The 57,671-nt window shown below is 56.9% G+C and carries 48 protein-coding genes, 1 other RNA gene and 2 pseudogenes (1 of these 51 running past the window's edge); 25 read left to right on the top strand and 26 right to left on the bottom strand.

Features of this window, described 5'->3' with window-relative positions:
- Window positions 1-192: 192 nt before the first annotated feature.
- From ACW9IR_RS03705 to ACW9IR_RS03725, 5 genes are all read left to right on the top strand, one after another.
- Window positions 193-1,482: a phospholipase gene (locus ACW9IR_RS03705; protein WP_457461726.1), complete on the top strand. Its 1,290-nt coding sequence runs from the start codon at window positions 193-195 to the stop codon at window positions 1,480-1,482.
- A 49-nt stretch (window positions 1,483-1,531) separates the two neighbouring features.
- Window positions 1,532-3,490 (top strand): DUF1302 domain-containing protein, encoded by a 1,959-nt coding sequence (locus tag ACW9IR_RS03710; RefSeq protein ID WP_457461728.1) that lies wholly within the window; start codon window positions 1,532-1,534, stop codon window positions 3,488-3,490.
- A 150-nt stretch (window positions 3,491-3,640) separates the two neighbouring features.
- Window positions 3,641-5,014, top strand: coding sequence for a DUF1329 domain-containing protein (locus tag ACW9IR_RS03715; RefSeq protein ID WP_457461730.1), 1,374 nt, complete (start codon window positions 3,641-3,643; stop codon window positions 5,012-5,014).
- A gap of 156 nt (window positions 5,015-5,170) precedes the next feature.
- Window positions 5,171-5,524, top strand: coding sequence for a type II toxin-antitoxin system HigB family toxin (locus ACW9IR_RS03720; protein WP_224794809.1), 354 nt, complete (start codon window positions 5,171-5,173; stop codon window positions 5,522-5,524).
- A 53-nt stretch (window positions 5,525-5,577) separates the two neighbouring features.
- Window positions 5,578-6,051, top strand: coding sequence for a helix-turn-helix domain-containing protein (locus tag ACW9IR_RS03725; protein WP_100846304.1), 474 nt, complete (start codon window positions 5,578-5,580; stop codon window positions 6,049-6,051).
- Window positions 6,052-6,196: 145 nt separating this feature from the next.
- On the opposite strand, the gene ACW9IR_RS03730 is transcribed toward ACW9IR_RS03725, so the two are convergent.
- On the bottom strand, window positions 6,197-7,060 hold the full coding sequence (locus ACW9IR_RS03730) for a methyl-accepting chemotaxis protein (protein ID WP_371748303.1): 864 nt from the start codon (window positions 7,058-7,060) through the stop codon (window positions 6,197-6,199).
- Window positions 7,055-8,116: pseudogene (locus ACW9IR_RS03735) on the bottom strand (methyl-accepting chemotaxis protein); the annotation flags it as partial. The gene ACW9IR_RS03730 and the pseudogene ACW9IR_RS03735, both read right to left, overlap by 6 nt.
- Before the next feature lie 253 nt (window positions 8,117-8,369).
- Between ACW9IR_RS03735 and pmrG the strand changes: the two are divergent.
- Complete coding sequence (gene pmrG, locus ACW9IR_RS03740) at window positions 8,370-9,041, top strand: lipopolysaccharide core heptose(II)-phosphate phosphatase PmrG (protein WP_181429339.1); 672 nt, start codon at window positions 8,370-8,372, stop codon at window positions 9,039-9,041.
- Window positions 9,038-9,859 (top strand): phosphatase PAP2 family protein, encoded by an 822-nt coding sequence (locus tag ACW9IR_RS03745; RefSeq protein WP_150731430.1) that lies wholly within the window; start codon window positions 9,038-9,040, stop codon window positions 9,857-9,859. The genes pmrG and ACW9IR_RS03745 overlap by 4 nt, the downstream gene beginning before the upstream one ends.
- Window positions 9,860-9,925: 66 nt before the next feature.
- Here the strand turns inward: ACW9IR_RS03745 and ACW9IR_RS03750 are convergent, their stop codons facing one another.
- The 4 genes from ACW9IR_RS03750 to ACW9IR_RS03765 form a co-directional block, all read right to left on the bottom strand.
- Complete coding sequence (locus tag ACW9IR_RS03750) at window positions 9,926-11,404, bottom strand: ArnT family glycosyltransferase (RefSeq protein WP_457461731.1); 1,479 nt, start codon at window positions 11,402-11,404, stop codon at window positions 9,926-9,928.
- Between the two features lie 29 nt (window positions 11,405-11,433).
- The gene (rimJ, locus tag ACW9IR_RS03755) at window positions 11,434-12,021 is read right to left on the bottom strand and encodes a ribosomal protein S5-alanine N-acetyltransferase (protein WP_457461732.1); all 588 of its coding nucleotides are present in this window, start codon (window positions 12,019-12,021) and stop codon (window positions 11,434-11,436) included.
- 250 nt (window positions 12,022-12,271) lie between these two features.
- Complete coding sequence (locus ACW9IR_RS03760; RefSeq protein WP_110718979.1) at window positions 12,272-12,646, bottom strand: DUF6124 family protein; 375 nt, start codon at window positions 12,644-12,646, stop codon at window positions 12,272-12,274.
- A gap of 221 nt (window positions 12,647-12,867) precedes the next feature.
- A complete protein-coding gene (locus ACW9IR_RS03765) occupies window positions 12,868-13,791 on the bottom strand; it encodes a hypothetical protein (RefSeq protein ID WP_457461733.1) in 924 nt (307 codons plus the stop codon).
- A gap of 216 nt (window positions 13,792-14,007) precedes the next feature.
- On the opposite strand from ACW9IR_RS03765, the gene ACW9IR_RS03770 reads away from it, so the two are divergent.
- Together ACW9IR_RS03770 and ACW9IR_RS03775 are read left to right on the top strand one after the other, a co-directional pair.
- Window positions 14,008-15,048: an EamA family transporter gene (locus ACW9IR_RS03770; protein ID WP_457461734.1), complete on the top strand. Its 1,041-nt coding sequence runs from the start codon at window positions 14,008-14,010 to the stop codon at window positions 15,046-15,048.
- A gap of 82 nt (window positions 15,049-15,130) precedes the next feature.
- Window positions 15,131-15,757 carry a hypothetical protein gene (locus tag ACW9IR_RS03775; protein WP_457461735.1) on the top strand — a complete coding sequence of 209 codons (627 nt, stop codon included), beginning with the start codon at window positions 15,131-15,133 and terminating at the stop codon, window positions 15,755-15,757.
- 492 nt (window positions 15,758-16,249) lie between these two features.
- On the opposite strand, the gene ACW9IR_RS03780 is transcribed toward ACW9IR_RS03775, so the two are convergent.
- The gene (locus tag ACW9IR_RS03780) at window positions 16,250-16,864 is read right to left on the bottom strand and encodes a hypothetical protein (RefSeq protein ID WP_457461736.1); all 615 of its coding nucleotides are present in this window, start codon (window positions 16,862-16,864) and stop codon (window positions 16,250-16,252) included.
- Window positions 16,865-16,932: 68 nt separating this feature from the next.
- Between ACW9IR_RS03780 and ACW9IR_RS03785 the strand changes: the two genes are divergently transcribed.
- A complete protein-coding gene (locus ACW9IR_RS03785; RefSeq protein ID WP_457461737.1) occupies window positions 16,933-17,343 on the top strand; it encodes a hypothetical protein in 411 nt (136 codons plus the stop codon).
- Between the two features lie 97 nt (window positions 17,344-17,440).
- Here the strand turns inward: ACW9IR_RS03785 and ACW9IR_RS03790 are convergent, their stop codons facing one another.
- Entirely contained in the window at window positions 17,441-17,704 is a 264-nt protein-coding gene (locus ACW9IR_RS03790) for a hypothetical protein (RefSeq protein ID WP_457461739.1), read from the bottom strand.
- A gap of 162 nt (window positions 17,705-17,866) precedes the next feature.
- On the opposite strand from ACW9IR_RS03790, the gene ACW9IR_RS03795 reads away from it, so the two are divergent.
- Complete coding sequence (locus ACW9IR_RS03795) at window positions 17,867-19,069, top strand: hypothetical protein (RefSeq protein ID WP_457461740.1); 1,203 nt, start codon at window positions 17,867-17,869, stop codon at window positions 19,067-19,069.
- Between the two features lie 169 nt (window positions 19,070-19,238).
- Window positions 19,239-21,092, top strand: a complete 1,854-nt coding sequence (locus ACW9IR_RS03800) for a serine/threonine protein kinase (RefSeq protein ID WP_457461741.1) — start codon at window positions 19,239-19,241, stop codon at window positions 21,090-21,092.
- 326 nt (window positions 21,093-21,418) lie between these two features.
- On the opposite strand, the pseudogene ACW9IR_RS03805 reads toward ACW9IR_RS03800, so the two are convergent.
- From ACW9IR_RS03805 to ACW9IR_RS03815, 3 genes and pseudogenes are all read right to left on the bottom strand, one after another.
- A pseudogene (locus tag ACW9IR_RS03805) lies at window positions 21,419-21,779 on the bottom strand (IS66 family transposase); the annotation flags it as partial.
- 270 nt (window positions 21,780-22,049) lie between these two features.
- Window positions 22,050-22,376 (bottom strand): hypothetical protein, encoded by a 327-nt coding sequence (locus ACW9IR_RS03810; protein ID WP_335943920.1) that lies wholly within the window; start codon window positions 22,374-22,376, stop codon window positions 22,050-22,052.
- A 348-nt stretch (window positions 22,377-22,724) separates the two neighbouring features.
- Window positions 22,725-23,588 (bottom strand): integrase domain-containing protein, encoded by an 864-nt coding sequence (locus ACW9IR_RS03815; protein ID WP_457461742.1) that lies wholly within the window; start codon window positions 23,586-23,588, stop codon window positions 22,725-22,727.
- A 1,073-nt stretch (window positions 23,589-24,661) separates the two neighbouring features.
- On the opposite strand from ACW9IR_RS03815, the gene ACW9IR_RS03820 reads away from it, so the two are divergent.
- From ACW9IR_RS03820 to ACW9IR_RS03830, 3 genes are all read left to right on the top strand, one after another.
- Window positions 24,662-26,311: a hypothetical protein gene (locus ACW9IR_RS03820; RefSeq protein WP_457461743.1), complete on the top strand. Its 1,650-nt coding sequence runs from the start codon at window positions 24,662-24,664 to the stop codon at window positions 26,309-26,311.
- A gap of 475 nt (window positions 26,312-26,786) precedes the next feature.
- Window positions 26,787-29,096, top strand: coding sequence for an AAA family ATPase (locus tag ACW9IR_RS03825; protein ID WP_457461745.1), 2,310 nt, complete (start codon window positions 26,787-26,789; stop codon window positions 29,094-29,096).
- Window positions 29,093-30,967 (top strand): UvrD-helicase domain-containing protein, encoded by a 1,875-nt coding sequence (locus ACW9IR_RS03830; RefSeq protein WP_457461747.1) that lies wholly within the window; start codon window positions 29,093-29,095, stop codon window positions 30,965-30,967. The genes ACW9IR_RS03825 and ACW9IR_RS03830 overlap by 4 nt, the downstream gene beginning before the upstream one ends.
- A 435-nt stretch (window positions 30,968-31,402) precedes the next feature.
- On the opposite strand, the gene ACW9IR_RS03835 is transcribed toward ACW9IR_RS03830, so the two are convergent.
- The 12 genes from ACW9IR_RS03835 to ACW9IR_RS03890 all read right to left on the bottom strand — a co-directional run bounded on the left by ACW9IR_RS03835 (window position 31,403) and on the right by ACW9IR_RS03890 (window position 44,570).
- Window positions 31,403-31,648 (bottom strand): hypothetical protein, encoded by a 246-nt coding sequence (locus ACW9IR_RS03835; RefSeq protein WP_457461749.1) that lies wholly within the window; start codon window positions 31,646-31,648, stop codon window positions 31,403-31,405.
- 371 nt (window positions 31,649-32,019) lie between these two features.
- The gene (locus tag ACW9IR_RS03840; RefSeq protein WP_457461751.1) at window positions 32,020-32,355 is read right to left on the bottom strand and encodes a hypothetical protein; all 336 of its coding nucleotides are present in this window, start codon (window positions 32,353-32,355) and stop codon (window positions 32,020-32,022) included.
- The gene (locus ACW9IR_RS03845; RefSeq protein WP_457461753.1) at window positions 32,339-33,730 is read right to left on the bottom strand and encodes a YfjI family protein; all 1,392 of its coding nucleotides are present in this window, start codon (window positions 33,728-33,730) and stop codon (window positions 32,339-32,341) included. Before ACW9IR_RS03845 ends, ACW9IR_RS03840 begins: the two co-directional genes overlap by 17 nt.
- Window positions 33,731-34,151: 421 nt before the next feature.
- Window positions 34,152-35,408, bottom strand: a complete 1,257-nt coding sequence (locus ACW9IR_RS03850; protein ID WP_457461755.1) for an integrase domain-containing protein — start codon at window positions 35,406-35,408, stop codon at window positions 34,152-34,154.
- Window positions 35,409-35,591: 183 nt separating this feature from the next.
- Window positions 35,592-35,980: a transfer-messenger RNA gene (ssrA, locus tag ACW9IR_RS03855) on the bottom strand.
- Between the two features lie 97 nt (window positions 35,981-36,077).
- On the bottom strand, window positions 36,078-36,353 hold the full coding sequence (locus tag ACW9IR_RS03860) for a hypothetical protein (RefSeq protein ID WP_016986519.1): 276 nt from the start codon (window positions 36,351-36,353) through the stop codon (window positions 36,078-36,080).
- 207 nt (window positions 36,354-36,560) lie between these two features.
- Window positions 36,561-36,842, bottom strand: coding sequence for a hypothetical protein (locus ACW9IR_RS03865; protein ID WP_110718990.1), 282 nt, complete (start codon window positions 36,840-36,842; stop codon window positions 36,561-36,563).
- A gap of 130 nt (window positions 36,843-36,972) precedes the next feature.
- On the bottom strand, window positions 36,973-39,783 hold the full coding sequence (locus ACW9IR_RS03870) for an FAD-binding and (Fe-S)-binding domain-containing protein (RefSeq protein WP_457461758.1): 2,811 nt from the start codon (window positions 39,781-39,783) through the stop codon (window positions 36,973-36,975).
- Window positions 39,780-40,451 carry a LutC/YkgG family protein gene (locus tag ACW9IR_RS03875; RefSeq protein ID WP_457461759.1) on the bottom strand — a complete coding sequence of 224 codons (672 nt, stop codon included), beginning with the start codon at window positions 40,449-40,451 and terminating at the stop codon, window positions 39,780-39,782. The genes ACW9IR_RS03870 and ACW9IR_RS03875 overlap by 4 nt, the downstream gene beginning before the upstream one ends.
- Window positions 40,451-41,905 (bottom strand): LutB/LldF family L-lactate oxidation iron-sulfur protein, encoded by a 1,455-nt coding sequence (locus tag ACW9IR_RS03880; protein WP_093435718.1) that lies wholly within the window; start codon window positions 41,903-41,905, stop codon window positions 40,451-40,453. The genes ACW9IR_RS03875 and ACW9IR_RS03880 overlap by 1 nt, the downstream gene beginning before the upstream one ends.
- Window positions 41,902-42,726: a (Fe-S)-binding protein gene (locus tag ACW9IR_RS03885; protein ID WP_223025720.1), complete on the bottom strand. Its 825-nt coding sequence runs from the start codon at window positions 42,724-42,726 to the stop codon at window positions 41,902-41,904. The genes ACW9IR_RS03880 and ACW9IR_RS03885 overlap by 4 nt, the downstream gene beginning before the upstream one ends.
- 149 nt (window positions 42,727-42,875) lie before the next feature.
- Window positions 42,876-44,570, bottom strand: coding sequence for a lactate permease LctP family transporter (locus ACW9IR_RS03890; RefSeq protein WP_457461762.1), 1,695 nt, complete (start codon window positions 44,568-44,570; stop codon window positions 42,876-42,878).
- Window positions 44,571-44,832: 262 nt separating this feature from the next.
- Between ACW9IR_RS03890 and ACW9IR_RS03895 the strand changes: the two genes are divergently transcribed.
- Window positions 44,833-45,600 carry an FCD domain-containing protein gene (locus tag ACW9IR_RS03895; protein ID WP_007915207.1) on the top strand — a complete coding sequence of 256 codons (768 nt, stop codon included), beginning with the start codon at window positions 44,833-44,835 and terminating at the stop codon, window positions 45,598-45,600.
- 109 nt (window positions 45,601-45,709) lie between these two features.
- On the opposite strand, the gene smpB is transcribed toward ACW9IR_RS03895, so the two are convergent.
- A complete protein-coding gene (gene smpB, locus ACW9IR_RS03900) occupies window positions 45,710-46,192 on the bottom strand; it encodes an SsrA-binding protein SmpB (protein WP_008088297.1) in 483 nt (160 codons plus the stop codon).
- 119 nt (window positions 46,193-46,311) lie between these two features.
- Here smpB and ACW9IR_RS03905 point away from each other — a divergent pair, with 119 nt between their 5' ends.
- From ACW9IR_RS03905 to ACW9IR_RS03915, 3 genes are read left to right on the top strand one after another with little or no spacing between them, the layout of a single operon-like run.
- Window positions 46,312-47,715 (top strand): sodium-dependent transporter, encoded by a 1,404-nt coding sequence (locus ACW9IR_RS03905; protein WP_457461765.1) that lies wholly within the window; start codon window positions 46,312-46,314, stop codon window positions 47,713-47,715.
- 7 nt (window positions 47,716-47,722) lie between these two features.
- The gene (locus tag ACW9IR_RS03910; protein WP_016986510.1) at window positions 47,723-48,157 is read left to right on the top strand and encodes a type II toxin-antitoxin system RatA family toxin; all 435 of its coding nucleotides are present in this window, start codon (window positions 47,723-47,725) and stop codon (window positions 48,155-48,157) included.
- Entirely contained in the window at window positions 48,150-48,464 is a 315-nt protein-coding gene (locus ACW9IR_RS03915) for an RnfH family protein (RefSeq protein WP_457461767.1), read from the top strand. Before ACW9IR_RS03910 ends, ACW9IR_RS03915 begins: the two co-directional genes overlap by 8 nt.
- A gap of 60 nt (window positions 48,465-48,524) precedes the next feature.
- On the opposite strand, the gene ACW9IR_RS03920 is transcribed toward ACW9IR_RS03915, so the two are convergent.
- Window positions 48,525-49,052 carry an outer membrane protein assembly factor BamE gene (locus tag ACW9IR_RS03920; RefSeq protein WP_007915215.1) on the bottom strand — a complete coding sequence of 176 codons (528 nt, stop codon included), beginning with the start codon at window positions 49,050-49,052 and terminating at the stop codon, window positions 48,525-48,527.
- Between the two features lie 97 nt (window positions 49,053-49,149).
- Between ACW9IR_RS03920 and fur the strand changes: the two genes are divergently transcribed.
- Entirely contained in the window at window positions 49,150-49,554 is a 405-nt protein-coding gene (gene fur, locus ACW9IR_RS03925) for a ferric iron uptake transcriptional regulator (RefSeq protein ID WP_016771770.1), read from the top strand.
- Window positions 49,555-49,628: 74 nt separating this feature from the next.
- Here fur and recN read toward each other — a convergent pair whose 3' ends face one another.
- Window positions 49,629-51,302, bottom strand: coding sequence for a DNA repair protein RecN (gene recN, locus ACW9IR_RS03930; RefSeq protein ID WP_110718997.1), 1,674 nt, complete (start codon window positions 51,300-51,302; stop codon window positions 49,629-49,631).
- A 240-nt stretch (window positions 51,303-51,542) separates the two neighbouring features.
- Between recN and grpE the strand changes: the two genes are divergently transcribed.
- The 5 genes from grpE to carA form a co-directional block, all read left to right on the top strand.
- Window positions 51,543-52,109 carry a nucleotide exchange factor GrpE gene (gene grpE / locus ACW9IR_RS03935; protein ID WP_007915219.1) on the top strand — a complete coding sequence of 189 codons (567 nt, stop codon included), beginning with the start codon at window positions 51,543-51,545 and terminating at the stop codon, window positions 52,107-52,109.
- 102 nt (window positions 52,110-52,211) lie between these two features.
- Window positions 52,212-54,128 carry a molecular chaperone DnaK gene (gene dnaK / locus ACW9IR_RS03940; RefSeq protein ID WP_007915221.1) on the top strand — a complete coding sequence of 639 codons (1,917 nt, stop codon included), beginning with the start codon at window positions 52,212-52,214 and terminating at the stop codon, window positions 54,126-54,128.
- A 297-nt stretch (window positions 54,129-54,425) separates the two neighbouring features.
- Window positions 54,426-55,550, top strand: coding sequence for a molecular chaperone DnaJ (gene dnaJ / locus ACW9IR_RS03945; protein ID WP_007915222.1), 1,125 nt, complete (start codon window positions 54,426-54,428; stop codon window positions 55,548-55,550).
- A 9-nt stretch (window positions 55,551-55,559) separates the two neighbouring features.
- The gene (dapB, locus tag ACW9IR_RS03950; protein ID WP_102900730.1) at window positions 55,560-56,366 is read left to right on the top strand and encodes a 4-hydroxy-tetrahydrodipicolinate reductase; all 807 of its coding nucleotides are present in this window, start codon (window positions 55,560-55,562) and stop codon (window positions 56,364-56,366) included.
- Between the two features lie 257 nt (window positions 56,367-56,623).
- On the top strand, window positions 56,624-57,671 hold the 5' portion of the coding sequence (gene carA / locus ACW9IR_RS03955; protein ID WP_007953761.1) for a glutamine-hydrolyzing carbamoyl-phosphate synthase small subunit. 89 nt of this gene lie beyond the right edge of the window; 1,048 of the gene's 1,137 nt are visible here — the first part of the coding sequence; the start codon lies at window positions 56,624-56,626; the stop codon falls past the right edge of the window.

A 57,671-nucleotide genomic window follows, 5' to 3' on the forward strand; every position in this document is an offset into this window, starting at 1 on the left:
GGGTCAGCCAGCATCTATTTGACTGACACACCGCTATCGCGAGCAGGCTCACTCCTACAGGGGGCAGTGGTGTTTTTGATATCGGGTAATTGGCGCCATCGGAGAACTTTTCTGGTGAGATCGGACAGTGTCAGCGGCGGGGTCGGTTGTTAGGCTCATCCCCCTCGGCACCGCCAATAAGAACCAGAAGCAATGAAGCTGACCTTCCTCCTGTTGCTGCTTTGTGCAACGGCCCCGAGCGCCTGGGGCTGGTCGAACCATACGGTGGGCAGCTATCTGGCATTGCAGGAACTGCCGGCGTTGCGCGATGCGCCCCAGGTTGAAGTAGAGCCATTGGAGCTGTTTCTCACCAAGCAATACCCGGCCGTGCTGGCGCTGCTGGAACAACAGGAAACCTTCGCCCGCGCGCACTTCGCTCAATACCCACCACGCCCCGACAAGCTGAAATTGCCAGCGGTGCCCAGTGACAATCTGCGCCACGATTTCCTCTCGGCGCTGCGCATCAATCCCGAGATACATCTGGCAATGGTCATCCAGCCATTACCCGGTAAAGACCTGCCCGAGCGTGAGCATTTGCAGGCCAATCAAGTCATGGTCGAGCAAACCCTTTCGCCGTGGAATCGCCAGCGTTTCATCGTTATCGCCGAGCACGAAAAAGTCGCGCCTCTTGCGGTGCTCGCCAGCGCCGCCGACGAGCCGGATTACGGCCACGACATCAACTTGTTCAGCGACAACCCTGGCAACGTCGGTGCGCTCTACGGTTTCGGCCCGCAACCGTTCGGTGATGCGCGTTTCCAATACAGCTCGCAGGCGCCGTTCCACATGGGCTTCTTCCATGAAAGCGCGATGGTGTACGCCGCTGCCGGTTTCCTCGAGCGCAGTTGGCCGGACTGGCGCGCGTATCAATACATGGGCCTGGCGCGACTGGCGTTTGCCAGCGGTCATCCGTATTGGGGTTATCGCTTTCTCGGCTGGGGCCTGCATCACATTCAGGACCTGACCCAGCCGTATCACGCCAAGCCATTGCCCGGCGTCGACCTCGCCAATCTTTTGCTGCTGGAAGGCAAGGCAATTGCCGGTTTCGCCGAGGACAAACAGGCCTCGATCGAGCGCGTCGCCACGCGGCACATGGAAGTCGAGAAATACCAATCGACCTGGCTGCGCCGATTGCTGCGCGCCGGCCAGCCGCATCCGATGCTTGCTGCCTACGCCGATGTGGCTCAGGACAAAACCTACCCGCCGTACTCGGTCGACTACCTGCGCGAAGTGGTCAGCGCCGAGTCCGTCAACGACTCCGCAGTCTTCGACGAGGCCATCGGGCAGTGGCTGGAAACCGCGCCGGTCAGCAGTGATTTCAGCAGCGGTAATCAGCTGCACCGAGAAGATTTCGACCATCCCGCACTCAACCAGCAACTGTTCAAGTTACTCGGGCATTTCGGCTCGCACAGCCGAATCTACGTCAGCGCGGGATTGGCGCCCTAGCCATCGCGGCAGGACAACAAAACAATAAAAAACAGGGAAGGAGGAACACATGATCAACACTCGATTGCGCCTGACAGGCGCCGCGCTCCCCGGTGTCGGCCTGGCAGGGCTGCTGCAGTTGTGCGCAGTCGATGCGGCGCACGCAGTGGAGTTCAGCTTCATGGACAAGCAGGTCACCGGCTCCCTCGACACGACCTTGTCTTACGGCCGTTTGTGGCGGGTGCAGGGCCGCGACAAGAGCAACGATGACGTCAACACCAACGACGGCAATCGCAACTTCGACACCGGGCTGGTTTCCGAGGTGTACAAGATCACCTCCGAGCTTGAAGCCAACTATCAGAACTACGGCGTGTTCGTGCGCGGCACCGCGTTTTACGACACGCAGCTGATGGACAAGCGCAACGACTACTACGACAACAACAGCCCGTCGCAACCGAGCCAGAGCTACCCGCAGGATGACCACTTCACCGGCCAGACTCGCGACATCGCCGGCAGCCGCATCGAGATGCTCGACGCCTATGTGCATGGCAGTTGGGACGTTGCGCAGATGCCGGTGACGGCTCGCGTCGGTCGGCAGGTGTTCAACTGGGGCGAGGGGATTTTCTATCGCGGCGGGATCAACACCACCAACCCGGTGGACGCCGCCAAGTACCGCTTGCCCGGCGCCGAAGTGAAGGAAGTGCTGGTGCCGGTCGAGGCGCTGAGCTTCAACATCGGCCTGACCGACTCGCTGACGATGGAGAGTTTCTACCAGACCAACTGGAAGGAAACTCGTATCGACCCGGTCGGCACGTTCTACTCGCAAACCGACCTGTTCGCCGACGGCGGCAACACCGGGTACAACAACTTCAGCGGCACGGCGCTTGATACCCCAGTGCCGGGGTTTGGCAACGTCATCGGTGTATACAGCGCGCTGGGCAACAACCCGTTGCTGAACTCCGCCCTGCAAACCACTGGCCTGTACGCCAACGGCGTCACTCCGGCCTACGGCAACACACTGAAAGTGGCGAGCATCGGCAAGGACTACAACGCACGCAACGATGGCCAGTTCGGCTTTGCCTTTCGCTACATCGCCGAACAGCTCAACAGCACCGAGTTCGGGTTGTACATGGTCAATTACCACGCCAAGGAACCGACCATCGCTGCCGATCTGGGCGGGTACAAAGGCATCGACATGGATGCGCTGACCAATCTGCTGGCGGGCGTCGCTGGCAGTCAGGCCGGGGCGCTGGCCAACGGTCTGGCCACGGCGGATGTGATGGGCAATATCCAGGCGCATCGGCGTTATGCCGAAGACATTCGCATGTACGGCTTCAGCTTCAACACCACGCTGGGCGAGGCTTCGGTGTTTGGTGAGATTGCTTATCGGCCGAACCTGCCGATTGGTGTTGCGGCCACCAACGATTTGATCGGTGACCTGGCCAACGGTGCTGCCGTGGCGGTGACGGGCAGGTCGATCAACGTCGGCGGACAGATGGTCAATCTCAACAGCGAGATCAACAACGCCGAACGTGTCGAAGCGTTCAACACCTCGCTCGGCACCATTTACAACTTCGGCCCGACGGCCTCGTTTGACTCGCTGTTTGGCATCTTCGAACTGGCCTCCGAACACTTGCGCGGCAGCAGCCTGCAATACACCGCCTACGACGGCAGTCGTCGTTATTACGCAGGCACCGGTAACTATTCCTATGTGTCGGGCGGTGATCGCGACGATCAGGTCAATCGCAATTCCTACAGCTACACGGCGATGCTCAACGGCACCTGGAACGATGTGTATGCCGGGGTCAACGTCTCGCCGTACATCGTCTACAAGGACGATTTCGAGGGCAACAGCTATCAGGCCGGCAACACCATCGAAGGGCGCAAGGCCTACACGCTGGGGATCAAGGCCAACTACCAGAACAAGCTCGAAGCCGAACTGCAATACACCGAGTTCTACGGCGGCGGGCAGAACAACGGCATTCGCGACCGCGATAACGTCGGGTTCAATCTCAAGTATTTCTTGTGAGTTTCACACGAGATTTCTGGGACACCTCATTCCCCTGTGGGAGCGAGCTTGCTCGCGAAGAGGGCCGGCACATTCAACACAGGTGTCGCCTGACACACCGCTTTCGCGAGCAAGCTCGCTCCCACAGGTTTCTGCATTCTGGAGAAGATCATGTTTCACACTTCACGATTGACCAAGACCACGCTGGCGCTCGTCATGGGCCTGGCTGCCAGCACCGCTCTGGCCGCCATCACCCCACAACAAGCCGAACAACTGAAAACCACCCTGACCCCCATGGGCGCCGAACGCGCGGGCAATGCCGCCGGCACGATTCCCGCGTGGACCGGCGGCATCACCCAAGCTCCGGCCGGCTACAAGCCCGGTCAGCATCACCCCGATCCATACGCGGCCGACAAACCGCTGTTCACCATCACCAAAGCCAATCTCGACCAATACAAAGCCCACCTCAGCCCTGGCCAGATCGCCCTGTTCAACAGCTATCCCGACACCTTCCAGATGCCGATCTACCCATCCCGGCGATCTGGCTCGGCACCGCAGTGGCTGTACGACAACACCCTGAAAAACGCCACCTCGGCCAAGCTGCTCGAAGGCGGCAGCGGCTTCTCCGATGCCTACGGCGGCGTGCCATTCCCGGTGCCCAAGGATGGCGTCGAAGTGCTGTGGAACCACATCACCCGCTACCGCGGCATCTACGTCGTGCGCCGCGCTTCCGAAGCACCGGTACAGCGCAACGGCAGCTTCGCGCTGGTGACCTCGCAGCAGGAGGCGCTGTTCAACTACTACCGCCCGAACGGCCAGTTCGCCGACCTGAAGAACATCCTGTTCTACTACCTCGCCTTCGTGAAAAGCCCCGCACGCCTGGCCGGCGGTGCCGCACTCGTGCACGAAACCCTCGATCAGCTCAAGGACGCACGCCAAGCCTGGATCTACGACGCCGGCCAACGCCGCGTGCGCCGCGCACCGAACCTCGCCTACGACACGCCGATCGCCTCATCCGATGGCCTGCGCACCGCCGACGACACCGACCTGTTCAACGGCTCACCGGATCGCTACGAGTGGAAGCTCAAGGGCAAACAGGAAATCTACATTCCCTACAACAACTACAAAGTCGCCAGCCCCGACGTCAAGTACGCGCAACTGCTCACCCCGGGCCACCTCAATCCGCAATACACCCGCTATGAACTGCACCGGGTCTGGGTGGTGGAAGGCAACCTGAAACCGGGCTCGCGACACATCTACTCCAAACGCGTGCTGTTTCTCGATGAAGACAGCTGGGGCGCGGCACTGGTTGATCAATACGACGGGCGAGGGGAGTTGTGGCGGGTGTCGATGGCTTACCTGAAAAACTTCTACGACCTGCCGACGACGTGGAGTGCGCTGGATGTTTTCCACGATTTGCAGGCACGGCGTTACTACGTGCAGAACCTTGATAACGAAGAAGCGGAGACTGTCGATTTCGCGCAGCCGGTGCCGGAGGATGCTTATTTTATGCCGTCGGCGTTGCGGCAGCGTGGGACGCGGTAATGACTGAAGTCTAAGTCCACCACTGACAGAAAAAACCCGAAGCCACGGATACATTTGGCTTCAGGTTTGTTCTGTGGAGCTAAAAATATCTGCTTTACAGATATCTGTATTTGAGATAATTTGGCCGCATGTAGGGATACAAGAACCGAAAATTGTATGAGAGTGATCACAAAAGCGGCGGTTGCGCGGGCCATTGAGACTCATGGCCAGTGGAGAGATCCTCTCACCTTGTGGCTAACCATCTTCGACAGAGCATCGCTGCGTTTCGAGTCGTTTGAGAAGCTTCGTCAAGACTGGACCAGCGCCTCAGGTTGGAACGTCGATCGTATCCCTCACTCGAAGCTGAGGCTGACGAGCAAGAAAGGCCCGCTTGATATTTACGTTTTTGATATCAAGAAAAACGAGTGCCGTGTCATTACGTGGATCAACACGAAGACTGGCACTATCTATATCAAGGACATTCTTCCCCATTCCGGATACGACAAATGGTGGAAGAGTGATGTCAAGTAGTTGGCCAGAATGAAATACGCTATTTATGTTTAACGAAAATAAAGGTGATCTCAATGAAGCGTAATAAAGTCGAAGCGACAGGACTGGATTCCTTCATAGCCGATATTTCACCCATGCTTGAGGGGCTGGGCGATCAGCTAGCGACTTTGTCCAAGTTGTTGTCTGCCTGCCATGATCCGATAAAAAATGATGACGATCTGCAAGTGCGAATGGCCCTGATTGATGAGCTTTATTCCCACGCAAGCACCGAGGATCATGCTGCGGCACGATTTGCGGAGTTTGTGGCTGATCGGGTTTATGAGTACGAGAATGAAACGGTGTTGATTGCTTATTCGTCCCAATCTGAAGCGCTGGCGTTTCTGCTGTCGGAAAGAGGTGTCAAACAGAAGGACTTGTCTGAGATTGCGACCCAGAGTGCTGTTTCAGAGATATTGAATAACAAGCGAAAAATGACCGTTGCCCAGATAAAGGGATTCGCCGAGTTCTTTAAAGTACCGGTTGAGTTTTTTATGCACGGTGTGGTTTGACGTGAAGCGGTGAAAGGCCTGACGCAATCGCGGGCAAGCCCGCTCCCACACGTTTTGAGTCGAACACAACATCTGTGAACGACTCAAAACCCTGTGGGAGCGGGCTTGCCCGCGATTGGTTTTTGGCTTCAGCGCGAAATCAGGATCAAACGCGGAAGTGGCTGACCATCTGCTGCAACTGACCACCCAGACGCGCCAGTTCAACACTCGACGCTGCCGTCTCATCACTCGCCGCTGCGGTCTGTTCCGACACGTCGCGCACGTTGATGATGCTGCGGCTGATCTCTTCGGCCACGGCGCTCTGCTGTTCGGCTGCGGCGGCGATCTGCTGGTTCATCGACTGGATGTTCGACACCGTGCGGGTGATGTTTTCCAGCGACGCACCGGCCTTGCGCGTCAGGGCGACGCTGCTGTCGGTCAGGGCGCGGCTGTTGCTCATAACGGCCGAAACCTGCTGGGTGCCGTTCTGCAGACCGGCGACCAGGCCTTCGATTTCTTCGGTGGATTTCTGCGTACGCTGAGCCAGACCACGAACTTCATCAGCGACCACGGCAAAACCACGACCGGCTTCACCGGCGCGCGCGGCTTCGATCGCAGCGTTGAGCGCCAGCAGGTTGGTCTGTTCGGCCACAGCCTTGATCACGTCCATGACGCTGCCGATCTTGTCGCTTTCCTGTTGCAGCACGCTCATGGCTTCGGTGGAACGCACCACTTCGCTGGCCAGACGTTCGATCTGCGCGATGGCTTCGTTGACCACTTTGTCGCCTTCACGGGCTTCACCGTCAGCGGCGGCTGCGGCTTGCGAGGCTTCTTCGGCGTTGCGCGCGACTTCCTGCACGGTGGCGGTCATCTCGTGCATGGCGGTGGCGACCTGATCGGTCTCGACCTTCTGGCTGTTTACACCGGCGCTGGTCTGCTCGGTCACGGCCGAGAGTTCTTCGGCAGCGCTGGCGATCTGGGTGACGCCGTCGCGGATGCCGCTGATCAAGTCGCGCAGGGTCACGCCCATGCGGGCGATGCCTTGTTGCAGCACGCCGAGTTCGTCGCGACGGGTAACGGTGACGTTCTGGGTCAGGTCGCCGCTGGCGATGCGCTCGACCACGGCCAGGGTTTCTTGCAGCGGACGGGTGATCTGACGGGTGATGATCACCGCAGCAATCACGCCAACCAGCAATGCCAGCAGGGTGCTGATCAACTGGAAGGTGCGGGCCTGGGCACTTTCGATGTCGCGACGGTCGAGTTGGATCTGATACAGCTGCTCGCTCGTAGTGACGATGGCGGCGCCCTGATCAGTCATTTCCTTACGGGCCTGCACGGCGTCGGTGTTGGCATTTTTATACGCCATCAACGCGCTGCGATAGTTGACCAGTGCGGTTTCCAGCTGACGCAGGGCGTCTTGCTGCGAGTCAGCAAAATGCACTTTCAGTTGCTTGAGGCTGGCAATGGCGGCGTCAATCTGGCCGATGGCTTTCTGCTCGGTTTCGGCGTTGGTGGTGGCGGTGTAGCCGCGCACTTCGTAACGCGCGAGGATGAACGCTTCCTTGGCGGCGGTGATCGCCTGGAACTGTTCGAAGCGCTGTTCGCTCATGTCCATCTGCTGCACGCGTTTGCTGATCGATTCGATCTGGTTGTACGCGGTCTCGGCACTCACGCTCATGCTGTCGCGGGCGCTGTTGCCGGTGCGATAGGCGTTACGCATTTTATTCAGCGACGTCTGGTATTCAGCGATGGTCGCGGCCTGCTCCTTGAGCAGTTTGACGTTTTCCGGGCTCTTGAAGCTGTTGATCAGCTTCTGTTGTTGCGCAGCAAAACTTTCAAGGGTGGTCTGTACATTCTGCGCGGCGGTTTCATCGCCATTGGTCAGCATGTATTGCAGGCGCACCACGCGCAGTTTGGTCAGACCGGCATTGAGCTGGGTGATGTCGCTCATCCAGTTGCTGCGGTCGATCAGGCCACCGAGGCTGGTCCAGCCCGTCAGGGCCAGCACGCAGGTCAGGGCCAGCACCAGGCCGAAGCCCAGGCCCAATTTCATGTTCACGCTGATGTTGCCGAACCAGCTATTCATCAAAAATCCTCCAGAAACGTTGGGTTTCTTGTCGTCAGTTAGGCTGGAAGATTGTTGTTTTTTTGAGCCAGCAAGGGTGTTAGCAGGTTTGTATCGGCCGCATTTCCCAGAGCTGAAAGGATTTTGTCCTACGGAATTTGTAACATCGGATCCCAAGACTTTTTTCACATGGGTTTCACTGGCTGCCCACGCCCGCCTCTGTACCTTCGCCGCATCGAATGAACCCGTGATGCACAGTGGCGAGGCGGTTTTTGTGGAATTGAGACTGAGTCTGTTCGGCGTCAAACGCTCGATTGATCTGAGCTTTTTGGCGCGTTTTCGCAACACTTGGGTGGTGTTGGCGGCATCGGTATTGGTGATCCCGCTTACCCTGTGGTTGCTGGCGCCGGCGGCGGTGCCGGATCTCGCCCATGGCAATGTCTCCGGTGCGCAGGCGCTGGCAGCCGGTTGGGCCAAGGGCGAGATGATCGTGCTGGTGCGTCACGTCGAGCGCTGCGATCACTCCAAAGCCGCGTGCCTGAGTGGCAACGACGGCATCACCGATCGCTCGCGCAGTGTTGCGGTGGCGGTCGGTGCAAGGTTCGAACAACTGGGCCTGAACAACGCCGACATCTATAACAGCCCATCGATGCGCACGGTGCAGACCGCCGGTTACATGTTCAACCATGCCGCCAGCGGTGACGACTGGTTGATCAACTGCCGGGGCCGCATGTTGCAGGACGCGTTGGCCCACAAGGTTCCCGGTCGCAACCTGGTATTGGTGACCCACAGCGAATGCATGGCGCAAATCGAGAAAGACCTCAAAGTTTCGGCCTCGGACATGGGTTACGGCTCGTCATTGTTTGTTTCCGCTGCCAGCCCGGCGGCTCCCAAGATGCTCGGCTTTATTGAAGCCTCCGACTGGCGCACGGTGAATACCCGATGAAATCCCGCTTCTACGTTTATAACTTCGGCGTTCCATTGGCCTGCGCGGTGCTGGTGTTCCTGATGTTCGACATGACCAGAATCGACATCGCCTTCAGCAACCTGCTGTTCGATCCGCTGACCCAGACCTTCCCGCTCGACAAAATCCACTTTTTTGAAAAGCTCACGCACAAATGGGCGCGGATCATTCCCAACTGGACGGCGGAAATCGCCCTGATCGGCGCGCTGCTATCGGTGGTCTGGCCATTGGTCAATCCGCAGAAACGTCCGCGCCTCGGCGCAATGCTGGAACGTAGCAAAGTCGCGCCAGTGCTGCGATTTGCCGCTGATCACCGTAGGGATTTTCTGTTTGTGGTGGTCGCGTTTGCGGTGTGTACGGGGGTGATCCATTTCCTCAAATCCCACACCAGCGTTTACTGCCCGATCGAGACCACGCTGTACGGCGGAAAAATGGCCCACATTGAGTGGTACAGCAACTTTCAACTGTTCCATGAAGCGGGTAGCGGCCGGTGCTGGCCGGGTGGTCATGCGTCGGGCGGCTTCACCATGCTGGCGCTGTATTTCGTGGCGCGGCGCTATCAATGGCGTTTTTCCAGTGCAATCTTGTGGGGCTCACTGTTGCTGGGGTTCGTTTATGGCACTACTCGTGTCCTGCAAGGTTGGCACTACATGTCCCACACGTTCTGGGCCGGAATCTTCGTCTGGCTGGCGTGTTTGCTGACAGCGCTGGCCTTCTACGGACGGGCGCGGCTGGATGTGCCGGTGCTGAGCAAGCGCACGCAGAAAGCTTTCATTGCGCAGTCTGAGGTCTCTCTCTGAACCCGTTCGGATGAAATGAAAAAAACCGCCAATCATCGGCGGTTTTTTTATGCGGCTGCGCAGGCCTCAATAGCCGACGAAGTAATACGCCTGTCGTCCGACCATCATGGTCTTGAGTACTTTCAGTGGGGCGGCGGGTTCGCTGTCGCCGGCCATCACCACGACATGGGATGGCGAGGCCGCGAGGAAATCTCGCAGCTGCACTTCGGTATCCAGCCCTTTGAGTACTTGCTGGGTGTAGAAGACCGTGGCGCCACCGACCCGCTCGTTGGCCTGAAACAGCGCGACTTGATGGCCAGCGGTTTGCAGCGTCTGAATCTCTGCACTCAACGGCAGGAACGAAAGCTTTTTGTCTGCGTGGGGCAGTGCCCACTGCGCGGCAGCGAGATAACTGCCGATCACCAGCGTGAGCACACCCACTGCCAGTGTCTGACGCTGTCGGGCGATTCGGCCTACGAATCCATTGCCTGATTCGTACTGCTTCAAGCGCTCGAACAGCACGCCCGCATACTCCGCTGCGATCACCGCTGCGGCTGGCGTCATCGACATCAGGTACACCGTGCGCTTGCTCGACGCCAAGGTCAGCATGATGAACTGCGCAACGATCCACAGGCTGAAAAACAGCAAGTAGCGGTTAGCCTTCAATTGTTTACGGAAATGCCAGAGCCCCAGGTACACCAGAATGTTCCACGGCAGGAAGGCTTCCGGCAGTTTGGCGAGGTAGTAATAGAACGGTTCGTAGTGCCCTGCCTCGACGAACGAACCGCTGAAGCGTCCGACGCTGTTGGTCAGCAGCACTTCTTTGACCGCTTGTGCGCCGCCGTGCTGGAAGAGGATGACGAGCCAGATCAGCAGCGGAATCAAGCCGACCAGAGTCAGTAAACCGGGTCGCAACCAGTCGGCGATTTTCAGGCGCTTGTCCATCAGGTTGTCCGCCAGCAGATAGGCAAAAATCACCACCCCCGGCATGGCCAGCCCCAGCACACCCTTGCTTAATGTAGCGATGGCGATCCCGGCGACAAACAACAGCGAGTTGCCCGTGGTCGACGCCCGTTGCGCCTGGAAAAAGGCCAGCAGCGCCGTGGTCACGCCGAGGGCGAGCAACGCATCCTCCCCGACCCCGCGCACATTGCTCCAGTAACTGGCCATGGTCGCGAGCAGAATTCCTGCGGTCCACGCGACCATTTTCGGCCGCTCGAAACGCCGCAACATGCCGTACAGCAGCATCACGCTGAGCAACCCGGCAACCGCTGACGCCAGTCGTACGGCCCACGGTGAAACGCCGAACACGCGCATCGCGCCAGCATCCAGCCACAGGCTCAGTGGTGGTTTTTCCAGAAACGGTTCGCCGAACAGGCGCGGCGTCACCCAGTCGTTATCAAGGTGCATCTCCATGGCGATCCCGGCGACACGGGCCTCGGTGGAGCCTTGCAATTGATGGCCACCCAGCGCGAAGAAAAACAGCAGGGCGGCAAGCAGAAACAGCGAAGTGGCGGCACGCGACATGGGGTTCAGGCAACCGGAAGGGGCGGGAGGCCTGAGCATACGTCGGCAATCCTGAACAAATTGTGAAGCTAGGCCAGTTGGCGCGACCAACGCTTCTCCGGCGTTTCGAACAGCGGATTGACCAGCGCCGTCAGCACATGATCCTGCCAGCGCCCGGCAATGTTCAGATACGCCTTGGCGTAACCCTCGCGCTCGAAGCCCAACCGCTCAAGCAAGCGCGCACTGCGCTCGTTGCCGGGGATGTAGTTGGCCATGATCCGGTGCAGATTCTGGGTATCGAACATGTAACCGATGCCAGCCTCCAGCGCCTCCTGCATCAAGCCCTGACCCTGTTGGGCCTCATCAATGTGATAACCCAGATAACACGCCTGAAAGGCACCACGAATGACGCCGCTGAAGTTGCACGCGCCGATCATCTGCTGGCCGTCCGGCGTCAGTAGCGCGAAATGCATGGCCAGCCCGGCCTCGAACGCGCTGGCCTGTATTTCAAGACGTCGGCGAATCTGCTCGGTGGAAAAATATTCGGTGGTGCGGATCGGTGACCAGGGCGCGAGGTGGCGCAGGTTGCGTCGGTAGAACTCACTTTCAAGTTCGGCCTGATCCGGAGCGAGTATCGCTAGCGTCAGGCGTTGGCAGGGCAGGGTCAACAGCGGCATCGGGCGCTCCGAAGTGTGGGCTCTTCCAGCAGAGTCGCGCAATCAGCGGGGTCACGGCAAGTCGTGGCGAAGAAGGGGCTTTGTTTCAGGCAAAAAAAAGCCCGCAGGAGCGCGGGCGAACCGTAGTTTCTTGAATGAGCGAACGGACTGTACAAGGGTTGGCCGCGCAGCTGCAGTGAAGAAAAATTCATCTCGATGGGCGGCTCCAACCGTGTCTGATGCGTCAATAAACGTGCACAGACTTTGCCCGTTAATGGCAGGTTTCAGGGCTGGATGAGGGCGGCGCGCTCTGCGGATCAAGATTGTCCCGTGCCCGGCAGACCAGGATCTCGGCCAGCGCGCTCAATTGCTTCATTGCCACCGCCACATGGCGTTTCGAACCGTCGAACTCATCGGCAAAGTTGGCGCTGATGGCCGTCAGAGAGTCGAGAATCTCGCTGGCGTGGGTGAGCAGGGTCAGCGTGTCGACATCGTCGCGTACCCTGATGAGCTGATTGAGAGGAACTCTACGCCGCCGGTTCTGCGCCTCGTTGCGTGCGGTGGTATTCGATTGGGTTTGAGTGCTGGACGCTGGCGCGTCGGAAGGTGCCGGGCCAACTAGCGAAAGGCGGGTGATTTTCTTCATGACGTAGCTCCGTGGAGTGAACATTCACTGCAATTGCGTCTGCCAAACCGTCCATTGGATGGCAGTGGTCGTGGAGCGTAACGCCCTGAGGGACTGTCCACCAGTTCATCAAAGTCGACGCGTGTTGCGGGAATTTTCCTAGGACGTTCGATGTGGGAAGGAGGGCCTGGCGATAAAGCGCCTTCGGGATTTATCCGCTGGCTAGAGTCCGGTGACGGAGCTCAATATTCCGCCACCTTTTCTTCGCGCAAAACCCACCCGGCTTCGCCCGCCATCAACGTGTATTGAACCTGGCGCATCTTCCCCGTGCGGCCTGCGCCTGCGTCAGTGCTGTCATACACCGGGAAGCGCTGCACCAGCGCGTTTTCCACCACCGCAAACGAATCCTCGCCCTGATAGCCCTCGGCGATTTTCGGATTGTCGCTGACCGGCGGCAGGTAGATTTCGCTCAGGGATTTCTTGTGGTTGGCGGAATAGGCAATCACATCGCCCGGCATGCCGCGTCCGGAAATGCGGGTGAAAACGTAGATTTCGGGCGAACCGTCGTTGTTCAGGTCTCCAATCTCGGCGCGGACGATTTCGCCCTTGAGCGGCCGGGTGATCGCGCTGTTATCGATTTCCAGGCCCTTGGGTTCAATGCGCAAAACGGATTGGCCATCGACCTGTTCACGGCTGACGTGAAAGCGGATGCCCTGCAATTCCAGTGACTGCTCGAACGGTTTTGTCCCGTCCACCGCATCGGCCGCGGCGAGCCTCAGAGACAACGCATAGTTGGCGACTTCATTGCGCCGTGCCGCATTGCGCATGAGGTACACCTGAACGGTGTACTCCCCATCTGAAGGCAGTGAGCCGGAAAAATGATTGCCCATGATCGAGCCGTTGAACAGCGCGTAATCCGCGCCCTTGGCGGTGATGTTGAAGTAGGCGGAGGGGTTGGACGGTTTGAAATCGACGGTGAGCATCTGGCCGGCCCTGGCGTTGAATCGGTACTCCGCCGTTTGGTCACCCTTGATCGACTGTTTGCGCTGGACACTGTCCGCACTGGTTGTGAACGCGATCGGTTCGACGCGCACGGCGCCAGCATCTGCTGCGTGGACCGGCAGGGAAATCAGTGCTGCCAGCGTGGCGGCGATCCAGATCTTCATCTTCAACTCCACTCATCTCGATGTTTGCAGCATAGAGGCTGCGTCGAACCAGCGTCCTGGATTGCGCGGATTAAATGTTGCTGGATTTGAGTGGGAGCTTGAAGAGGCGGCCGACGTTGGATGTTCGATCCTTCAGGGAACGGTTCACATAATTCTCACCTGAGTTCTGCCATGATTGTCGTCGGTATTTAATCGGCCCGAGCGAGTGATTCCGTCATGAATGTGAGCGTGCTCTACGCGTTGGTTGCGGCAGCATTGTTTGGCGCCAGTACGCCACTCGCCAAGCTGTTGGGCGTACAGATTTCACCGATTCTATTGGCCGGGTTGCTCTATCTGGGCAGTGGTCTGGGGTTGACCGTCCTGCGTTTTGCCCGCGATCGCGGCTGGCAGCGTTCCGGACTCGGACCCGGCGAATGGCCGTGGCTGGTCGGTGCCATCGGTTTCGGCGGTGTGCTGGCGCCGGTGGCGTTGATGTTCGGTTTGACCAGAACGTCCGGCGCGAGCGCGTCACTGATGCTCAATCTGGAATCAGTGCTCACGGCGCTGCTGGCGTGGGTAGTGTTCAAAGAAAATGCCGATCGGCGAATCGTGATCGGCATGCTCGCCATCGTGGCGGGTGGTGTCGTGTTGTCATGGCCACAAGAGGCCGTCTCGGCGCAGGACTGGACAGGCCCGCTGGCCGTCGCCTTTGCCTGCTTTTGCTGGGCCATCGACAACAACCTGACGCGTAAGGTGTCTGCCTCGGATGCGCTGTTTATCGCGGGCAGCAAAGGTCTTGTGGCGGGGTTGGTTAACTGCAGCCTCGCCTTGTTCATCGGCAAGCAACTGCCCGCAGCCGCCTCGCTGGTGCCCATCCTGCTAGTCGGGTTTCTCGGTTACGGCGTCAGCCTAGTGATGTTCGTCCTCGCTCTGCGTGGCTTGGGCAGTGCGCGAACTGGCGCGTACTTTTCCACAGCACCGTTTCTGGGCGCCGCTATCTCGATTCTGCTGCTGGGCGAGTCGGTATCGCTGATGTTCCTGCTCGCTGCAGCGTTAATGGCCGTGGGGGTATGGATTCATCTGATGGAAAACCATACTCATGAGCATCAGCATGAACGGCTCGAGCATGAACATCGCCACACACACGATGAGCATCACCAGCATACGCACGAGTTTGAGTGGGATGGTAGGGAGCCGCATAGTCATTCGCATGTGCATACGCCGATGCGTCACCGGCATGCGCATTTTCCGGATGTGCATCATCGGCATGAGCATTGATTGAAGGTCTGAAGTCTGTTGTTTGATATCACTGTGATATCATTTTTTGTCAGTTTCTTCAGTCTTTCATTCGAGTCATTCCATGAAACCCTTTTTCCTGCTGCCGCTTGTGACCCTCTTTTCTGCTTTCAGCGTTGCCGCTGCCCCCTCGCCGGTGGCGTCGTTTGCCGCTTGTGACGATCACTCGCTGGCCGTTGTGCAATCACCTTTGATCAAGGATCTGGTGCCGAGCTCTATCGAAAATGGCCAGATCAAATTGTCCGGCGGCACCAAGAGCGACATGGGGCAGCGCTGGATGTTTGCCAAACCGGTCGAGATCGATGGCATGTCGTTGACCGGTTTTTACGCCGAAGACATGGATCTGATGGGCACGCGCATCATCAGTTGGGGCTTCTACGCCAAGCAGACGCCGAACGAACTCCACACTCAACTGGAAAAAGCGGGCGGCCCACGCTTGGACATGTCGCAGGGCCTCTACGCACGCGCGGAAATCTGGTCCCACGGCAAATCCAGCTGGCAGCCGGAAGATCCTGCCGCCACTGCCGGTAAGCTGGTGGTCGACAGTGCTGAGCGGGTGTTCCTGATTGAACCGGCTCCGGAAGAGCTGAGTGCTGGGAGTAAGGGGATGTTTACTTGCTCGATTCAGGGCAAGGTTAATGAGGCGATGCTTAAGTCCAGCCGTCCGGATTTGGTTAGTGTTGCTCGTTGATGGGGTATGAGTGCAGGTAGGAAAAAGGACGACATTGTGTCGTCCTTTTTTGTAGGTTGGCGGAGCATCGCCGGGGTTATCGAGCCTGAACGATTACAGGCTGCGGTCGTGGATCCCCGGTTTGGCTGATGTCCAGATGCGACAAAGCCCGCACTTGGCGGGCTTTGTCGTTGAGAGTTGGTGGGCCGGGGTAAGTTGAACTTATCGTGTATCTATCTAATTTTTAATAATAAATTGGGGAAGATTTTTTTGATGGAATACGTTATGGAATACCCTTGAGCGCACCGTGGTTGTGTAACCAACAATGACTACGACGGCATGCTCGCAAGATGGCAGATTATTTCCCAAGGTACGCCACCCAGAAGGACCCATTTTCGGCAGCAACCGATACGTATCTGAAGTTTGCCAAAGGTAGAAAACGACCAAAAGCGACTACTGACAAACTACAACATTCGGTCAAAAGCGTTGGCTAGCTGAGGGGAAAGGCGGTACTTATTTCACAACCAAGTATTGGTCTGCGCCAACGGAGTACTTGTATTGCACGCCACCTGTGATCAAAAAGTCCTCCGGAGAGGGCTCTATACCGTTGAGGGCGAGGAAGTGGATGAGATAAATACCTGGATTTTCGAGGTTCTGTACGAACGTGATCTCGTAGCTCTCACCTGCTCCAACATTCACAAATCGTAGAGGTGCGCGGTTGAGGGTTCCAGCGTACCGACCAGAAAGAAGATTAATCGGTTTCTGGTAAAGCGGTTTCCCATTTGCAAAGGCAACCGGTATCAGTGTCAAGGCATCATCGTCAAAGGTGACTTTGCTTTCCTTGTTCCCAAGGTTAGACAGTATCACCTTTACTTGAAGCAAGTTTTGTCCATCCATCAGTGGCTGAACCGTTGATTCGACCTTCGCCTGGATATGTGGTTTTTGTGTCGTCCTCTGATCCATTTCCTTCAGTGTGTATTCTGTAACTTCCTTTTCTTTTTTCACATACACGGTGGAGTAGTAGCCCCATACCGCGACTACGATCGCAGCGATGATCGTCATAGCTTGTGCCAAAATCTGAGACCAGAGATGGATTTTTTCGATTTTGCTTAGCGAACTTTCTGACATTCTCAACTCCTCATTTTCAAACATACGAGACATTATCAATGGTGGAGGGCAAGCCAAGCTAGAGGCGATTGGCAAGCTTCTTTACCAGAAAAAGAAGGGGGAAGCTGCAAGATCCCTATCAGGCTCAAATGACCGGCTTCTTTGAGACTGGGTTCTTCTCCTTCGCCGAACTGCGTCGACTTGTTGAGCGCTCTAGGCAATGCGAGTTCACCAACCTGTTCATTGAGCTGAAGCAGCATGGCTTCAGCCAAGACTTTGTGGGTCGATTTGTTCATGAGCGGCTGAAGCTGATGCAAGAGACCAAGCATTCAGCACTGCTGAACTATGCCCAGTCGCATCAGCACCGTCAGCTGGCTAAGGAGATCATCCAGTCCTTCCTACAGTCCAAGCCAGAGGCTGTTGCGGCGAGCATGCGAGAAAATATGACAGTCCGGACCACGGAAGTGACGCCCGGAAAGCCAAAGACCATCCGGCTTTAAATCGAAGTAGGAAGAGAACTTTTACGAGGCGGTGCGCCGGGTTTTCCCATACCCAATGTGGCACTGAGCTGCGTACTGATTATCCGGCGATCAAAGATCATTTGTTAGAAAAGGCCAGGTCGTACTTTGCCGAGGAATCGTCGACAGCGTCGTATTTGATGTGGGCAGTGGCTACGAGCCGAAGTACTTCATCGAGCTGGATAGCAGCTTCCATGATGATCCCCAGGCGCAAGCCTACGATCAGATGAAGGGCGCCATCTTCCGCGCAACCAGTACCAAGCACATACGCATCCGGCCTCTGGACGCCAAGGCCCCCCTCAATGGAGGGTTCGAGCGACTGGTGCGCGAGTTGATGCGTCAACTCTGATTACTTGGCGCAACGGTTCTGTACTGGCCTCCGGGCGGAGGCTGAGGTGTCGAGTTCCAAAGGTGGCAGAGCGGAAGTTTTTCTCGGATGATCGGCAGGGCCGGGATTGCTCCCCGGCGGCTGTCATCTGAGCGCGCCACTGACAAGGACAGGGAAATGCAATCTAGCAAGCCAACCGTTATTTACCTCGATAGCTCTGATTATTCGACCCTCACCCGTCCTCGTCTGGAGCCCGCACAGAGCCAGCAGCTAGCAGCCTTGAGAGCACTCAAGAAGCGCAAGGACGTTATGTTTGTGTATTCAGGGGCGCACATCGCAGAAATGTCGCCCTTGGAGGCGCAATACGCCAGTGCAGGCGTGGCGCGCACTGCGCTGATGGTTGAGCTGTGTGGGCGCACCACGATGATTTCCTACGATCGCTTGATGAAGACCGAGCTGTTGCGGCTGGTGCAGCGCGATCCAGCTCCTGTAGATGTGCTGGATGCCAACGGTGGCTGGTTCCCGGAGATGGGGTCGCTGATGAGCCCGCTGGATGAGTTGGACATCCCTGGCATGATGCAGGAGGAGATGGCCAAGCACCAGATGAACCGCAACGCGCGCCGGATCCTCCAGAAGAACATGTCCAAGCAGGGTGGTTTCAGCAGCAACTTTGAGAAGACCACTGGCGAGACGCTTGATCTCACAGAGCTGTTGAAGAAGGTGCCCATGCGTAAGCGCGATGCGGCAGTTCTCAAGCGGTATGTGCTGGGCACTGCCACGCGCGCGCAAGCCGACCAGGCCTTCCTGGAGAGCCTGCGTGACCCTACCTTCATGTCCCAGTGGTTCATCCACAACCACCACCAGTTGGGAGCGGTCGTTGAATGGCTCAGGAAACCGGCGCAGCAACTCCTCGCAAGCTGCCAGCAGACGCTTGACGACCTTAATGATCAGATGGCTCAACTGTCGATACCCGAACGTGCTGAGGCGATGCACAGTGTAAGGGGCGAGCGCTGGACGAAACTGAAAAAGCGAGGGATGCTCGACATCGTGAATCGCCTGCTTGAAAGCCTGCTGCCTGAAGCCTCCAAGTGCGAAGACGCCTCGCTGATTGAGCGCTACTGTCCAGGCCTTTTCGTCTGCGTCAATGCCTTTTACATCTCGCTTCACAAGTCGCTTGGGGAGAATGGTCGAGAGCCGAAGGCCAGTGACTTTGTTGACCTAATTCATGCCCTGTACATTCCCTACGTTTCGTACTTCCGAGCCGATCGCTATATGTGCAGCGTACTGCAGCCGCTAGCCAAGGCTTATGGCACTGAAGTAGTGGCAACGCCGGCTGCGATATTTGAGTCACTAGAGGAAGGGGCGCACCAAGCAGTTTGATCATATTGGGATATCGGGCTGGTTGACCATGACCCATGGTAGGTGGGCTATTTTCGGTAATTGGGCGTAGATCTCTTTGGCGCCTATGGTAGCCAAACGTCAATTTAAACGTTGAGTATGACGCTATATGTAGGGTCGAGGGATTGGTTCGGGATTGCGGATTTCAGTGATGAATACACATAAACGTAAGGTAAAGCTTCCCAGCAGCGAGCAACTTCAAGGTTGGAAAATAACTAAACGCATTGGAGGAGGTGGGAACGGCGAGGTGTTTCGCCTAGAGCGGAATGGTCAGTTAAGGGCTTTAAAAATCCTTCATCGTGGAGACAGGATAGATAAGGATCGTTTCCAGGACGAGATTGAGGCAATGCGTAGGTGCGCAGGCATTGCTGGAGTGCTTCCTGTATTTGAGTCCTCAAGTGATTTTGAGCAATCTGACTCGATGTGGTTCATGACTGGTTTGGCAACTGAGCTTATGGCGAAGCTGGGTCATAAGCCAGAGCTTCGTAAAGTGGTTGACGCTGTATGTGCTTACGCCACCATCTTGGCTAGCATCCACGACCTCGATGTCTCACACCGTGACATCAAACCAGAAAATCTCTTTTTTTATGAGGGGCGGTGGACAGTCGGAGATTTTGGCCTCGCAAGTTTTGAAGGAAAAAAAGCGGTAACGGCTACACGCGGCAAGCTCGGCCCCTTGTTCTACCTGGCCCCGGAAATGTTCAATAACGTCAAGAGCTCTAATGGCAAGAGTGTGGATGTTTACTCTCTAGCCAAAACGTTATGGAAGCTTTCAACTGGCCAGCAATACCCTTTGCCTGGCAGTTACACCCCCGTTCATTTGGCGTTTCGCATCGGCTCTTACCTTCCTGGCCAGCTAGGCTCAGCGGCCTTGGATCAATTGATCGCTGCCGCGACAGCTTTTAACCCCTCCGATCGCCCCTCCATGGCTGAGTTTGCTTTTGAAATGAAGGCATGGCTGGCCCCCCGAGTTGAGAAATCTATGCCAATTAAAATCGACATTGGTCAGCACCTTGCCCTGCTGGAGGACTTGCACCTGAATGAGGAGGCGGAGCGCGAGCATTTGGCCCAGCAGGCCCAGGCGAACGAGGAAGCTGTGGCTAGAGTGATTGAGAACCTGTCTCCATTCATGGCCGCCCTGCAACACTCGGTTTCACAGGTATCTGACAAGCTAAGGTGCAATTTGAACGGTGGGAAAAACGCGTCTCAGCTGGTCATTTCAATTCCAGGTGAAGAGAAAGCAAGCCTTGAGTTGGCCGTTGAAGTAGACACCGCATCACATCCGATGATCACTACTGCAGCCCGAATTGCGCTTCACTGGCGTACCGGGGCGGGTCTTAAGCTTTCGCTATGGAGCTCTGAGGCCCGATACCTCGGGGCAGGAAGCGAAGAGGCTTCAAAACTTCATCAGCTAAGCGACCAGATAGCTATCGGTCTGCGGGACTCTTTACAAGAGGCATTGGAGCTGAGCTCGAGTAGGCGCAGGGCTAGATTGGAACCGCGCGTAATCCGGTTTCAGATAGATCGCCAGTCAGGTATCCCAGCCGACGGAGCTCGCGTCCACCTATTGAGCGCGGACGGAATCACTTTGGAAACCTTGTCCACAAACGCCGATGGGCTGGCAGAATGTGAACTTACAGCGAAAGGGGCAGTGGTAGCTTTCATTTCCCACTCTGAGTGTTACTCGACCACGCTGGTAGGTTTTAGCCAGGATAACAAAGTCACCCTGAAGGATCAGCCAGGGGCATTCTCGCGAGTACAGAAAACATCGTGGTCAGGTATCCAGGGAATGGTTGGGCAATTCTCGCTGATACATGACGGCAGTCAGAGAATGTACATGTACGCTCAGGACTTCTCAGTCGATGGAGGGGTAACTGGTGCGATCTATCTGGCTTTGGGAAAGAAGGTGCACATTGAGGATAAAAATGGAATAACTGTCACCCTAATACCTCGCTCGGTTATCGGGGATTGCTACATTTTGGACTTCCAGAAAACTACGAAGTGACAGCGTAGTACTCGCTTTAGACCTCCAGGGGGCCCATCCCGCTCGTCATTGTCCCGAGAGGGCGAGCAGGGCGGCTTGCTGCGGCCTGCCCTTACCCATCAGTGGAAATAGATCAGGGGCGGCCCAGTGGTTGGATGGGTACCATATTATCGATTCGGCGCAAACGACGCTCCGACTTCTCCCATGCACGAAGTAACCTAAGCTCCCGGCCCAAGGCCGCGTTATACTCGTCCTCATAGGGTCCTGCTTCAGCTTTGGCTTTTGCAGCCTTGGCCTTGGCTTCCCGGATCTTCAACGTAAGCGGTCGGGCATCCCGTCTTGCACAATTAAGCTGGTTGCCAACGACGCGGCACAACTCCCCGATTTCACTCGCCCGCTGTGTGGGCAGGTGAGCGAGGACGTCCTTCAAATAGGCATACACATCGTGCCCATTGAGCTTGGTCTACTGGATCAAGCTCATCAGCGCCGCCGCACGTTTCCCACTGCGTAACGACCCGGCAAACAACCAGTTCTTACGTCCAAGCGCCCATGGCCGTATCTGATTCTCTATGTGATTGTTGTCTATGGGTACTGTGCCGTCGTCCAAATACCAACTCAACGCCGCCCAGCTCTTGAGACTGTAATCCAAGGCTTTGTTAATTCCCAAACCTTCGTGCGCAAGCTCGCGTGGGCAATCATCCAGGCATGGAATGCATCCATCAGCCAAAATTACTCAACGACAGGAGAAGCTCTTGAAGAATTTTGTAGATAACGCATGGGATGCGAACGCAGAAGAGGAGGGAGGTACATCAAAAAAGCGGCGGCCGATCAAAGGCAGGGAAGAGGGTGGAAAATTTTCTGGTTGATGTCCGCTGTGGGAGAGTCGAGTTCACTGCCTTGCCCGTCGCCAAGAGCCGCGAAAAAAATCACCTGTCGAAGGACAGGTGATTTTCGTGGTTTCATCAATCGCTAAGAAAACTATAAGAAGACTTTCATCGCCCCGATCAAGATGCCAATCGTCACGGCGAGCATGGAAGCCATACGAATGGACAACTTGAGATCAGATTTAGCGATCTCTGCAGTCAGACGATGATTAGTATTGGCAATCTCAGCGCTAGCCTTGCCGATTTCAGCAGTTGCTCTACCAATCTCTGCAGTCAACCGCTGGTCAAGGTTTGTGAGATCACTTTTCGTAGCGAGTAGTGTGAGCATGTCAGATTCCAATGCTTGGATAACCGCTTCGGCTTTGAGCTCAGGTACGTCGATTGCGCGAAGTGCCTGATACATCGCCAGTTCCATTTTCATTAAGGCCTCCTAAAGCAAAAAAGGCCTTCCCCACGACGGGAAAGGCCCGTCGTGGGTGGGAAAGTCATGCTTCCATCGACATTCAAGTCGACTGTCCGCGCTGCCGGAAGCTATGCGGTCATTTGGTGGATCCTGCGGAGAACCGCAGCGCCGTCTTGAGGATCCTGGCGGCTTGGGGTGCTGACCGAATCAGCTAGATGCAGAGCAAAAATGCCCCTGAGGCCTTTTTCTGTCAATCCAGTAATCGGTTTTCGACTGTTTCCTAATGTTGTGTGAGGGTTCTCTCTGCCTGAGGTGACTACCTCCTTCAGATTCGGGTCGTTGAGGATCGCCGTCGAACGTCCCGAATTATCGGCCGAGGTACGTAGCGGTAATTTGTGTTCGCTCATGCCCGAGTTCACGGCTGATAATTTGTCGAGCAGCACGGTCTTGAGAACGCTGCATTGGCGCCAATTCCTTGGACGAGATTCCTCCTGCCGCCGGTGCCTTCCATCCTGTCAAAGCTACGTAACGGCTTTGTGCATAATGATGACGCAGCCCATGCATGTGGCTCAGGCCTGCTGCCTTGCACTGACCATCGTAGGTGTTTCTCTGCTGGATATACGTTTTTTGAGCCGGGATTAATGAGCTGGCTCCCGCTAACTGATGTGCCGCGTTCAGCACCTCGCGCTGTTGCGAAGTAGTGATCGGAACAGAGCGATCACGCCCACCCTTCGTCCATGAGCCTTTGAGGAGAATGTGATCTTCTTGATCCGCGTACTTGGGCTGAAATTTGATCGCTTCCTCACGGCGAAGTCCAAAAGCGGACTGAAGCTGGAGACTCATGCGTACATGGGCATCGGTGATCTTGCCAAGGTCTGTTCCCAGTTCCTGAGCTTTGCTGACGTTTGTGACGAAGCGCCGTTCTGCCACACCCAGTTGCGTGTTGTCCGCGGGGAGAATGCCAGCCTTGCCGATCTTTTCAGCCCACCATCGAAGGTGCGCAAGCCGATTTTTGATGGTGCCAACTGACAGGCCTTCGCCTTGCCATCGATCCAGCAGTGCCTGTACGTGTTTGCCCTTGAGCGAGGGGGCTTTCATCTGACGGAAGCCAACCTCACTCAGCTGGCGAGCGATCAGCCCCAATGAGCGGATACGGTCGGCCTGAGTGTTGTGACTGCCATCGCGATTGCGCCGGCAAAGTTGCCGCAGGGTGTAGGTCAAATCGTCCATATCCCATCCACTCACTAGCTTTGTTTTGTGCTGTTGTCCTGTCCTGAAAATCATTGGTAAGTGTTGGTGCCAACTCGCGATGCGAGATCCCCGAAGGGCAGGGGCATGGTGTTCAGGAAACACCGGTGTCTCGGCTGAGACGTCCGTCTTCCTTCCTGCTGGAAGGTCGGACGGAGATGGAGCGGGATGAGTTAGTTTTTAATGTTGATGAGCACTCCAAGGAAATGGATGGGATTGTTAAGTGGAAGCAGTTGCCATTGCGCCAAGGCCCGCTATTTGGGACAGCGTAGTGGTGGCATATTAGGGAATAGGTCTACAGACAAAGGCGGCTCCGTCCCATGGGTATGGGGCGGTATGCTTTTGGAACCTTGCATACCTGGCTAACTCCATCCTGCTGGATCAGCGCTCGCAGGAGTCTTGCGCTGTTGGGACGACGACTCTCGAACCTGTCGTCTTAGGTTTTTGCTGGGCCAGTGTATGGGGGCATCATCATGTATGCCGCACGTTTTAGGATTCAGGATTTGCCCGTGATGTTGAGGCGTCGGCGGGGCCGTCACTGCGGATTGCAGTGACGGCCCGGTTCATGTGAGTTGCGCGTTTTCGGGTAGGGGCATACATATCATTGCCTTAGGGACTGACGCGGCCTTCGGCCTTGTCGGCTCCCTGCGCAGGCGCGGCATGGTCCCCAAGCCACGCCTGCGCAGGGACCTGTGAGGAAGAAGGAGCAGGGCACCGTAAAGCCTCCCTGTCCGCCAGTGCTGGCGCGCAGGCGCAAATCCCCGTCAGACAGCCCCGTAGCGATTATCCTCCGAGCCTGAACCTGAAAGTCGGTTTTGAACGGGCGATTTTTTTCGCCTGATTCCAATAGCTTGCGTCGCAAATCACTTTGCGCTAGTTTTGCCACACGTCGCTACATGGTCGACGGGCTGCCCACCCCTTGAGGCCTCACCGGCCGCAGCTAACCGCATCGAACCATGATCATCGCAGCAATCTCTTGACCTGAGCCTCTTCCGGGCATCGGGGATGGCGGGTGGGCGTCTCCGATGTCGCTCCTTGGGAGCAACGGAGAACTTATGGTACCGACTACACGCCGCGAAACTATCAAAGTGCAGGCTAAGCAACTGCGCGATTTGTTCGATATCGACCTGACAACTGCCAAATACGTTTTAGCGCGCGGCCCCTATGGCTGTGCCGATTGGGCAGATCTGTGTGCCCGACTCGAACAGGAGCCCCCTCTTCAAGGTTCGCTGCAACTGGCCGAATTGCCCCAGTCCCTGGGTGCAACAGCATATCTGGCCAAACATCTATGCACGTTGGCGGCCTCGGTCAGCCAACTGATCATCACTAACCGCAATTTGCCAGAGCTCTGTGAAGCGCTGCGGAAAGTATTCGCGGTACCGGGCAACCCAGTGACACTGCAGGACGTTTTGCAGGCCATCACGCCAAGTGAGTGGCTACCCACCGACATGGGGCCTGACCCACTGGCGGTGATTCAAAGTCGAGTCTGTGTTAACGGGAAGGATCTACTGCTGTTGGGAACTCGGATTTTCTGGCCGCGGTTATTTGCCTTTGATGCAGAGATCACTGTCGAGCCAGTGACTGCAGAGCCCTTTGGTGACGACCTGAAAATCATGTGGGAGGTCGCTCCTTGGTATCAGGCAAGCCGAGACTATCTGTTCGAATATCAACGTGGAGACGACTGGGACGACCTGCCAGACTTCGTGGAACCGCTGATTCCCGAATCTGCGCGGATGCAAATGCATGCCCGATGGTTCGCACAGTGCCTGAAAGAGTGGCCGCAGGAGCGCCGCTACAATGACGAGGGAGAGGAGTTTATTCCGTTCCTTTACAAAGGCCACGCGTACTTGGTGTTCGGCGTGCCCTGCGCCGAACCGGTGATACACCCGCCGTTGCGCCGCCAGTACATCCAGTTCCCGGACGAAGACAATAACTGCTCTCAAGTCATTGTGCTCGGTGGCCAGTTGCTGCAGATCGAGATGCTGATCGTGTCTAAACCAACACAACACCAGTATTGGGATTACGCAGACTATCACCAAGCGCTATGCAATGGATTGCTGGACGGCGCGGCGGCCGCAGGCTGGATCAGCGCGCCCCTGCACGGTTGGGGTGACCTGTTATTCATCAGCCCCGCCTGTCGCTCAACTCTGGAGCGCCAACTGCGAGTGGAGATCAAGCCCGAGCCCAATGAAACGCTCCTGACCCTGCAGACTGACAATCCAAGCCTTGCCATGGAAGTGCTGGAGCGGGTACACAAAGGGGATTTCATTCGCTACGAGCACGCAACGTTCGGTGCGCACTACGCCATGCGCATTGACCTGCCGGCGGACCACGCCTGCGTTGATCTGAGCCTGTCGATGAACTGTATCGAACAGACAGTCTTACACAGTACCCACCTGATCAGCCGGCGCGTGATCCAAAACGATGGGGACAAGCAGATGCTGTACTGCGATATTGAACCGGCCTTGCTCAAACTGGTGGAGCGCCAACCGCTAAAGTTGCTGAAGAAAGCCATCCGCGAAGGGCAGGTCTTGCGTGTCCAAGGGCTGTCCGAACAGCTAAAGACAGCACCAACGTTGCAGGCCAGTGGATCAATGTTCGATCCGACCTCCAACGGAGTGGTTAACCCTCTAGAGGAGTCGCTGTTTGATGGTGACGAGGAGTTGACCTTCCACTCGATCCGCTATCAACGCAGTAACCTCTAACCAAGTGTCCGGCGACGCGGTGAATGCCGCGTTGCTGGACAACCGAGCCGTGGCTCAAATCGCTGCGAAAAGATGAACAGAGTAATAGCATGCACGCGTAAGCCCGCATCGACCAAAAGTGGTCATCCAAGTTAGGCAGCTATCGGCCAAAAGCGGACATTGGCATGCTACCGCTGTCGGCCAAAAGCAGCCGATGGACTGAGCGATAACTCATTTATAGCTATGCTTGAGTTACTGGCGGAGGGGTAGTAGAAACCCAGGCAAAGCGCGTCTGACATCAGTGTACGGCGGGCGCAAGGTGCGTCATCCGTGCATGTGCGCGCTGATTGAAATTGGCTCGTGATCACTGCCGTCCTCTTACCACAACGCAGTGGCAGAAATTCACTACGTCTATTGGAGCGCGGCAGGTGCTGGGCTAGAGTCTCAGAAATCATCAGCCCGGCGAATTACCTTCAGCCGTTACAAGGAAGAGGCTATGCAGATCCAGTATTTGGAGATCGCGAATTTCCGCAAGCTCCTGTCCGTTCGAATCGACCTGGCGAGCACCACTACCCTGTTGGTCGGGGCCAACAACAGTGGTAAGTCCTCCGCAATGTTGGCGTTGCGTAAATTCCTGCTCTCGAAAGCGACTGCTTTTCGCCTCCAGGATTTAACGCTTGCTCACCTCACGACCATTGATGACATTGGTGCCGAGTGGGAAGAGGCTGACGAAACCTTCGAGATACCAGCGGCAAACCAGTGGACGCATTGGTTACCCACTCTCGATTTATGGGTGGAAGCCTCGAAAGGGGAGCTGCACTACATCAAGGATCTGATTCCCAATTTTGCCTGGAAAGGTGGCTGCGTCGGGATGCGTTTTCGACTTGAGCCCAAGGACATGGCCAAACTCTTCACCGATTACCGGAAAGAGCGTAATCGGGTCAAAACGCTGTTGCAGGAGATCTTGAGCAAGACCGAGGAAGGAAAAACCCCGCCCACGCTGTCACTTTGGCCGCAAAGCCTGCATGACTACCTTAACCGGCGCTTGGGGGCGATGTTTACCATACGCTGGTATCGTCTCGACCCGGCGCAGCTCTGCGAACCGGATCCCAAGACTCGTCACGCAAGCCTGCAAGCACTGTCTGCGAATGCACTTCCGCTGGAGAGTAATCCGCTGACCGATCTCATACGCGTGCACGAGATCAATGCGCAGCGCGGCTTCGGTGATAGCGCCGAGGAGTCCATCACTGAGGGGCGAGGTGGTTCAGGGAAAAAACTGACTGAGCAGTTGCGTGCTTACTACAGTCGGCATCTCGATCCTGGTGACAGCCCGGATATTTCGGACTTGGAGGCGCTTACAGCCATTCAAGCTGCACAGTCGGCATTCGACTCCCGACTAACCTCCAGTTTCGCTCCGGCCCTTATAGAGGTGGCAGGTCTGGGCTATCCGAACACTACTGACCCGGCAATCAGGGTAGAAACCCGACTTTCTCCTACGGACGGCATGAACCATGAAGCTGCGGTGCTGTTCGAGTTGGATTCAGTCGCAGGCGCACCCGGCGCTCCTCCCATGCGCCTCCCCGAAACATCCAACGGCCTCGGTTATCAGAACCTGATCTCGATGATTTTCCAGTTGATGGCATTTCGGGATGAGTGGCTGAGGAAGTACAAAAATACCGAGGAGCAGTCCGACGCAGGCATCGAGCCGATCCACCTCGTGCTGGTTGAGGAGCCTGAGGCTCATCTTCATGTCCAAGTGCAGCAGGCATTCATCAAACACGCCTATCACGTCCTATGTAATGAGCCGCTTCTCAAGAAATACCCGAGGCTCAAAACACAGCTGGTGGTCAGCTCTCACTCCAGCCATGTCGCTCACGAGACGGATTATGCGAACCTTCGGTATTTCCGAAGGCTACCCGCAGGAATGGCCGGTGTACCCATCCCGGTGTCCACCGTTTCTAACTTGAGCGCAGTGTTCGGCGACAAAAACCGTCGCAGGCAAACCAAGGAGTTCGTGACTCGTTACTTGCGGGCGCAGCATGCCGATCTGTTCTTCGCTGACGCGGTGATCTTGGTTGAAGGCGCTGCGGAGAGAATGATGTTGCCGCATTTTTTACGCAGTCAATTTCCGTTCCTTGATCGTTGCTACATTACCATCCTGGATATTGGAGGCAGTCACGCACATCGCCTGAGGCCATTAGTCGATGCGCTGGGAATTGTGACCCTGGTCATCACGGATTTGGACGCCGGATTGAAGAAAACAGCGGTACCCGTCAAACGCAAGGCCAAACAAGAAACCAACAACCCCACCTTGCGTAGTTGGGTGAGCGCCCTTGGAATAGGGCACGATGTCGACACCCTGCTGGATCTGGATGAGAAGCAAAAATCGCAGCAGATAGATCACTTGTTTGCGATCCGCATTGCGTATCAGACACCCATCCACATCGTTCTGCCTAAGACTGAAGGTGAAGCCCAGGCACTACCCAACACGTTTGAGGACAGTCTGGTGCTGAGCAATGTGCAGCACTTTGCAACGAAGCAGGGGCGGGGTCTGACCAAGGCCTTCGCCAAAGCGCTGCGTGATTCTGCAACTGTAGACGACCTAGGTAAGGCTTTGTTCGATGCGCTCAGGTCGGGTGACAAGGCGGAGTTCGCGCTACAGGTGCTTGGAGATCCCGACTTCGCCAAGGTCGCTGTTCCAGAGTACATCCGGGAAGGGCTCGTCTGGTTAGAGGAAAAGCTGCAGAAGAAGAGCAAGGAGCTCTTGATTATCCCGACGGCCAGTGTTGAGGTGACTCCTGAATGAGTGCCATAAAGGATGTCGCCGATGAAGTAACGCTGACTGCGGATGACGTTATCCAGGAATGCCTGAATCTGGAGACGCCACGCAGTTTCTTCCTATACGCCGGTGCCGGCTCAGGTAAGACCCACTCACTCGTCGTAGCGGTGAAATTACTCAAGGAACGTGAGCGTCAGCGCCTCACGTTTGAGGGGCGGCAAATAGCGATCATCACGTACACCAACGCAGCCTGTGAGGAAATCGCACGTCGCCTTGAGCACGATCCGCTGGTAGAGGTTTCAACCATTCATGCTTTCTCTTGGAAGATGATCAAGGGCTTCAACGACGATATTCGTGAATGGTTACGTATCAAGCTTGCGAGCGACATTGCTGAATTGGACGACAGGCTCGGTCGGGCGAGATCAGTGAACAAGACGTCCCAGGCTAACCAGTCGAGCCGGGATAGCAAAGCTCGTCGTTTGGCGGTCCTGGATGAAATTCCTGAATTTACCTACAGTCCGACAGGAGACAACGTAAGTAGGCAATCGCTGAACCACAGTGAAGTCATCCAGATGGCTGCAGCGTTTTTACCCCAGCCGCCTTTACTCGATGTTATGGCGGATCGGCATCCGGTGCTGCTCATCGATGAAAGCCAAGATACGAATGGCGCGCTCATGGATGCATTTCTGAAAGCTCAGGCAGCGATTCCTGGGAGATTTTGCCTAGGACTGCTCGGCGATACGATGCAGCGTATCTATAACGACGGGAAGCTAGGGCTTGATGAGGCGATACCATCAGATTGGGCCAAGCCTGAAAAACGTATCAATCGCCGTTGCCCGATTAGAGTTGTCAAATTGATCAATGATATCCGCGCCGGTGCCGATGATCATCTGCAGATACCAAAGCAGGAAGCTGCCCAAGGTGCCGTGCGTATGTTCTGCACCCGGCAAGCGCCCGGGCAGGATTTCAGCTTGGAAGACCAGATCGCTGAGCAAATGGAAGAGATCACAGGTGATGCTCAGTGGGCCACCGGCAAAGATGGCCGCAAGACGTTGATCCTAGAGCACAAGATGGCTGCCCGTCGGATGGGGTTTGAAGGCGTGTTCGCTCCGCTCTATGCCGTTGCACATCTGAATACCGCGCTGATGGACGGTACGCTACCCATCCTCAAGGTTTTCTTCGATGGGGTCGCTCCAATCGTCGCCGCAGCCCGTTCGGATGATTTCACGCTCATGGAGGCGGTGCGGCTGCGCTCTCCTTTGCTTGATCCTAAGTACCTGGAGGCTGCTGGCAACAATCAATTCGAGCTGCTGGAGTCTGTTGGAGTGGCAACCCATGCACTCTGCGAGATGCTCAAAGATAACAATCCCATGATTGAAGAGGTTGCTCAACTCCTCCAGAGTTCGGGTTTGCTTGCGCTGCCTGATCGACTCGTTGCTGCAATGGATCAAGGTGCCACTGCAGACCCAGCACCAGAAACGTCCGATCGTGAGGCGCTTGAAATCCATGCTTATCGGGTTGTCCTGGGGCGTCGTTACTCAGAGATGGCAGCCTTCGCAGGATACGCAAATGGCCTCTCGCCGTACGGTACCCACCAGGGCGTCAAAGGCCTAGAGTTTCCCCGGGTGATGGTCATCCTGAACGACGAAGAAGCCGGTGGTTTTCTGTTCAGTTATGAGAAATTGCTAGGTGTTACACCTGCCTCCGCCACAGATATGAAGAATGAGAGCGAGGGTAAAGACACGTCGCTTTCACGCACACGAAGGCTTCTGTACGTCACCTGCAGTCGCGCAGAGGAGAGCTTGGCCATCGTGGTCTACAGCGCTCAGCCGGAGGTTGCGAGGGAGAGAGTCATTGACGCTGGCTGGATGACAGCCGAAGAGGTCGTAGTGCTTTAAAGCAACTCTTGAGGGGACAGGCACAGGCGCTCAGGCCCACATTATGTCACTAACGTACTTTGCCCACTGAAGAGTCATGCAAACGGATCTCAAACACCAATGCGCCGTCCTTTCCGAAGAACTGTTTCATCGCACATATGCAAGCAGGAAAGCGGCTCACAGGGAATCCAGAGGACGAGTTATTAGGTCTACCGATCAAGGCACAATTAATAACCTCGGTTTTCATAGACGCCGCGATCGACCCGTTTGGGGCGATACCGTGCGTTCGCTAACGTCTGCTTTTGGCCGATTGCTGCCCCTAGCCACGCATGCACCTCTAGCTAGGCGCCGCGCTTAGTCAACACTGTCTGCGGGATCCAGTGCCTGATACCTGAGCGAAAAAAAACCACCTGTCCTAGAACAGATGGTTTCTGATTTTGCTGGAAGAGAGACTTGTCAGCGGATAAACGCAATCCCAGCGAAGAGAATCGCCACCACGAGGGAGAGCATCACGCCAATATCCATAATGAGACCCACCTGAAACCGGGATAGCTCTGCCCGAAGTTGTGCGAAGTCGGAATCAGATGTACCTACAGTAGATAAATGCATATCAGAATCCATGGCTTGGATAACTGCTTCGATTCGCTGCTCAGGCACGTTAATCGCCTTTAAGGCTTTGTAGACTTCCAGTCGATTATTCATTAAGGCCTCCAAAATTAAAAAAGGCCAGCCCCAAGACGGGGAGGCCCGTCTTGGGTGAGGGAATATCATGCTTCCGTCGACATTCAGGTCGACTGTCCGCGCTTCCGGAAGCGATGCGTTTTGGGAGGATCCTGCGGGAAACCGCAGTGCCGTCTCGAAGATCCTGGCGGCTAGTGTGAGCTTGTAAATTGCATCCACTGACATTTGCCGTCAATCCGAAAACCGGCTATCAAGTGTTCCCTAATGTTGGGCGCAGGGTTGTCTGCATCCGATACTTTCGTCTTCTGAATTTGGCGTAGCCCGCAAGCCTTGGATCAGTCAGCAGTTGGAGATAGCCAACGTCATGGTTCTCACGCTGATCGATCCTCACCCTAGACATCATTTTCATTCGTTTGAAGGAAGAGAAGCATAGCTTTCCAGTGGACGTTGATTTGCTCCAACTGGTGCCAGTGTCTCGGTCGGATGTGCAGAGTGTTTTCATGGTGGTGCAGCACCACCCCGTCATTACGCAATTGCTGGATGAGCAGTTTGATGTCGACACGGTCTGAGTTGGATGTGGCGACAGCGGCGACACTGGCGACAACCTGCGGGATGCCACGGTTGGCATCTGGCGACAGATTGGCGACGGACGTGGCGACACATCGCAGGACTGGGGGTGTCTGATTTTTCGATTGGAAGCGGCGTACGGCGTCATTCAGACGGAACACGACACACCTCAAAAGTCTTGGCATCTTGGCTCTTCACGCAGTTCGCTGTGAGTAGCTCAACGAGGAGCGTGGCGGTGTGCTTACAGCTCTTGCGTGCAAAGCGAGGGCCGTTGCGATTGATGTCTCGGATGGTAAAGCGGGTCCAGCCTTTCTGTTTCAGCCAGCGTAACAAACGATCCGCTTCTTCTCTTAGAGGGTTAACCGGCTCTTGCTCAGTCAAGCGCTGGATCTCGGCGAGGTAATAGTCCATTAGCGTTGAAGCGCGCTGAATATGCTCCTCGTTCAAGGCAGTGGCTTCTTCGATCACCGCCAGAACCCCCGCGATGCGCAGAATATTGGCAGCAGCTTTACTCGCGACGGACTGAACGCCGGCCAGCTCACCGAACTCGCCAGACTGGCACTCTATGGTGTCGTGAATATCAATCCAAGCCACGCGGGCGCTGTGCGTCAACTCCAATGTCGTGAGCTTGAGTGATCCGTCCTTGTTGGTCGCTAACGGTTTCTTCAGCAGATCAGTGATATGCGTTTGGTAGCGTTGGATCTTGGGGTCTTGCGTCAGATCCACCGCCTGGTACAGGCGCTGACCGATCAAACGTTCAGGCCAACTGATCAGGAATCTGCCGAGCACACCTTGGCCATTGATCATTGGATCTTTGAGGAATTGGTGAGCCAGGCACGGCTGCAGCATCAGATGCATGCTGAGACGACGATCATAGGCTCGCAGGCTTTCCCCGGGCGTGGACCGTGTCCGGTCAATGGGACTGCCATCCCAGATTTTCGACAGCGTGGTGATTGCTTTGAGCTGGTTTTCTTTACTCATGGTGCTGCCACCGAGGAATTGACCACCTTCGTCATTGAACAAGCCCATGCTTGGTAGCCCATAACACAAGTTTTTTGTGAGGCCTTCGATGGTAGGGTCGGTGGAAATCAGTCTGGGCTGGACGGGGTCGGAGAGTTCACAGATTTCATGCTTTGCCTGTCGCTGAGCCTTGGCCGCAAGGCGGATGGCAGATTGGTAAGCATTGAGCTTTTCCGTGTACACAGACCACTGCTCTCGCTCCCAGTTATGTGCTGCAGAGAGAGCTTGATGGTCCACTGCACTTTTACGGTCGCCTGATGATGCGACCGTTAGCAAATACAGAGACAGCGGATAGGTGCGGCCATCGAGTTGTACGTTGCCGTGGCCTTGAGTCACTAGAGCCGCAGTGGCCAGCACCGATTGTGCTGCCATGGCTATCGGTGCGCCGATGACCTCTGCCATCCGTTCTACCGCGCCTCCCAGGAGTTCACCGAGTGCTTCGACCGGGTAGGTCAATGGTTGGGGCCGATAATCCAAGAGAGGGCTCGGTGGATCGCATTTTTCGCACAATTGCATCGACAACAATCTCCTAGGACGTCAGTTTTTTCATCGTTACTGAGGAGAAAGCATGCCGATGCGTCGGAGTTTCAACGCTCTACAATGCTCGGAATCGTCGTCACCTGCTCCTCGTGAGGCGTTGGTGTACTCCGCGCTCGACTCGCGATCAACCGGGACATCGGGGAGCGCAATTGACGTAGAAGACCTTGGATCTCGGTAGCTCTAGATAGATTTATGACCTTTTGTAAGATCGTCGAGCGAGCTACTTCAAGCGTTGCTGCGAAGCCTTCCCGACCGCAGCGGCGTTAGCGGAAAAGTAGGATCGATACTTGTGGTGTTGTGGTGGCGACGGCCGCCGCCAGTGTGTCGCCTCACACGTGGTCAGAGGCGACGAGGGTTGTCGCCGCTGTCGCCGTCGTCGCCATCAAGTTGACTCTGTTTAACGAATCGAGACGACTTTCTGGCTTCTGTTTTCATGGATTGCTGCTATTGAAAAGTCACCCGTGGCCGCCTTTTGAATGTGCTCGCTCCACCAGGCCATCATTGGGCGTCGACGCTCAATGTAGTCCGCGCGGTTGTAAGCGCTTCTAACCTCATCTTTGTCGACATGAGCCAGGGCAACCTCAATCAATTCGGCGTCCCAGGCATGCTCGTTCAAGATGGTGCTCGCCATGGAGCGCATTCCGTGGCTGACGAGTCGCCCCTCAAACCCCATCCGTTTCAGCGCCATGTTTGCGGTCTGGCTGTTGCAATGGGTGCGGGGATTACGGTCGGCGGGAAACACGTATTCCCTGTGTCCGCTGTAGGGCTTGATCGCTTCCAGAAGCGCCAAAGCGTGCTTCGTGAGCGGAATGATGTGGGAGCGACGTTTCTTCATGCGCTCCGCTGGGATCGTCCAGATCTTCTTATTGAAGTCGATGTCAGCCCATCGGGTGGTTGCAGCTTCTGCCGGCCGAGTCATCGTGTGGAGCTGCCATTCGATGAGGCATCGGGTGGTTCTTTTGATGCTGGCGTTGGCAATTGCCACCATGAGGTCATTGAGCTCATCCGGGGGCAATGCCGCCATGTTTTTCTTCTTTGGTTTTTTGAAGACCGATCGAATTCCGCTCAAGGGGTTGGCATGAATGAGTCCGTAGTTCACCCCGTAAGTCATGATTTCGTTGAGGCGTTGGGTCAGGCGCTTGACCGTTTCCAAGCTGCCTTTGGTTTCAAGTGGCCTAAGCAACTTGATGACCTGAGGCGCGCTGATTTCAGAAATTGGGGTGGCGTGTAGATCCGGGAAGATGTGCAACGTGAGCGAGCGCCAAATGTCTTCAGCGTAGGCGGTGGTCACGGAGTCTTTCTTGAGTTCAAACCAGGCTGTCGCGACGTTTTGAAAGGTGTGCTCTGTCGCAGCTTTTTTTGCTTGGCGATCTGCATCGCGTTGCTCTTTCGGGTCCAGTCCCTGGGCAACCAGCTCCCTGGCTTCAACCGTGCGTTTACGCGCATGAGCCAGGCTGAGCTCCGGGAATGTTCCCAGTCCCATGTTGATTCGTTTCTTGGTCACGGGATGGATGTAGTTGAAATTCCAAAGCCTCGAACCGTTGGTTCGGACTCGTAACTGAAGGCCATCGCCGTCGGTCAATGTGTAGTCTTTGTCCTTGGGCTTGGCGGCTTTGATTTTTAGGTCTGAAAGGCGTGTGGCTCGGGCTCCCATGGGTACTCCAACGCTGTTTGTGTATTCCAAAATTTACCAGTCACGGGCTTGGAATACGCCTTGGAATACATTTCAAAATGGATCTGCCTGAAGCGCTGTGGAGCTCAATGGCCCTGAAACCCCCGTATTTACTGGATTTCAGGCACAAAAAAAGACGTCCGTGGACGTCTTTAGATGATGAAGTGGTGGAGCCGGGGGGATTTGAACCCCCGTCCGCCAGTACTCCGCTGTCGGTACTACATGCGTAGCCGTGTCTATTAAGTTAACCCTCAGCGACCCGACGGGCAGGGTGCTTTGGGCGAGTTGTGTAAGTTTTAGCCGCTTCGTCCACAACGTACTGCACGGCGATTCTGTTCTATATGACAATCATTTTGGGTTTACAGACATCCCCTGATGATTGCTGGACCCGAAGGTACCAGGAGCATTGTCAGCTGCAATTAAGCAGCGAGAGCAACACCGTATTGGTCGTCATTGGCAACTATAAGTAGTTGCAACAGTGGATTTACGACTTCTGTTACCAAGTCGGCATGCACCTAAAGTTTCGCAACCGGCGTCGAATCCTAAACGGCCCCGAACTCATTGCTCAGTACATCTGTTTGAGCAACAAGCCTGCGCAGTGTACGTCAAACGGTGGTGGAAGGCCAACCCGAAGGTTGGCTTCCAGGCGTGTCAGTTACGTGTTGGGTTGCGGATCTGCATTTTCGTGATCATGCCGTTGCTGATCTCAACGCATTTCTTGTCATCCCCGGCAGCTTGAGCCTTCATGGCATCTTCCTGCGCAGTCTTGACGTTGTTCAGCGAGGTCTCCGGAATAGAAGGCTGGCTGGTGATGAAGTCTTTTATGGTTTGAAGATTCCCGGCACACAGGTCTTTGTCTGCCGCAAACACCGGCGACGCCAGAAGTGCACCAGCGATGAACAGTCCAGCAATTGCAGAATGCTTCATGGGTATCTCCTTGAGCGATGGGAGCTCGGTGCTGCCGGACGGTCTGGCGGCTATGCCGAGGTCATGCCAGGCCGCGTTTGTGTCGGGCCTGTTCAATCGACCGCGACGGCACACAAGAATTCGTTTTTTTTTATATCTGGTATGAAACGGCCAGCGCACCAAACCCCGAGGCGATGACGCCAATCTAAATGCTGGTCAGCTAATGGCTCATTTTTTTGTGTCGCCCGTACTTTTCTGGATTTCCAGAAGGGTTTGCTGGGTTTCCACGAGGCATTCGTCGGTCTTGCCTTGGGCCTTGAGGGCTTGGGCTTTACTCACACTGGCTGAGACGCGCGCATTCAAGTCCGGTGACGTCTGATATTGCGACTTGGCACTTTCGATTTGATTCAAATTGGCATCGCACAGGCTGCCTGGCTTATCAGCGGCAAACGAAGTAGACGCCATCACCGAGGCAGTAACGAACAGACCGAGCAGTACAGAACGTTTCATGTGAATCTCCTTTCGCTGAGGGATCCAGACTTCGCTGACCATAAGAACCGGTCACCGAAAGAAGGAACGGCCTCGAGTGTTCGAGGCCTGTTCTGTGGACTGCGGTCTCGCGCAAGGGTTCTGATTTTCTTCAGCCGGCCTTTGCCTGAGTGACCCGATCCACCAGATAAACCAGGCCGTGATAGTCGATGCCGCCGTGTTGCGTCAGGCCGATTTCACACGTGCGACTGGTGGAAATCCCCTCGCTGCAATGTTGCACCGCGTCCTTGAGCGTGCGCAGGGAATGGCTGTTCAGCTCCGGTGTGGTGAAGCCCTTGTCGCCGGCAAATCCGCAGCAATGAATCCCTTCCGGAATCACTACGGTTTTGCTGCACTTGCGCGCCAGATCAATCAGCGCCTGGCTTTCACCAAGGTGCTGAGTGCTGCAGGTCACGTGCACGGCAATCGGTGCGTCTTGTGGGGTGAATTCCAGTCGATCAAGAAGGTGCGTACGGATAAAGCGCACCGGGTCGTACAGATCCAGACGGGTTTCTCCTACGTCCTGAACTAGGCGCAACGTGCACGGACTGGTGTCGCAGTAGATCGGATCGAGCCCGCCGCGACTGGCGTGCAACAGGGCGCTGATCAACTCCTGGCGCTTGTGCTCGGCCTGTTCGGCATAGCCCTTGGAAGCGAATGGCTGACCGCAGCAGAGATTGTCCAGATTGTCCGGGAAGACCACTTGGTAACCGGCCTTTTCCAGCAGTCCACGGGTTTTGTCGTAGAGCGACATTTGCTCTTTATTACCCGCCGCAGGACCCATGACTCGCGAGACACACGCTGCGAGATACACCACACGCGGACGTTCGTCTGAGACGCTGGGGCTGAAGCGAATGGCCTTCTCTGGCTGCGGCATCGCATTCGTCCACAACGGCACTTGGCCTTTGGACAGCCGCGTAATGGTTGCCGAAAGTTTCGCCAGACGCGGTGCGCCAAGCATCATTCGCGCACCGTTGGCCACATGCAAAGTGAAGCGTGCACCTTGCAGTGTCTTGGCAAAATTTCCTTCAATCCAGTCAGCCGTTTTCTGATGCGTCGCGTGTCGGCCACGCAGCTTTTTCACCAGCTCACCGGTATTAATTCCTACGGGGCAACGTTGAGCGCACAGACCAGTGGCGGCGCAGGTTTCGATGCCTTGGTACTCGTAGGCTTTTTCCAGTTCGGTGGTGTCGACACCTGCACGTTTTTTCGCCTGAATATCGCGCCAGATCACAATGCGCTGGCGCGGACTCAGGGTCAGTCCTTTAGATGGGCAGACCGGTTCGCAGAAACCGCATTCGATGCACTTATCCACAATCTCATCGGCTGCTGGCAGCGGTTTCAGGTGCTTGAGGTGGATCTGCGGATCTTCGCTGAGCACCACGTCCGGGTTGAGAATGCCGTTCGGATCGAGCAGACGTTTGAGCTGCCACATCAACTGATAGGCGTCGCTGCCCCATTCCAGTTCCACGAACGGCGCCATGTTGCGGCCGGTGCCGTGTTCGGCTTTCAACGAGCCACCGAATTCCACCGCAACCAGTTGCGCGACATCGTCCATGAACGCTTGATAGCGTGCGACTTCTTCCGGATTGTTGAAGCCTTGGGTGAAGACGAAGTGCAGATTGCCTTCCAGCGCGTGTCCGAAAAGGATCGCCTCATCGTAGGAATGTTTGTCGAACAGTTCGATCAAGCGATTCACGCCAATGGCAAGTTGTTCGACCGGGAAGGTCACGTCTTCGATGATCACCGTGGTCCCGGTTTTGCGCACGGCGCCAACGGCAGGGAAGGTGTCTTTGCGGATAGCCCAGAGCTTGGCGTTCTCGGCAGGGTCTTCAGTGAAGTCGACCTGCTTCTCCACCGGGAAACCTCTGAGCGAGGCCATGATTTGCGCCAGTTGTTCCTGCAGCAGTGCGGAAGTCGCCGCGCGGGATTCGATCAGCAATGCGCAGGCATTGTTCGACAGTTGTTGTACGAAAGCGGGCATGCCCGGTTTGTCCTGCACCGAGCGCAGGCTGCGCCGGTCCAGCAGCTCAACTGCAGACACCGGTTGGCTTTTCAGCACGGTGACCGCGTTGCAGCAGGTCTCCACATCCGGAAACACGATCAGTGCCGACGCCTTGTTCGGATGATCGATCACGGTGTCGTAGGTCACTGCGCTGATAAAACCGAGGGTGCCTTCGGAGCCGACCAGCAAGTGGCTCAAGATATCCACAGGCTCATCGAAATCCACCAGGGCATTCAGTGACAAGCCGGTGGTATTTTTCAGACGGTATTTGTGGCGGATTCTTGCAGCCAGTTCGGCGTTGGCGCGGGTCTCGCGGCCCAAGGTAGCCAAGCGCTCCAGCAACTCGCCGTGACTGTTGCGAAACGCGGCGACACTGGCAGCGTCTTCGGTATCCAGACGTGTGCCATCGGCCAGCACCAGGCGAATCCCGGCCAGCGTGTGGTAGGTGTTTTGCGCGGTGCCGCAGCACATGCCGCTGGCGTTGTTGGCGACGATCCCGCCAATCTTGCAGGCGTTGATCGAAGCCGGATCCGGGCCGATCTTGCGCCCGAACGGTGCCAGCCACGCGTTGGCCTGTGCGCCGATCACACCGGGTTGCAGGCGGATTTGCGTGCCTTGGCCACGAATCTCGCGCGCGTTCCAGTTATCCCCAAGCACTATCAACACGGAGTCGCTAATCGCCTGGCCGGACAGACTGGTGCCGGCCGCACGGAAGGTCACTGGAACATGGTCGCGCTGAGCCAGTTTCAACAGGCCAACGACTTCATCTTCAGACTCGACGCGGATCACTAGTTGCGGAATCAGCCGATAAAAACTGGCATCCGTACCAAAGGCCAGAGTCGATAACGGATCATCAAAGCGGCGCTCCGCCGGAATCAGTTGTTGCGCATCACGCAGGAAATTCACTGGTAGCGTCATTGGTCCTCCAGGATCAGAACCACGAGGTCTTTCGGGCCGTGTGCGCCGTAAGCCAGCACTTGCTCGATGTCAGCGGTTTTCGACGGACCGGACACCAGCAGCGCGTTGGTCGGCATGCCTTGCGCCCATTCGAATTCCTGTTGCACCTGATAGAAGTTGTCGCGGATTTCACTGGCCTTGAGCAGGGCGAAATGCACCGGCGGCACCAGACTCATCAGTCGTGGTTCCTCGCGGGTTGGCCACATAATCAAACTGCCGGTAGCGGCGATGGCTCCGAGGGTGCCGGTGAGGCTGGCCGGGGTGTCGTTGAACAGTTCGGCTTTCCACTCTTCCATCGGCCGGTCGTAGGATTTCAGTGTCGGCAGATCAGGATTGTTCGCCCAATGCTGTGTGATTTTCTGCCCGTGTGCTGTCGTCGGCGCGATCAACAAACTCGGCAACTGACGATCACGCAACAATTGCGCAAGCAGTGCCGGCCATTCTGCGCTCGAGGTCAGGTGGATTTCGGTGTGCACCTCTTCCATCAGTTTGCGCAGTTGCGGGATGCGTTGTTCGGCGCTGTAGGTGTAAGGCTGCGTCACCAGATCGACGTCGAAGTCGTCGGCAATCGGCGTGGCGCCAGTCAGACTTTTCCGCAGCTTGCCGAGGATATTTTGCTTGGCGCTCATCAGCGGTCTCCCTGTTTGGCCAGATGCTCGCGGGCCATGTCGTGCAGTGAGCGAGCGGCGGGTTTCGGCGCGCTGTGGTTTTGCGTCCAAGGGCCGACGTTGCTCGGCGTCAGCGCACGCAGGCGCGTGGCGAAGAATCCGAACAACCGATACAGCGTCGGAGAACTGTTGAGTTTCGCCCAAGCGTTCCAGATGAAGCGTTCTTTGCGCGAATACTTGCTGCCCTGACCGCGCATCACTTGATTCGGGCTGTCAGGGGCTTTGACGTTTTCTTCGCGCAGGCGTCGCAGGATCGCCGGGATAGGAATTTTTACCGGGCAGACTTCACCGCATGCACCGCACAGCGATGACGCGCTCGGGTGATCCGGAACCTTGGCCAGACCGACCATGTGCGGGGTGATGATTTTGCCGATTGGCCCCGGATACACCTCGCCATAGGTGTGGCCGCCGACGCGGGTATAGACCGGGCAATGGTTCATGCAGGCGCCGCAGCGGATGCAGTTCAGGGTCTGGCGCAATTCACTGTCGGCGAAAGCCTGGCTGCGACCGTTGTCGAGCAGGACCAGATGGACTTCCTGTGGGCCGTCGAGTTCGTGCTCCTTGCGCGGGCCGGAGATCATGTTGACGTAAGTGGTGATCGGAATGCCCAGCGCCGAGCGCGTCAGCAGTGACAGCAGCGGCACCACGTCACGCAGGTTTTCCACGACTTTTTCGATACCGGTGACGGCGATGTGTACCGGCGGCACGGTGGTGGTCATGCGCCCGTTGCCTTCGTTTTCCACCAGCAGCAGGGTGCCGGTTTCGGCCACGGCGAAGTTGACACCGGAGACGCCGATGTCCGCTTCGAAGAATTTCTGTCGCAGGACTCTGCGACCGATCTGAATGAGTTGGTCAACGTCCTTGGTGTATTCCACGCCAAGTTTGTCGTGGAACAAGGACGCGACCTGACCGGCATTCTTGTGGATCGCCGGCATAATGATGTGTGAAGGCTTCTCGTGGTCGAGCTGGACGATGTATTCCCCCATATCGGACTCCAGACATTCAATGTCCCGAGCCTCGAGGAAATGGTTCATCTCCATCTCTTCGCTGACCATCGATTTGCCCTTGATCACTTGCCGCGCCTCGTGAGCGCGGATGATCGATAAGACGATGCCATTGGCCTCGTCCACCGTTTCCGCCCAGTGCACTGTCACACCGTTGCGGGTCAGGTTCTGTTCCAGTTGCTCGAGCAGGTCGGGCAACTTGGACAGCGCGCGGGCCTTGATCGAATTGCCCAGTGCGCGCAAATGTTCTCTTTCGTGGGCATCACTGAAAGCCGCTGCCCGCTTGACCATCAGTGAGTCCATGGCAGTACGGAAGTTGTTCCGCAGCTGCTGATCACCCAAGGCGTTGTGTGCCCGGGTGCGGAAATCTTCTTCTACGGCGACCGTAGGAATAATCGCGGAAGTGCTCATTGCGCACCTCCGGTTCGTTGCCACAAGAAGCTGGCGAGATGTTGCCCGCGCAGCGCTTCTTTTTGTTTCTCCAATGCGCCGTTGATGTTCATCAAACAGCCACAGTCGGCGCTCAACACCTTGTGCGCGCCGGAATCCTTCAGTGCTTTGGTCTTGTCAGCCACCATCGCGCCGGAAATGTCTGGCATACGGACGCTGAATGTTCCGCCGAAGCCACAGCATTCGCTTTCGTGGTCATGGTTGACCCGTTCCACGTTGCTCAACTGCGCCAACAACTCGCGGCCGTGCAGGTGGGTGTTCATTTCGCGGCGTGCCGAACACGAGGTATGCAGCGCGACTTTGACCGGTGCGCCGCTGTCCTTGAGCTGCACTTTGCAGACGAACAGCAGAAACTCGGCCAGTTCATAGGTACGGGCCGCGAGGGCCTGAACCTGTTTCAACGTCTCCGGCTCGTCCTTGAACAAGTCGGCGTAATGCTCGCGCAGCATGCCGGCGCAGGAACCCGACGGCACCACCACCGGATAATCCCCGGCAAACAGCGCCAGTTGCGAGCGCGCTACCGTCCGCGCCTGCTCGGTGTAACCCGAGGTGTAGGCCGGTTGGCCGCAGCAACTTTGCCCTTGCGGATACTCGACCCGGATCCCTTCGCGCTCCAGCAAGTGGATCGCGTCCATCCCGGCTTCGGGGTAGAACAGGTCGACCACGCACGTGCCGAACAGGTAGACCCGCGCCGGTTTCTCGCTGGGGTATTGCCGAGGTTCGGGCAGTGGCGGTGCCACGCGGGTCGCGTTCGGCACGGCGTTGTAAAAAAGCTCGCTCATCAGGCGTGTCTCCGGGTGGTCCCGGTTATCCGTCTGTGCGGCTGCTGAATATAGAGGCCGTTGCTTTCAGCAGCCTTACAGACCGGGTTGTGAATTGCTGACGCCGGCATCACGAACAGGCGTCGGTTTTTTCAATGTTTCTTGTAGGTTTAGTGCACCAGCATGCCGGTGAACCAGTAGGCCTGAGCCAGGGTGATCAAACCGACAATCGTTGCAAAGAATAGGCTGTGCTTGAGGGTGAAGCGGAACAGATCCGATTCCTTGCCCACCAGCCCGGTCGCGGCGCAGGCCACGGCGATCGATTGTGGCGAGATCATCTTGCCGGTCACGCCGCCGCTGGTGTTCGCTGCCACCAGCAGGGTGTCGTTGACGCCGATCTGGTGAGCGGTGGTCGCTTGCAGCGAACTGAACAGGGCGTTGGACGAAGTATCCGAACCGGTGAGGAACACACCGAGCCAGCCGAGGAATGGTGAGAAGAACGGGAAAGCCGCGCCGGTTCCGGCCAATACCAAGGCCATGGTCGAAGACATACCGGAGTAGTTGGTGACGAAGGCGAACGCCAGCACCATGCCGATCGACAGGATTGGCCAACGCAGTTCGTAGAAGGTCTCTTTCAAAGTGGTAAGACCAGTTTTGAAATTGATCTTCAAGACCAGCATCGAGATCAGCGCGGAGAAGAAAATCGCCGTGCCGGTCGCGGAAATCGGGTCGAGTTTGAACACCGCCGGGATTGCCGTTGGAGCCGCCACGATCGGTGCGGTTTTGATCACCAGTTGATCAAGGTGCGGGATCGCGAAGTTGAACACCCAGCTGTACATCGAGCCGCCAGCGGCGAACATCGCTTTGAAAGGCTTCAGTGTCCAGATGGTCACCAGCACGGTGAGGATCAGGAAAGGCGACCAGGCCTTGAAAATTTCCCCGAGGCTGTAAGGCGACGCCACGGTAGTGCGCTTCTGGCCGAAGCCGCCGACGCTGGCGGTGACCACCGAAGCGGACACGGCGCCGGCGATGTGTTGGCCGGCGGCGCGTTTTGGCTGCCAGATTTTCAGGAACAGAGTCAGCGAGATCAGGCTGGCCAGCGCCGAAGTGATGTCCGGCAATTCTGGCCCGATGAAGTTCGAGGTGAAGTATTGGGTGATGGCGAAGCTCAGGCCCGCCACCAGTGCAGCTGGCCAGGTTTCACGCACACCGCGCAGGCCGTCCATCATGAACACCAGCCAGAACGGCACGAACAGCGACAGCAATGGCAGTTGGCGACCGGTCATGGCGCCGATCTTGAACGCGTCGATGCCGGTGACTTGGCCGGCAACGATGATCGGAATCCCCAAGGCGCCAAACGCCACCGGCGCGGTGTTGGCGATCAGGCACAGGCCGGCGGCGTACAGCGGGTTGAAGCCCAGGCCGACAAGAAGTGCGGCAGTAATCGCCACCGGCGCACCGAAACCGGCGGCACCTTCCAGGAAAGCACCGAAGCAGAAACCGATCAGCAGCACTTGCAGGCGCTGGTCGTCAGTAATCGATAGCACCGAACTGCGAATGACCTCGAACTGACCACTTTTGACCGTCAGTTTGTAGAGGAATACCGCCGCGACAATGATCCAGGCAATCGGCCACAGACCGTAGGCGAAGCCATAACCGGCGGCGGCGAAGGCCATGTCGACCGGCATCTGGAACGCGAAGATCGCCACGGCAATCGACAGGGCGAGGGTGATGCTCCCGGCCACGTGGCCTTTGAGGCGGAACACCGCCAATGCGAGGAAAAAGAACACGATGGGGATGACGGCCGCGAGTGCGGATACGCCGAGACTGCCGAGCGGGCTGTATAGCTGTTGCCAGGTTTGCATATGGGGTGGCCCCTAATTGTTGTTGGTCAGGCACTGTCAGCGTTCTTGGATAATTGGTAATACCAATTTACAATCGCTGTTGGCTAGGGTAAAAGCCTTGATGGCGGTGTGTCAATTTGCCGCGCTAAAACTTTTGTCGAACAAGCGGTGCAGATCGCATCTGATCCGGTTTCGGCAAGTAGCGTCTGGTAGGTGTCGACAAGGCGCCGATAGGCCAGAATAGAGAGCCCGGCGAGCGGTCGGGATCGTGGAGAAATGAGTTATGGGGTTTGATCAGATACGTCAGCGCCGTTTGTCTGACGATATTGTCGAGCGACTTGAGGGGATGATCCTTGAGGGCACGCTGAAGTCCGGTGAGCGGCTGCCGGCGGAGCGCACGCTCGCCGAACAATTTGGCGTATCACGGCCGTCGCTGCGCGAAGCGATTCAGAAGCTCGCGGCGAAAGGGCTGCTGGTCAGTCGGCAGGGTGGCGGCAATTATGTGGTGGAAAGTCTGGGCTCGACGTTCAGTGATCCGCTGTTGCAGCTGCTAGAAAGCAACCCCGAGGCACAACGCGATCTACTGGAATTTCGGCACACTCTGGAGGCATCGTGCGCCTATTACGCCGCATTGCGCGCTACGGATGTGGATCGCGAGCGCTTGACCGCAGCGTTCGAAGAGCTGCAGGACTGCTATTCGCGCCACGATGAAGTCAGTCGGGCAGAGGAGGGCGCGGCGGATGCGAAATTCCATCTGGCAATTGCCGAAGCCAGCCATAACGCGGTGTTGCTGCACACTATTCGCGGGCTGTTCGATCTGCTCAAACGTAATGTGGTCACCAACATCGGCGGCATGTACAAGCAGCGCACGGAAACCCGCGACATGCTGATCACCCAGCATCGGGAATTGTATCTGGCGATTATCGAAGGTCGTGCGGAGCAGGCGCGGGAAGTTTCCAGCCGACATATTTTGTATGTGCAGGAGGTGCTGGAAGAGGTGCGGCAGGAGGTTCAGCGCATGGCCCGGGCGGAGCGGCGCAAGGGGATGTGATTTTTTAAAGCAAAAGATCGCAGCCTGCGGCAGCTCCTACAGGGAAAGGCGAATCCCAGTGTAGGAGCTGCCGAAGGCTGCGATCTTTGCTTTCAAGGGGGGGGGAAGACTAGTCTTCCTTGCCCTTGTTGCGCACCGCACGCTGCAGTTCACGACCGGCGTCGCGCTCGCGTTCGGTGTCACGCTTGTCGTATTCCTTCTTGCCCTTGCCCAGAGCAATTTCGCACTTGACCATGTGCTTGCTCCAGTACCAGGACAGGCAGACGCAGGCGTAACCCTTTTGCTGCACCATCGCTGCAAGCTTTTCCAGCTCGCGGCGGTTGAGCAGCAATTTGCGTGTGCGCACCGGGTCAGCGATGACGTGGGTGCTTGCGGTCATCAGAGGCGTGATGTGGCTGCCGAGCAACCATGCTTCGCCATCCTTGAGCAGGACATAGCTGTCGACCAGCTGTAGCTTGCTTGCCCGCAGACTTTTTACTTCCCAGCCGGCCAGGACCAGACCAGCCTCGAACTTATGCTCGATGAAGTAATCGTGTCGCGCCTTTTTGTTCTGCGCGATGGTCCCTGTTGGGTGTTTCTTCTGTTTAGCCATAGGGGCGGCATTATATGGAGATAAACCGCTGTCGGCTACGGTGATGCTGCGTGCTTGAGCAGGTTGAGTGAATCCCGGACAATGCGGCCTCTTTTTCTAACGCTTGGGCGTGATAAACGATGTCGACAGACAAGGTTTCTGTCCACGGCAGTTGGGCTAGCCGCTGGGTATTCATACTCGCCGCGACCGGTTCGGCCGTGGGACTGGGTAGTATCTGGAAGTTCCCCTACATGGTCGGGGTCTACGGCGGCGGTGCGTTTGTACTGATGTTTCTGGCGTGCATCGCACTGATCGGCATCCCGGTCATGCTCGCTGAAACCCTGATCGGCCGGCGCGCCCGGCAAAGTCCGGCGAACGCCTTGAAGGTGCTGGCGCTGGAAGCCGGACATTCGGGCAAGTGGTCGTGGGGAGCGTTTGCCGGGATGATCACGGCCTTGCTGATCCTGTCTTTCTATAGTGTGGTCGGCGGCTGGTCGCTGGACTACATCGTCGACATGGGGCGCGGCGACTTCCAGGGCGCGACGGCCGATCAGGTCGGCGCTTATTTCGGCAATGTCATCTCCAATCCATGGCGCCTGACACTTTGGCACACGATTTTCATGCTGCTGTCAGCCTATGTGATCGCCAAAGGCGTGGTTGCCGGACTTGAGCGCAGCTTGCGCATCATGATGCCGCTGCTGTTCGTGATGATCCTGGTATTGCTGGGTTACAGCATGACCACCGGGCATTTCATGGAAGGCGTGCATTTCATGTTCGACTTCCACCCGGAAAAAGTCCTCGACGGCTTGCTGCCAGCGATGGGCCACGCGTTCTTCTCGCTGAGCGTCGGTGTCGGTTCGATCATGATCTACGGCGCTTACATGCCAAAGACCTCTTCGTTGTCCGGTACAGTTGTCGGCGTGGCACTGCTCGATACCTTCGTGTCGCTGGTCGCCGGTCTGGCGTTGTTCCCGATTGTGTTTGCTGGAGGCCTGAATCCTAGCGAGGGGCCTGGCCTGATGTTCGTCAGTCTGCCATTTGCCTTTGGTAACGTGGCGTTCGGTCAGTTGATGGGCGTGGTGTTCTTTGTGCTGGTGGCGATCGCTGCTTGGAGTTCGGCGATCTCCCTTCTGGAGCCGATGGTTGCCTATCTGGTTGAGCGCACCAAAGTCAGCCGCGCGTGGGTGACTTTCTGGCTTGCCTTCACTTGCTGGTTCGTCGGTCTGGGCACGGTGTTCTCCTTCAATATCTGGAAGGAAGCCAAATTTTTCGTGAACGAAGGCGGGATGTTCCATCTCTACCAATGGGGTGCGCAGAGCGGTCTGGACTTCTTTGGAGTGATCGATTTCTTCACCTCGCGGATCATGTTGCCGCTCGGTGGCCTGTGTTTCGTGCTGTTTGCCGGATGGGTGATGGCGCGTGAAGCGGTACGCGACGAGTTGTCGATCCGCAACCCGGCACTGTTCGCCCTGTCTTTGTTCTTGATGCGCTACGTGGCGCCCATCGGCATTCTTGTAGTGTTTGCCGCTCAGCTCTGGAAGTAACGCTCACATGACGACACATATTCAACGATCGGCATTGCTGCCGTACCCAGCGCAGTTTCTCTACGACCTGGTCAACGACGTCGCGCGCTACCCGGAGTTTCTGCCGTGGTGCTCCTCCGCTGAAGTGCTGGAAAGTTCGCCGGAACATATGCGCGCCAGTGTCGGCGTGGCCAAGGGCGGTCTCAGTCAGCATTTTGTGACGCGCAATACGCTGGTGCCGGGGCAGTCGATCGAGATGAACCTGGAAGAAGGGCCGTTCAACCAGTTGCACGGCGTCTGGGTGTTCAAGGTATTGAACGAGAAAGCCTGCAAGATCAGCCTGGATCTGTCGTTTGATTACGCCGGGCCACTGGTGCGCGCGACGTTGGGTCCACTGTTCAATCAGGCCGCCAATACGCTGGTGGACGCGTTCTGTCAGCGTGCCAAGCAGATGCATGGTTGAGCCGGTGATCGAGATAGAGGTGGTGTACGCGGCCGTGGATCGTCAGGTTTTGCGCTCGGTTAGCGTAAATGACGGCGCAACGGTGCGGGCTGCGGTGCTTGCATCGGGTATTGGTAGCGAGTTTCCTGAGCTGAATCTGGCGGAGTGTCCATTGGGCATTTTTGGCAAAGTGGTTGCTGATCCGGATTCGCGGGTAATTCGGGCGGGGGAGCGCATCGAGATTTACCGCCCATTGCTGGCCGATCCAAAAGAGGTTCGCCGTTTGCGTGCGGCGAAAGCAGCTGAAGCCAAGGCTCGAAACGTGTAAAAAGCCAAATCGCAGACAATAAAAAACCCGGAATTTCCGGGTTTTTTATTGCCTCGCAAATTATTGCGGCGAGGTGTCCAGCGGCTCTGGTGTCGGAACCGGAACGGTTTCTACACCATCGACGTCCTTCTGGATCTGATCCAGCAAGGAACCTGGCTTCACCGGTTTTTCCGGTGTTGGCTTCTCGGCGTTTTCAGCAGGAGCGGTCACTGTGGTGCCACTGTCCTTGCCGAGAATGGCTTCGTCACGGCTTACGCCCGGCATGAAGTCACCGGACAGGCTGACAAGCTGGTCGTTTGAGTTGAAAATAACGCTGATGCGTTCCTGTTGGCGTTCACCGCCACCCGGTTGCAGGCTGTACAGATAATCCCAGCGATCGGCATGGAACGTGTCGACAAGCAGAGGGTTACCCATAATAAACCGTACTTGCGGCCGGGTCATTCCCGGGCGTAACTGGTCTATCATGTCCTGCGTGACGACATTGCCCTGCTGGATGTCGATTTTGTAAACCCCGGGGAATGAACAACCGGCGAGTGCGAGCAGTCCCACAAAGGTGAAACTGGTTAGCAAGAGCTTGGTGTTTTGCATCGGTGGGCGACTTCCACTATCTTGGCTGGGACAACGTAAACGCCGATCATACCCGCATTAAGAGAAGCTGCGAAGCAGCATCGCGAGAAAGCTGACCATGGTTGAAAATAGCGAACTACGCAAAGCCGGCCTTAAAGTGACCCTGCCACGGGTCAAGATCCTGCAAATGCTCGACTCCACCGAGCAGCGTCACATGAGTGCCGAGGACGTCTATAAGGCGTTGATGGAAGCTGGCGAGGACGTCGGTCTGGCCACGGTTTACCGTGTTCTGACCCAGTTCGAAGCGGCTGGCCTCGTGGTCCGTCACAATTTCGACGGTGGCCACGCGGTATTCGAATTGGCCGATGGTGGTCACCACGACCATATGGTCAACGTGGAGTCGGGTGAAGTCATCGAATTCTTCGACGAAGAAATCGAAAAACTTCAGAAGTCTATCGTCGAGAAGCATGGCTTCGAGATGGTTGATCACAACCTGGTGCTATACGTGCGCAAGAAAAAGTAAGCATGTCGCGCGAATTTCGGTTCGCGAAACGAGCGAAGGCGACCCAAGGGTCGCCTTCGTGCTTTCTGCCATCTTTAAACTTTTGCGGTGACGACCATTTTCTTGGCGTGGGCCAGGGACTCCTTGGTTAAGTCGATGCCGCCGAGCATTCGCGCCACTTCTTCTATACGGTCATTTTTGCTCAATTTGGAGACGGCTGTGTGCGTTGCCTCTTCGCCCCGAACCTTGTGTACGAATAAATGTTGATGCCCTTGCGCCGCTACTTGGGGCAGGTGAGTCACTGTCAGTACCTGGCCGCGTTCGCCGAGGCGGCGCAATAACTGGCCGACGATTTCAGCGGTCGGGCCGCCGATGCCTACGTCTACTTCGTCGAATACCAGTGTTGGCACACGAGACGTTTGCGCGGTGATGACCTGAATAGCCAGGCTTATCCGTGACAACTCGCCACCGGATGCCACTTTCGCCAGCGCCTTCAGCGGTTGGCCGGGGTTAGCGCTGACCAGCAGTTCAACCTGTTCCAGTCCATTAGGTAGCAGTTCGTCGCTGCAGTTGGCGCGCAACTCAATGGTGAAGCGCCCACCGGGCATGCCCAGTCGCTGAATCTCCTGCTCAACCGCGCTGGCGAGGCTGCCGGCAGCACGATGCCGCAAATCGCTCAGTTCCCGGGCCTTCTCCTGATAGTGGCGGGCATAGGAGGCCAGTTCCTCACCCAGACGCTCAATGGATTCGTCATTGGCGTTGAGGGTTTCGATCTCATCCAGCAATTTCTGCTGCATTTCGCCGACTTCGGTGGGTTGAATCCGGTGTTTGCGTGCCAGGGTATAGATAGCGTCGAGGCGTTCTTCCAGATATTGCAGGCGCGCCGGATCGGCATCGAAGTTATCGAGGAAGCGATTGAGTTCGCCAACGGCTTCTTCTACCTGAATCTGTGCGCTGGTGAGCAAACTGCTGGCTTCGCCCAGTGCGCCAACGGAATTGTTCACGCTCGACAGGCGATTAAGGCTGGCGGTCAGCGCGTTCAGCACATTACCGGAATCGCTCTCGCTGCATTGCTCGACCACTTGCCGGCAAATGCCCAGCAGCGTCTCGGCGTTGGTCAGGTTTTTGTGTTCCTGCTCCAGTTGCTCAAGTTCGTTATCGCCGAGACCGAGGTTTTCCAGTTCTTCGAGTTGATAGCTCAGCAATTGGTGGCGCGCGCGTTGTTCGTCGCCGGAATTGGAGAGACGCTCCAGCTCTTGACGAGTCTGGCGCCAGCGCTGGGCGGCGAGCTGAACCTGGCGGGCCAGGTCGGTAGCGCCGGCGTACTCGTCCAGCAGGCGGCGATGAGTATCGGTTTTCAGCAGGGACTGGTGTTCATGCTGGCTGTGGATATCGATCAACAACTCGCCCAATGACTTGAGGTCGCCGAGCGGGCAGGGGGTGCCGTTGATGTAGCCGCGTGAACGACCTTCCGAGGTGATCACCCGGCGCAGAATGCACGGGCCATCGGTCTCCAGATCGCGCTCGGCCAGCCATGTGCTGGCTTCAGGGATGTCCGCCAGATCGAAGGTCGCGAGGATGTCGGCCTTGTCGGCGCCGGGGCGAACCACGCCGCTGTCGGCACGATCACCGAGGGTCAGGCCCAAGGCATCGAGCATGATCGACTTGCCGGCGCCGGTTTCACCCGTGATCACGCTCATCCCGCGATCAAGTTCGAGATCGAGATGTTCAACGATGGCGTAGTTATGTACGGACAGGTGCACCAGCATAAAGGCCGCTCCCAAGCTAAAGGTCTGGTTATTTATACAGTGTTTTGTTTCGCGCTGACAATGCCCTCCCTTAGGTCGATTTGCTTGAACCGAAAATCTGCTTAGCGCATTGAGGAATGAAGATTCGACACTTTTTTGTAGGGTTAATGTTTGAAGGCCCTTGAAGCCTGATTTTGCGGCCCCATATATCGGGGCAGAAGCGCGAGTCAGGCTCGCGGACGAAATTGAAAGGAGAATTCTATGGCTGACGAACAGACAGTAGATACGCAAAACCCAGAAGCCAATCAGGCGCCCGAAGGTTCGGGTGATGACCTGGCGACCCGTGTACAAGTGCTCGAAGAGCAATTGGCCGCCGCGCAGGATCAATCTCTGCGTGTTGCTGCCGATCTGCAGAACGTCCGTCGCCGTGCCGAGCAGGATGTCGAGAAGGCGCACAAGTTTGCCTTGGAAAAATTCGCGGGCGACCTGTTGCCGATCGTCGACAGCCTGGAGCGCGGCCTCGAGCTGTCGAACCCGGACGACGAAAGCATTCGTCCGATGCGTGAAGGCATCGAGCTGACGCTGAAAATGTTCCACGACACCCTCAAGCGTTATCAGCTGGAAGCGATCGACCCGCACGGCGAACCGTTCAACGCCGTTCAGCATCAGGCGATGGCCATGCAGGAAAGCGCCGACGTAGAACCGAACAGCGTTCTGAAGGTGTTCCAGAAGGGCTACCAGCTCAACGGTCGCCTGCTACGTCCGGCCATGGTTGTGGTCAGCAAGGCGCCTGCGCCAATTTCGCCTTCGATTGACGAGAAGGCTTGAAATTAGCCGCAAGGCCCCCATTTAGAAGTCAAGCGTTTAAGTATTACCGCAGTTAGCCACCACTGCTGCGGCAAAAAAATCCAAAGTTTCGGGAGAGTTAACATGGGCAAAATTATCGGTATCGACCTGGGGACCACCAACTCCTGCGTCTCCGTGCTGGAAAACGGCAAAGCAAAAGTTATCGAAAACGCTGAAGGCGCGCGTACCACGCCGTCGATCATCGCTTACGCCAACGATGGCGAAATCCTGGTAGGTCAGTCGGCCAAGCGTCAGGCTGTGACCAACCCACACAACACTCTGTACGCGGTAAAGCGTCTGATCGGTCGTCGTTTCGACGAAGAAGTTGTGCAGAAAGACATCCAGATGGTCCCTTACAAGATCGTCAAGGCTGACAACAACGACGCCTGGGTTGAAGTGAACGGCCAGAAAATGGCACCGCCACAAATCTCGGCTGAAATCCTGAAAAAGATGAAGAAGACCGCCGAAGACTACCTCGGCGAGACCGTGACTGAAGCGGTGATCACCGTTCCGGCCTACTTCAACGACAGCCAGCGTCAGGCGACCAAAGACGCCGGCCGCATTGCTGGTCTGGACGTAAAACGTATCATCAACGAACCAACCGCAGCTGCTCTGGCTTACGGTATGGACAAGGCCAAGGGCGATCACACCGTGATCGTTTATGACCTGGGTGGCGGTACTTTCGACGTTTCCGTGATCGAGATCGCTGAAGTTGATGGCGAGCACCAGTTCGAAGTTCTGGCCACCAACGGTGACACGTTCCTCGGCGGTGAAGACTTCGATATTCGTCTGATCGACTACCTCGTTGACGAATTCAAGAAAGAAAGCGGCATGAACCTCAAAGGTGATCCGCTGGCCATGCAGCGCCTGAAAGAAGCCGCTGAGAAAGCCAAGATCGAGCTGTCGTCCGCTCAGTCGACCGACGTCAACCTGCCGTACATCACTGCAGACGCGACCGGTCCTAAGCACCTGAACGTGAAAATTTCGCGTGCCAAGCTCGAAGCACTGGTTGAAGACCTGGTTCAGCGCACCATCGAACCTTGCCGCATCGCCATGAAAGACGCCGGTCTGGACGTTGGCGCGATCAACGACGTGATTCTGGTCGGTGGTCAGACCCGTATGCCGCTGGTACAGAAGCTGGTGACCGATTTCTTCGGTAAAGAAGCACGTAAAGACGTTAACCCGGACGAAGCTGTTGCCATGGGTGCTGCGATTCAGGGCGCCGTTCTGGCCGGTGACGTGAAAGACGTTCTGCTGCTCGACGTTAGCCCGCTGACCCTGGGTATCGAAACCATGGGCGGCGTGATGACCGCGCTGATCGAGAAAAACACCACGATTCCTACCAAGAAATCGCAAGTGTTCTCGACTGCCGACGACAACCAGGGCGCTGTGACCATTCACGTGCTGCAGGGCGAGCGTAAGCAAGCCACTCAGAACAAGTCCCTGGGCAAGTTCGACCTGGCCGACATTCCACCAGCTCCACGTGGTGTGCCGCAGATCGAAGTGACCTTCGACATCGACGCTAACGGCATTCTGCACGTTGGTGCGAAAGACAAGGCGACCGGCAAGACTCAGTCGATCGTGATCAAGGCCAACTCTGGTCTGTCCGACGAAGAAATCGAGCGCATGGTGCGTGACGCCGAAGCCAACGCTGAGGAAGACCGCAAGTTCGAAGAGCTGGCCGCTGCCCGTAACCAGGGCGACGCACTGGTTCACTCGACGCGCAAAATGATTGCTGACGCGGGCGATAAAGTCACCGCCGAAGAGAAGACTGCGATCGAAGCCGCTGTGGTTGCTCTGGAAGCTGCTGTCAAAGGCGACGACAAGGCCGCTATCGAAGCGAAGGTTGAAGAGCTGTCGAAAGTCTCCGCTCCGGTTGCTCAGAAGATGTACGCCGAACAGGCTCAGCCAGCTGATGGCGCAGCCCCGCAAGGCGAATCGGCTGAGAAGGCTGACGACGTTGTCGATGCAGAGTTCGAAGAAGTCAAAGACCACAAGTAAGTTGTTGGTCGGCCGGTTGACTGCCTTTAGGCAGTGACTGGTAGGATGTCGCCGCGCGGGAGCTAGCTCCCGCGTTGGCGTATCTGGAATACGCGAATTTTTACAGCATGCGACAAGCCTCGCGTGTTGGCGGTATGGCCGGGAATGCTCCTGCTTTTCGTGCCGAAAGTACCGCAAGAAACAAAGACCAGGATCGTTGAATTGACGTGAGTTGGGTCCGGGCCTGTATTGGGGCTCAACGAGTTTGGCCATCCTCAGGAGGGGTTTGCCGAACGTCCTCAAGAGTGCAGAAGACTTATGGCAAAGCGTGACTATTACGAAGTGTTGGGTGTTGAGCGCGGCTCAAGCGATGCGGACCTGAAGAAGGCTTACCGTCGTCTGGCGATGAAGCACCACCCGGACCGTAATCCCGATGACAAAGCGTCGGAAGAAATGTTCAAAGAGGCCAATGAGGCCTACGAAGTGCTGTCCGACTCAAGCAAGCGTGCGGCGTACGATCAGTACGGCCATGCTGGCGTCGACCCGAGCATGGGTGGCGGTGGCGCCGGTTTCGGCGGTCAGAACTTCTCGGACATCTTTGGTGATGTCTTCAGTGATTTCTTCGGTGGCGGTCGCGGCGGTTCCCGTGGCGGCGCTCAGCGTGGCAGCGACTTGCGCTACACCCTGGAGCTGAATCTGGAAGAAGCGGTGCGCGGCACGACCGTGAATATCCGCGTTCCGACACTGGTCAACTGCAAGCCGTGCGATGGTTCCGGCGCGAAGAAAGGCTCGTCGCCATCGACCTGCCCGACCTGCGGTGGCATCGGTCAGGTGCGTATGCAGCAAGGCTTCTTCTCGGTGCAGCAAACCTGCCCGCGTTGCCATGGCCAGGGCAAGATCATTTCCGATCCGTGCGACTCCTGCCACGGTGACGGTCGCGTTGAAGAGTACAAGACCCTGTCGGTCAAAGTGCCGGCTGGTGTCGATACCGGCGACCGCATTCGTCTGTCCGGCGAAGGCGAGGCGGGCACGCAGGGTGGCCCGACGGGCGACCTGTATGTGGTCATCAATGTCCGCGAGCACGACATTTTCCAGCGCGATGGCAAGCATCTGTTCTGCGAAGTGCCGATCAGCTTCGTCGATGCGGCGCTGGGCGGCGAGCTGGAAATTCCGACCCTCGACGGTCGCGTCAAACTGAAAATCCCTGAGGGTACTCAGACCGGCAAGCAGTTCCGCGTACGCGGTAAAGGCGTGGCGCCGGTGCGTGGCGGTGGTGCGGGCGACTTGATGTGCCGTGTGGCAGTCGAGACTCCGGTCAATCTGAACCGTCGTCAGCGCGAACTGCTGGAAGAATTCCGCAGCTCGCTGGCTGACGACAATAGCCATTCGCCAAAAACCACTGGTTGGTTCGACGGTGTGAAGCGCTTCTTCGGCGATCTGTAAGGAGTCGGCATGCGACGTATAGCTGTGATGGGCGCTGCTGGGCGCATGGGCAAGATTCTGGTCGAAGCCGTGCAGCAGCGCGCGCCGCTGACCGGTTTGACTGCGGCCGTGGTTCGTCCCGGCAGCACGCTGATCGGCGTCGATGCCGGTGAGCTGGCCTCGCTGGGTCGTATCGGCGTGCCGCTGTCCGGGCATATCGAAGCCGTGGCTGAAGAGTTCGATGTATTGATCGACTTCACCCTGCCGGAAGTGATGCTGAAAAACCTCGCGTTCTGCCGCAAGGCCGGCAAGGCCATGGTCATCGGCACCACCGGGCTGGACGCGACGCAAAAGCAGTTGCTGGTCGAGGCGGGCAAGGATATCCCGATCGTGTTCGCGGCCAATTTCAGTGTCGGCGTCAATCTGTCGCTGAAACTGCTCGATATGGCGGCGCGCGTGCTGGGTGATGAGGCGGATATCGAAATCATCGAGGCGCATCACCGGCACAAGATCGATGCGCCTTCGGGTACGGCATTGCGCATGGGTGAGGTGATCGCCAGTGCGCTCGAGCGTGATTTGCAGAAAGTCGCGGTCTACGGTCGCGAGGGTCATACCGGCGCACGCGAGCGTGAAACTATCGGTTTTGCCACCGTGCGCGGCGGTGATGTGGTCGGCGATCACACGGTGCTGTTCGCCTGCGAAGGTGAACGTCTGGAGATCACGCACAAGGCGTCGAGCCGCATGACGTTCGCCAAGGGCGCGGTGCGTGCCGCGTTGTGGCTGGACGGTCGCGAGCCGGGTCTGTACGACATGCAAGACGTGCTCGACCTGCGTTGATACACTGCTGAACCCGGCGCAGACGCCCTGTTTGCGCTGGTTTTTCTCCGCTTGGCGACGACCTGTCGCATTCTCCGGCCTTTTCGGCTCTTTAGCGGTGGACCAAAAAAGCCTTTTTCTGTAAGCTACAGCTTTAGTGTGTCCACTAAAAGCGCGCAGAATAATTCAGTGAAGAAGCGGGGTGACGTGTCCATACGTCACTCCGCTTTTTTACAACCTGCGATCGCCCTTTCATGCGTTATTTACGGGAGGTCTTCTTGACTAAGCCAGCCATACTTGCCCTTGCTGATGGCAGCATTTTTCGCGGCGAAGCCATTGGTGCCGACGGTCAAACCGTTGGTGAGGTGGTGTTCAACACCGCAATGACCGGCTATCAGGAAATCCTTACCGATCCTTCCTACGCCCAACAGATCGTTACCCTGACTTACCCGCACATCGGCAACACCGGCACCACGCCGGAAGACGCCGAGTCCGATCGCGTCTGGTCCGCTGGCCTGGTCATCCGTGACCTGCCGCTGGTAGCGAGCAACTGGCGTAACACGATGTCCCTGTCCGACTACCTGAAAGCCAACAATGTTGTGGCAATCGCCGGTATCGACACCCGTCGCCTGACCCGCATCCTTCGTGAAAAAGGCGCACAGAACGGCTGCATCATGGCCGGCGACAACATCTCCGAAGAAGCGGCCATCGCCGCTGCGCAAGGCTTCCCGGGCCTGAAAGGCATGGATCTGGCGAAAGTCGTCAGCACCAAGACTCAATACGAGTGGCGCTCGACTGTCTGGGACCTGAAAACCGACAGCCACGCGACCATCGAAGCCTCCGAGCTGCCTTACCACGTGGTTGCCTACGACTACGGCGTCAAGGTCAACATCCTGCGCATGCTGGTCGAGCGCGGCTGCCGCGTTACCGTGGTGCCTGCCCAGACCCCAGCCGCTGATGTGCTGGCACTGAAGCCGGACGGCGTGTTCCTGTCCAACGGCCCTGGTGATCCGGAGCCATGCGACTACGCGATCAAGGCGATCAAGGAAGTGCTGGAAACCGAAATCCCGGTATTCGGCATCTGCCTCGGTCACCAACTGCTGGCACTGGCCTCCGGCGCCAAGACCCTGAAAATGGGCCACGGCCACCACGGTGCCAACCACCCGGTGCAGGATCTGGACACTGGCGTGGTGATGATCACCAGTCAGAACCACGGCTTCGCGGTCGACGAAGAAACCCTGCCAGCCAACGTGCGTGCGATCCACAAATCGCTGTTCGACGGCACCCTGCAAGGCATCGAGCGCACCGACAAGAGCGCTTTCAGCT

Source organism: Pseudomonas sp. SDT291_1_S447, from assembly GCF_054070155.1.

Bases quoted from the DNA above. Each gene is read 5' to 3' on its own strand.
- ACW9IR_RS03795 (WP_457461740.1), top strand. From the start codon at position 17,867: ATGCAATCTAGCAAGCCAACCGTTATTTACCTCGATAGCTCTGATTAT.
- ACW9IR_RS03890 (WP_457461762.1), bottom strand. From the start codon at position 44,570: ATGCAAACCTGGCAACAGCTATACAGCCCGCTCGGCAGTCTCGGCGTA.
- ACW9IR_RS03770 (WP_457461734.1), top strand. From the start codon at position 14,008: ATGAATGTGAGCGTGCTCTACGCGTTGGTTGCGGCAGCATTGTTTGGC.
- ACW9IR_RS03815 (WP_457461742.1), bottom strand. From the start codon at position 23,588: ATGGACGATTTGACCTACACCCTGCGGCAACTTTGCCGGCGCAATCGC.
- ACW9IR_RS03820 (WP_457461743.1), top strand. From the start codon at position 24,662: ATGGTACCGACTACACGCCGCGAAACTATCAAAGTGCAGGCTAAGCAA.
- fur (WP_016771770.1), top strand. From the start codon at position 49,150: ATGGTTGAAAATAGCGAACTACGCAAAGCCGGCCTTAAAGTGACCCTG.
- ACW9IR_RS03825 (WP_457461745.1), top strand. From the start codon at position 26,787: ATGCAGATCCAGTATTTGGAGATCGCGAATTTCCGCAAGCTCCTGTCC.
- ACW9IR_RS03915 (WP_457461767.1), top strand. From the start codon at position 48,150: ATGGTTGAGCCGGTGATCGAGATAGAGGTGGTGTACGCGGCCGTGGAT.
- dnaK (WP_007915221.1), top strand. From the start codon at position 52,212: ATGGGCAAAATTATCGGTATCGACCTGGGGACCACCAACTCCTGCGTC.
- ACW9IR_RS03910 (WP_016986510.1), top strand. From the start codon at position 47,723: ATGACGACACATATTCAACGATCGGCATTGCTGCCGTACCCAGCGCAG.
- ACW9IR_RS03775 (WP_457461735.1), top strand. From the start codon at position 15,131: ATGAAACCCTTTTTCCTGCTGCCGCTTGTGACCCTCTTTTCTGCTTTC.
- ACW9IR_RS03880 (WP_093435718.1), bottom strand. From the start codon at position 41,905: ATGAGCACTTCCGCGATTATTCCTACGGTCGCCGTAGAAGAAGATTTC.
- ACW9IR_RS03810 (WP_335943920.1), bottom strand. From the start codon at position 22,376: ATGAAAATGGAACTGGCGATGTATCAGGCACTTCGCGCAATCGACGTA.
- dapB (WP_102900730.1), top strand. From the start codon at position 55,560: ATGCGACGTATAGCTGTGATGGGCGCTGCTGGGCGCATGGGCAAGATT.
- dnaJ (WP_007915222.1), top strand. From the start codon at position 54,426: ATGGCAAAGCGTGACTATTACGAAGTGTTGGGTGTTGAGCGCGGCTCA.
- ACW9IR_RS03920 (WP_007915215.1), bottom strand. From the start codon at position 49,052: ATGCAAAACACCAAGCTCTTGCTAACCAGTTTCACCTTTGTGGGACTG.
- ACW9IR_RS03750 (WP_457461731.1), bottom strand. From the start codon at position 11,404: ATGCTCAGGCCTCCCGCCCCTTCCGGTTGCCTGAACCCCATGTCGCGT.
- ACW9IR_RS03730 (WP_371748303.1), bottom strand. From the start codon at position 7,060: ATGGGCGTGACCCTGCGCGACTTGATCAGCGGCATCCGCGACGGCGTC.
- ACW9IR_RS03885 (WP_223025720.1), bottom strand. From the start codon at position 42,726: ATGAGCGAGCTTTTTTACAACGCCGTGCCGAACGCGACCCGCGTGGCA.
- ACW9IR_RS03895 (WP_007915207.1), top strand. From the start codon at position 44,833: ATGGGGTTTGATCAGATACGTCAGCGCCGTTTGTCTGACGATATTGTC.
- ACW9IR_RS03905 (WP_457461765.1), top strand. From the start codon at position 46,312: ATGTCGACAGACAAGGTTTCTGTCCACGGCAGTTGGGCTAGCCGCTGG.
- ACW9IR_RS03705 (WP_457461726.1), top strand. From the start codon at position 193: ATGAAGCTGACCTTCCTCCTGTTGCTGCTTTGTGCAACGGCCCCGAGC.
- ACW9IR_RS03765 (WP_457461733.1), bottom strand. From the start codon at position 13,791: ATGAAGATCTGGATCGCCGCCACGCTGGCAGCACTGATTTCCCTGCCG.
- ACW9IR_RS03725 (WP_100846304.1), top strand. From the start codon at position 5,578: ATGAAGCGTAATAAAGTCGAAGCGACAGGACTGGATTCCTTCATAGCC.
- ACW9IR_RS03800 (WP_457461741.1), top strand. From the start codon at position 19,239: ATGAATACACATAAACGTAAGGTAAAGCTTCCCAGCAGCGAGCAACTT.
- ACW9IR_RS03865 (WP_110718990.1), bottom strand. From the start codon at position 36,842: ATGAAACGTTCTGTACTGCTCGGTCTGTTCGTTACTGCCTCGGTGATG.
- ACW9IR_RS03710 (WP_457461728.1), top strand. From the start codon at position 1,532: ATGATCAACACTCGATTGCGCCTGACAGGCGCCGCGCTCCCCGGTGTC.
- ACW9IR_RS03860 (WP_016986519.1), bottom strand. From the start codon at position 36,353: ATGAAGCATTCTGCAATTGCTGGACTGTTCATCGCTGGTGCACTTCTG.
- ACW9IR_RS03850 (WP_457461755.1), bottom strand. From the start codon at position 35,408: ATGGGAGCCCGAGCCACACGCCTTTCAGACCTAAAAATCAAAGCCGCC.
- ACW9IR_RS03720 (WP_224794809.1), top strand. From the start codon at position 5,171: ATGAGAGTGATCACAAAAGCGGCGGTTGCGCGGGCCATTGAGACTCAT.
- recN (WP_110718997.1), bottom strand. From the start codon at position 51,302: ATGCTGGTGCACCTGTCCGTACATAACTACGCCATCGTTGAACATCTC.
- ACW9IR_RS03845 (WP_457461753.1), bottom strand. From the start codon at position 33,730: ATGCAATTGTGCGAAAAATGCGATCCACCGAGCCCTCTCTTGGATTAT.
- grpE (WP_007915219.1), top strand. From the start codon at position 51,543: ATGGCTGACGAACAGACAGTAGATACGCAAAACCCAGAAGCCAATCAG.
- ACW9IR_RS03715 (WP_457461730.1), top strand. From the start codon at position 3,641: ATGTTTCACACTTCACGATTGACCAAGACCACGCTGGCGCTCGTCATG.
- rimJ (WP_457461732.1), bottom strand. From the start codon at position 12,021: ATGCCGCTGTTGACCCTGCCCTGCCAACGCCTGACGCTAGCGATACTC.
- ACW9IR_RS03780 (WP_457461736.1), bottom strand. From the start codon at position 16,864: ATGTCAGAAAGTTCGCTAAGCAAAATCGAAAAAATCCATCTCTGGTCT.
- ACW9IR_RS03830 (WP_457461747.1), top strand. From the start codon at position 29,093: ATGAGTGCCATAAAGGATGTCGCCGATGAAGTAACGCTGACTGCGGAT.
- ACW9IR_RS03835 (WP_457461749.1), bottom strand. From the start codon at position 31,648: ATGAATAATCGACTGGAAGTCTACAAAGCCTTAAAGGCGATTAACGTG.
- ACW9IR_RS03745 (WP_150731430.1), top strand. From the start codon at position 9,038: ATGAAATCCCGCTTCTACGTTTATAACTTCGGCGTTCCATTGGCCTGC.
- smpB (WP_008088297.1), bottom strand. From the start codon at position 46,192: ATGGCTAAACAGAAGAAACACCCAACAGGGACCATCGCGCAGAACAAA.
- ACW9IR_RS03760 (WP_110718979.1), bottom strand. From the start codon at position 12,646: ATGAAGAAAATCACCCGCCTTTCGCTAGTTGGCCCGGCACCTTCCGAC.
- ACW9IR_RS03875 (WP_457461759.1), bottom strand. From the start codon at position 40,451: ATGAGCGCCAAGCAAAATATCCTCGGCAAGCTGCGGAAAAGTCTGACT.
- ACW9IR_RS03870 (WP_457461758.1), bottom strand. From the start codon at position 39,783: ATGACGCTACCAGTGAATTTCCTGCGTGATGCGCAACAACTGATTCCG.